Annotated in this window: 48 protein-coding genes and 1 tRNA gene; 18 read left to right on the plus strand and 31 right to left on the minus strand. The window is 57.2% G+C overall.

Annotated elements, in window-relative coordinates:
- The first annotated feature begins 107 nt into the window (after window positions 1–107).
- A tRNA-Leu gene (locus tag ACE3SE_RS14970) sits at window positions 108–194 on the plus strand.
- Between the two features lie 55 nt (window positions 195–249).
- Here ACE3SE_RS14970 and ACE3SE_RS14975 read toward each other — a convergent pair.
- Window positions 250–876: an MFS transporter gene (locus ACE3SE_RS14975; RefSeq protein ID WP_374556380.1), complete on the minus strand. Its 627-nt coding sequence runs from the start codon at window positions 874–876 to the stop codon at window positions 250–252.
- Between ACE3SE_RS14975 and ACE3SE_RS14980 the strand changes: the two genes are divergently transcribed.
- Window positions 875–1144 carry a hypothetical protein gene (locus ACE3SE_RS14980; RefSeq protein ID WP_374556382.1) on the plus strand — a complete coding sequence of 90 codons (270 nt, stop codon included), beginning with the start codon at window positions 875–877 and terminating at the stop codon, window positions 1142–1144. The two genes, ACE3SE_RS14975 and ACE3SE_RS14980, sit on opposite strands and share 2 nt — an antisense overlap.
- On the opposite strand, the gene ACE3SE_RS14985 is transcribed toward ACE3SE_RS14980, so the two are convergent.
- Window positions 1118–1669: an MFS transporter gene (locus ACE3SE_RS14985; protein ID WP_374556384.1), complete on the minus strand. Its 552-nt coding sequence runs from the start codon at window positions 1667–1669 to the stop codon at window positions 1118–1120. The two genes, ACE3SE_RS14980 and ACE3SE_RS14985, sit on opposite strands and share 27 nt — an antisense overlap.
- Before the next feature lie 146 nt (window positions 1670–1815).
- Complete coding sequence (acpA, locus tag ACE3SE_RS14990) at window positions 1816–3432, minus strand: acid phosphatase (protein ID WP_374556386.1); 1617 nt, start codon at window positions 3430–3432, stop codon at window positions 1816–1818.
- Window positions 3433–3619: 187 nt separating this feature from the next.
- Here acpA and ACE3SE_RS14995 point away from each other — a divergent pair, with 187 nt between their 5' ends.
- Window positions 3620–4888 carry a cytochrome-c peroxidase gene (locus ACE3SE_RS14995; protein ID WP_374556388.1) on the plus strand — a complete coding sequence of 423 codons (1269 nt, stop codon included), beginning with the start codon at window positions 3620–3622 and terminating at the stop codon, window positions 4886–4888.
- A gap of 12 nt (window positions 4889–4900) precedes the next feature.
- On the opposite strand, the gene ACE3SE_RS15000 is transcribed toward ACE3SE_RS14995, so the two are convergent.
- From ACE3SE_RS15000 to ndk, 17 genes are all read right to left on the minus strand, one after another.
- Window positions 4901–5392, minus strand: a complete 492-nt coding sequence (locus tag ACE3SE_RS15000; protein WP_374556390.1) for a heme-degrading domain-containing protein — start codon at window positions 5390–5392, stop codon at window positions 4901–4903.
- A complete protein-coding gene (locus ACE3SE_RS15005) occupies window positions 5389–6438 on the minus strand; it encodes an oxidoreductase (RefSeq protein WP_374556392.1) in 1050 nt (349 codons plus the stop codon). Before ACE3SE_RS15005 ends, ACE3SE_RS15000 begins: the two co-directional genes overlap by 4 nt.
- A 139-nt stretch (window positions 6439–6577) precedes the next feature.
- Window positions 6578–7873, minus strand: a complete 1296-nt coding sequence (locus ACE3SE_RS15010) for an adenylosuccinate synthase (protein WP_131355202.1) — start codon at window positions 7871–7873, stop codon at window positions 6578–6580.
- 32 nt (window positions 7874–7905) lie between these two features.
- On the minus strand, window positions 7906–9057 hold the full coding sequence (locus tag ACE3SE_RS15015) for an ATP phosphoribosyltransferase regulatory subunit (RefSeq protein ID WP_045844763.1): 1152 nt from the start codon (window positions 9055–9057) through the stop codon (window positions 7906–7908).
- A 111-nt stretch (window positions 9058–9168) separates the two neighbouring features.
- A complete protein-coding gene (gene hflC, locus ACE3SE_RS15020; RefSeq protein WP_374556394.1) occupies window positions 9169–10035 on the minus strand; it encodes a protease modulator HflC in 867 nt (288 codons plus the stop codon).
- A gap of 13 nt (window positions 10036–10048) precedes the next feature.
- Entirely contained in the window at window positions 10049–11275 is a 1227-nt protein-coding gene (gene hflK, locus ACE3SE_RS15025) for an FtsH protease activity modulator HflK (RefSeq protein WP_374556396.1), read from the minus strand.
- Window positions 11244–12374 (minus strand): GTPase HflX, encoded by a 1131-nt coding sequence (hflX, locus tag ACE3SE_RS15030; protein WP_045844771.1) that lies wholly within the window; start codon window positions 12372–12374, stop codon window positions 11244–11246. Before hflX ends, hflK begins: the two co-directional genes overlap by 32 nt.
- Before the next feature lie 151 nt (window positions 12375–12525).
- Window positions 12526–12783, minus strand: coding sequence for an RNA chaperone Hfq (hfq, locus tag ACE3SE_RS15035; RefSeq protein ID WP_045844760.1), 258 nt, complete (start codon window positions 12781–12783; stop codon window positions 12526–12528).
- Window positions 12784–12872: 89 nt separating this feature from the next.
- Window positions 12873–14285: a ribosome biogenesis GTPase Der gene (gene der, locus ACE3SE_RS15040; RefSeq protein WP_045844759.1), complete on the minus strand. Its 1413-nt coding sequence runs from the start codon at window positions 14283–14285 to the stop codon at window positions 12873–12875.
- 8 nt (window positions 14286–14293) lie between these two features.
- On the minus strand, window positions 14294–15433 hold the full coding sequence (gene bamB / locus ACE3SE_RS15045; protein ID WP_374556399.1) for an outer membrane protein assembly factor BamB: 1140 nt from the start codon (window positions 15431–15433) through the stop codon (window positions 14294–14296).
- Window positions 15434–15436: 3 nt separating this feature from the next.
- Entirely contained in the window at window positions 15437–16066 is a 630-nt protein-coding gene (locus ACE3SE_RS15050) for a YfgM family protein (RefSeq protein WP_374556401.1), read from the minus strand.
- A 17-nt stretch (window positions 16067–16083) separates the two neighbouring features.
- Complete coding sequence (gene hisS / locus ACE3SE_RS15055; RefSeq protein WP_045844756.1) at window positions 16084–17355, minus strand: histidine--tRNA ligase; 1272 nt, start codon at window positions 17353–17355, stop codon at window positions 16084–16086.
- Between the two features lie 54 nt (window positions 17356–17409).
- A complete protein-coding gene (ispG, locus tag ACE3SE_RS15060; RefSeq protein WP_374556403.1) occupies window positions 17410–18693 on the minus strand; it encodes a flavodoxin-dependent (E)-4-hydroxy-3-methylbut-2-enyl-diphosphate synthase in 1284 nt (427 codons plus the stop codon).
- Between the two features lie 14 nt (window positions 18694–18707).
- Window positions 18708–19634 (minus strand): helix-turn-helix domain-containing protein, encoded by a 927-nt coding sequence (locus ACE3SE_RS15065; protein WP_374556405.1) that lies wholly within the window; start codon window positions 19632–19634, stop codon window positions 18708–18710.
- Between the two features lie 2 nt (window positions 19635–19636).
- Complete coding sequence (pilW, locus tag ACE3SE_RS15070; RefSeq protein ID WP_239689626.1) at window positions 19637–20380, minus strand: type IV pilus biogenesis/stability protein PilW; 744 nt, start codon at window positions 20378–20380, stop codon at window positions 19637–19639.
- Window positions 20377–21471, minus strand: a complete 1095-nt coding sequence (rlmN, locus tag ACE3SE_RS15075) for a 23S rRNA (adenine(2503)-C(2))-methyltransferase RlmN (RefSeq protein ID WP_131355213.1) — start codon at window positions 21469–21471, stop codon at window positions 20377–20379. The genes pilW and rlmN overlap by 4 nt, the downstream gene beginning before the upstream one ends.
- 68 nt (window positions 21472–21539) lie before the next feature.
- Window positions 21540–21965, minus strand: coding sequence for a nucleoside-diphosphate kinase (ndk, locus tag ACE3SE_RS15080; protein WP_059287534.1), 426 nt, complete (start codon window positions 21963–21965; stop codon window positions 21540–21542).
- 139 nt (window positions 21966–22104) lie between these two features.
- Here ndk and ACE3SE_RS15085 point away from each other — a divergent pair, with 139 nt between their 5' ends.
- Complete coding sequence (locus ACE3SE_RS15085; RefSeq protein WP_374556408.1) at window positions 22105–22953, plus strand: SPOR domain-containing protein; 849 nt, start codon at window positions 22105–22107, stop codon at window positions 22951–22953.
- Window positions 22954–23115: 162 nt separating this feature from the next.
- On the opposite strand, the gene ACE3SE_RS15090 is transcribed toward ACE3SE_RS15085, so the two are convergent.
- From ACE3SE_RS15090 to ACE3SE_RS15105, 4 genes are all read right to left on the minus strand, one after another.
- Complete coding sequence (locus ACE3SE_RS15090; protein WP_374556410.1) at window positions 23116–24609, minus strand: CoA-acylating methylmalonate-semialdehyde dehydrogenase; 1494 nt, start codon at window positions 24607–24609, stop codon at window positions 23116–23118.
- A gap of 116 nt (window positions 24610–24725) precedes the next feature.
- Complete coding sequence (gene iolB / locus ACE3SE_RS15095; RefSeq protein WP_374556412.1) at window positions 24726–25523, minus strand: 5-deoxy-glucuronate isomerase; 798 nt, start codon at window positions 25521–25523, stop codon at window positions 24726–24728.
- On the minus strand, window positions 25520–26437 hold the full coding sequence (gene iolE / locus ACE3SE_RS15100; protein WP_374556414.1) for a myo-inosose-2 dehydratase: 918 nt from the start codon (window positions 26435–26437) through the stop codon (window positions 25520–25522). Before iolE (ACE3SE_RS15100) ends, iolB begins: the two co-directional genes overlap by 4 nt.
- An 18-nt stretch (window positions 26438–26455) precedes the next feature.
- The gene (locus ACE3SE_RS15105; protein ID WP_374556416.1) at window positions 26456–28393 is read right to left on the minus strand and encodes a bifunctional 5-dehydro-2-deoxygluconokinase/5-dehydro-2-deoxyphosphogluconate aldolase; all 1938 of its coding nucleotides are present in this window, start codon (window positions 28391–28393) and stop codon (window positions 26456–26458) included.
- 235 nt (window positions 28394–28628) lie between these two features.
- Between ACE3SE_RS15105 and ACE3SE_RS15110 the strand changes: the two genes are divergently transcribed.
- Window positions 28629–29495 (plus strand): MurR/RpiR family transcriptional regulator, encoded by an 867-nt coding sequence (locus tag ACE3SE_RS15110; protein ID WP_045846020.1) that lies wholly within the window; start codon window positions 28629–28631, stop codon window positions 29493–29495.
- Here ACE3SE_RS15110 and ACE3SE_RS15115 read toward each other — a convergent pair.
- From ACE3SE_RS15115 to iolD, 6 genes are all read right to left on the minus strand, one after another.
- Window positions 29425–30342, minus strand: a complete 918-nt coding sequence (locus ACE3SE_RS15115; protein WP_374556418.1) for a DMT family transporter — start codon at window positions 30340–30342, stop codon at window positions 29425–29427. The two genes, ACE3SE_RS15110 and ACE3SE_RS15115, sit on opposite strands and share 71 nt — an antisense overlap.
- Before the next feature lie 177 nt (window positions 30343–30519).
- Complete coding sequence (locus ACE3SE_RS15120; protein WP_045846022.1) at window positions 30520–31545, minus strand: ABC transporter permease; 1026 nt, start codon at window positions 31543–31545, stop codon at window positions 30520–30522.
- A 47-nt stretch (window positions 31546–31592) separates the two neighbouring features.
- Window positions 31593–33140 (minus strand): sugar ABC transporter ATP-binding protein, encoded by a 1548-nt coding sequence (locus ACE3SE_RS15125; RefSeq protein ID WP_374556421.1) that lies wholly within the window; start codon window positions 33138–33140, stop codon window positions 31593–31595.
- Between the two features lie 58 nt (window positions 33141–33198).
- Entirely contained in the window at window positions 33199–34137 is a 939-nt protein-coding gene (locus ACE3SE_RS15130) for a sugar ABC transporter substrate-binding protein (RefSeq protein ID WP_045846023.1), read from the minus strand.
- 366 nt (window positions 34138–34503) lie between these two features.
- Window positions 34504–35415 (minus strand): myo-inosose-2 dehydratase, encoded by a 912-nt coding sequence (gene iolE / locus ACE3SE_RS15135; RefSeq protein ID WP_374556423.1) that lies wholly within the window; start codon window positions 35413–35415, stop codon window positions 34504–34506.
- A gap of 26 nt (window positions 35416–35441) precedes the next feature.
- Window positions 35442–37301 carry a 3D-(3,5/4)-trihydroxycyclohexane-1,2-dione acylhydrolase (decyclizing) gene (gene iolD, locus ACE3SE_RS15140; protein ID WP_374556425.1) on the minus strand — a complete coding sequence of 620 codons (1860 nt, stop codon included), beginning with the start codon at window positions 37299–37301 and terminating at the stop codon, window positions 35442–35444.
- Window positions 37302–37720: 419 nt separating this feature from the next.
- Here iolD and iolG point away from each other — a divergent pair, with 419 nt between their 5' ends.
- Window positions 37721–38707: an inositol 2-dehydrogenase gene (iolG, locus tag ACE3SE_RS15145; RefSeq protein ID WP_374556427.1), complete on the plus strand. Its 987-nt coding sequence runs from the start codon at window positions 37721–37723 to the stop codon at window positions 38705–38707.
- Window positions 38708–38765: 58 nt separating this feature from the next.
- Window positions 38766–39782, plus strand: a complete 1017-nt coding sequence (locus tag ACE3SE_RS15150) for a Gfo/Idh/MocA family oxidoreductase (RefSeq protein WP_374556429.1) — start codon at window positions 38766–38768, stop codon at window positions 39780–39782.
- Between the two features lie 175 nt (window positions 39783–39957).
- Here the strand turns inward: ACE3SE_RS15150 and ACE3SE_RS15155 are convergent, their stop codons facing one another.
- Window positions 39958–41427, minus strand: coding sequence for an acetyl-CoA hydrolase/transferase family protein (locus ACE3SE_RS15155; protein ID WP_062786261.1), 1470 nt, complete (start codon window positions 41425–41427; stop codon window positions 39958–39960).
- A gap of 531 nt (window positions 41428–41958) precedes the next feature.
- Here ACE3SE_RS15155 and ACE3SE_RS15160 point away from each other — a divergent pair.
- From ACE3SE_RS15160 to ACE3SE_RS15210, 11 genes are all read left to right on the plus strand, one after another.
- Window positions 41959–42597, plus strand: coding sequence for a TetR/AcrR family transcriptional regulator (locus tag ACE3SE_RS15160; protein ID WP_374556431.1), 639 nt, complete (start codon window positions 41959–41961; stop codon window positions 42595–42597).
- Window positions 42598–42655: 58 nt separating this feature from the next.
- Window positions 42656–44200 (plus strand): efflux transporter outer membrane subunit, encoded by a 1545-nt coding sequence (locus ACE3SE_RS15165; protein WP_374556433.1) that lies wholly within the window; start codon window positions 42656–42658, stop codon window positions 44198–44200.
- A gap of 49 nt (window positions 44201–44249) precedes the next feature.
- Complete coding sequence (locus tag ACE3SE_RS15170; RefSeq protein ID WP_374556435.1) at window positions 44250–45377, plus strand: efflux RND transporter periplasmic adaptor subunit; 1128 nt, start codon at window positions 44250–44252, stop codon at window positions 45375–45377.
- A gap of 9 nt (window positions 45378–45386) precedes the next feature.
- A complete protein-coding gene (locus tag ACE3SE_RS15175; RefSeq protein ID WP_374556437.1) occupies window positions 45387–48452 on the plus strand; it encodes an efflux RND transporter permease subunit in 3066 nt (1021 codons plus the stop codon).
- 266 nt (window positions 48453–48718) lie between these two features.
- The gene (locus ACE3SE_RS15180; RefSeq protein ID WP_045846038.1) at window positions 48719–48943 is read left to right on the plus strand and encodes a hypothetical protein; all 225 of its coding nucleotides are present in this window, start codon (window positions 48719–48721) and stop codon (window positions 48941–48943) included.
- Window positions 48944–49455: 512 nt separating this feature from the next.
- Window positions 49456–50823, plus strand: coding sequence for a tyrosine-type recombinase/integrase (locus tag ACE3SE_RS15185; RefSeq protein WP_374556439.1), 1368 nt, complete (start codon window positions 49456–49458; stop codon window positions 50821–50823).
- A gap of 171 nt (window positions 50824–50994) precedes the next feature.
- A complete protein-coding gene (locus tag ACE3SE_RS15190; protein ID WP_374556441.1) occupies window positions 50995–51753 on the plus strand; it encodes a hypothetical protein in 759 nt (252 codons plus the stop codon).
- 53 nt (window positions 51754–51806) lie between these two features.
- Complete coding sequence (locus tag ACE3SE_RS15195; RefSeq protein ID WP_374556443.1) at window positions 51807–53546, plus strand: YfjI family protein; 1740 nt, start codon at window positions 51807–51809, stop codon at window positions 53544–53546.
- A gap of 911 nt (window positions 53547–54457) precedes the next feature.
- Window positions 54458–55141, plus strand: coding sequence for a YagK/YfjJ domain-containing protein (locus ACE3SE_RS15200; protein ID WP_374556445.1), 684 nt, complete (start codon window positions 54458–54460; stop codon window positions 55139–55141).
- A gap of 98 nt (window positions 55142–55239) precedes the next feature.
- Entirely contained in the window at window positions 55240–55548 is a 309-nt protein-coding gene (locus ACE3SE_RS15205; protein WP_374556447.1) for an H-NS histone family protein, read from the plus strand.
- Window positions 55549–56416: 868 nt separating this feature from the next.
- Window positions 56417–57226 carry a hypothetical protein gene (locus ACE3SE_RS15210; RefSeq protein ID WP_045846042.1) on the plus strand — a complete coding sequence of 270 codons (810 nt, stop codon included), beginning with the start codon at window positions 56417–56419 and terminating at the stop codon, window positions 57224–57226.
- Window positions 57227–57671: the final 445 nt, after the last annotated feature.

Below are 57671 nucleotides of genomic sequence, written 5' to 3' on the forward strand. Positions count from 1 at the left end.
TCAGGTCCTAGCGCCCGCAAGGGTGTGGAAGTTCGAGTCTTCTCTTGGGCACCAACAATTTTTAGAATCAGCATTTACTGCTGGTTTGCAGTACGACAATTTGCTTTGCCCAGGTGGCGGAATTGGTAGACGCACTAGGTTCAGGTCCTAGCGCCCGCAAGGGTGTGGAAGTTCGAGTCTTCTCTTGGGCACCAATAAAAAGCCGTTGATCTCTGATCAACGGCTTTTTCCATTTCTGCGCAGATAATTTCATTGCGCTTGCTTTTTGCTCCCCTCCCCGCGCACTGCCAGTGCAGCACCCGCATTACGATCCAGCCGCCAGAAAAATGCGACCGAAAGCAAGGTCAGCATGCCCATCGCCAGAAAAGACCAGGCGAAATCGCTGCCTTGCAAAGTCCCATGTCCTTGCAAGCCCGCAGTCGTCTGCAAAATGATGGCTGCAAAAGTCACACCAAACCCAGCTGCCAATTGCTGCGCCACGCTGGACAGACTGGTTGCATGGCTCATGCGCGCCTGTGCCACGTCAGCAAAGGCAATGGCGTTAAGACTGGTAAATTGCAAAGAGCGCAGAAAACCACCCAGTACAAACACCAGCAGCATCACCCAGTGCGGTGTTTCGGGACGAAACAGCCCGTACACCGCCATGGACAAGGCGACCAGTACGGCATTCCAGGTCAGTACTTGCCTGAAGCCAAAGCGTTCGAGCACCCAGGATACAATGGTTTTCATGAAAATGGCGCCAACTGCAGTGGAACAAGTCAGCAAGCCCGATTGAAAAGGCGTGTAGCCGAAGCCAAGCTGCAACATCAAGGGCAGCAGGAAAGGGGTGGCACCTATCCCCATGCGAATGAGAAAGCCCCCCCCAGACACTGGCATGAAAAGTTGGCAAGCGCAGCAAGGACAAATCCAGCAAAGGCTCGTCAACCCGGCGGTAATGCAGCAAGTAAGCCAGCAACATCACTCCTCCAGCCACACTGACGGCCAAAGAAAGGTTGGCAGACAGCATATGCTTGCCCTCGGTAGCCAGCCCCAGCATCAGCATGGACAAGCCCACTCCGCTCAAGAAGAAGCCGGTCTTGTCCAGTGCCGGTACATTTTCATCCCGCAGATTCTCGATTTAACGGCCAGCGAGCACCATGCCTAACAGGCCAATGGGAATATTGATGAAGAATATCCAGCGCCAATGGAAATACGTGGTGATAAACCCACCCAATGGTGGCCCGATAACAGGGCCCAGCAAGGCAGGAATGGTGAGGTAACTCAACGCCCGGACCAATTCATCCTTGCGCGTTGTGCGCAAGATGACCAGTCGTCCCACTGGCACCATCATCGCTCCGCCCATACCTTGTACGAAGCGTGCCAGGACAAATGACTCCAGCGAGCCACTGAAGCCGCAAAGGATGGAACCCGCCATGAAAACCAGGATGGCCGAGCGGAAAATGCGACGTGCGCCGAAACGGTCCGCCATCCAGCCGCTGACGGGGATAAAGACGGCAAGGCTGACCAGATAGGAGGTCAGCGCCAGCTTGAGAGCCACCGGATCAACCTGCAAATCCTGTGCAATGGCGGGCAAGGATGTGGAAATAACCGTGGCATCCATGTTCTCCATGAATAGTGCGGTCGCAATGATGAGCGGCGTCAGCATGCCGCGGGCAAGAAGAAACTGCATGTCGTGTCAAAGCGGTAGAAAATCTGAATTCAGTCTAACAGCTTGACCCAAACCCACCGCAAGGATCTTACAAACAAGTGTTGCAGATGATGGAATAAAACAAGGCAGCGCATGGCTGCCTTGTTTGTGATGACACATCCAGGGCATTACTGCGCTGGTAACTGCAAGGCGTTGCTGAGGTCACCCATAGGGGCTGACCCATGAGCGCGCAAACCGGCATCACGTTCCAGTACGCCAGGCAAAGGTTGCAACTCAAAACGGCGCGTCAGGAAGCGTAGGATGGAGCCGGTATCGTATTGCGTGTGATCGACAAAGCCTTTGCGGGCATAGGGGGAAATGATGATGGCAGGAATGCGGCTCCCCGGACCCCAGCGGTCACCTTGCGGGACCGGTGCATGGTCGTAGATGCCACCGTTTTCATCGTAAGTCACCACAATCAGCATGTTCTTCCATTGCGGGCTCTGCTGCAGACGGGCAATAACCCGGGCAATGTGCTCGTCGCCATCTGCCACGCTGGCATAACCTGCATGCTGGTTGACATTCCCTTGCGGTTTATAGAATGAAACTGCCGGCAGCTTCCCGGCTTCTGCAGCCTGGAGGAACTCTGCATCAAAATCCTTCAGGTGTGCCTGACGATTAGCCTGCCGGGTAAGCGGGTCAAAGTCGGCGTAATAGTTGAAGGGCTGATGATGAGGCTGGAAGTTAGGCGTACTGCCATTGTAGATATTGCTGCGCGCGGCGAGCGCAGCATTCCAGCCACCGGCATACCAGGCCCAGCTCACACCTTTGGCGCTCAGCCGATCCCCGATGGTCGGGCCGTTCTGGGCTGGCAAGGTGGTTGCCTTGGCAGTATCCGCATACTGACTTGCTCCGTTGGCAGCCGGGGCATTGCCACTGGGCTGATATAACGGCTGCATGGTGTTTACTGCATAGAACATGCCCTGCTGGTCTTTTGGCGTCAGGTTGCCATCATTCTTGTAGCTTGGTTTGCCCTCCAGAACCGATGGTTTGGCACTGGCGGCGGGAGTCAGCCGCAGGAAGCGTCCCTGTGCATCGGTGTCGATGGCCGAGATGGAATCGCGCGCCGGCGAGTCAGCTGCATCTGCATGCGGATATTGCGGAGCACAGGCGCAAATCAGGTACTGGTGATTGAGGAAGGAACCACCAAAGGCACCCATGAAGAAGTTGTCGGCCAGCGTGTACTGACGCGCCAGCTTCCACAAGGCCATTTTGCTGCCATCGTAATACCCCATGCTCAGACCGCCGGCATCGGAATAAGCGGCAAACTTGTCGTTGGCACCACCATTGATCTGCATCTGGTTGTTATAAAAACGATGAACCAGATCTCGTGTCGTGACATCCTGCGCAATCACGGTGCCGCTACCCTGCACTCCTTTGGGATCATCCAGCTGGAACGGCCGGTTGGGCCAGCCCATGGTTTGTGCCTGGGACATGGTGACTCGCTGCCCGGCTACCGTCAGCCCCCCCCAGGTCGGCGGTAATACGGGGAGCACGGAACCATCAAAATCCTTCTGCGGGAAGTACGTACCACGCGAAGAGGGGTTCACCCCGGGTATGCCGTTTGCACCGGGAAACAGCCCGTACAAATTATCAAAAGCACGGTTTTCGGCAAAAATAACCACTACGTTCTGGATGGCATCAAGCGAGCCGGCAGTAGTCGGTGCCGCTACAGGCATGCTGTTACACCCTGCCAGAGCAAGGGTCAGCGCCATCGGTGCCAACAAGGACCTGGAAATTTTCATGTCTGTCTCCGTATGCTGAATACCAGCGATTGTCGCTGCGGCGTGTTGCAGCATGATGATGGATTAGAAACTGAAAATTATTGATGCGGCAAGCTGGCAGTTACTGGCCCTTGTACAGAGACTTAACGTCATCAGCCCGTGATGAAACTACGCTATGTTGCAACAATCCTGTCGTCGATCAAGCACCATGCACCACTCCACCACCCTGTTACGTATTTCCTCTTGGCTAGGCGGTTTTCTGCTGCTCGGCAGTCTTTGCGCATGCACACAAGCAGGCAGACAAGGGCAAGTCAGCCCGGTGGCCGGTATTTATGCAGTCAGCTCAATACCGGACAACCACCAGCTGACCCAGCTGGGACGCCAGCTGTTCTTTGAAACCGCGCTGTCGGCCAATGGCAAGCAATCCTGTGCCAGTTGTCACAGTCCGGATCATGCTTATGGCCCTCCGGATGGCAAGTCGGCACAACTTGGCGGGCTGAATGGCAAGCAAATGGGTAACCGTGCCGTGCCGTCCCTGCGCTATTTGCAGACCGTACCGCCTTTTAGCGAGCACTTCCGCGACAACGATGGCAATGACAGCGAGGATGCAGGGCCGACCGGGGGCTTTACCTGGGATGGTCGCGCTGCCAGCTTGCACGAACAGGCGTCCATTCCATTGCTGGCAAGCAATGAGATGGCCAATGCCAGCGCAGACCAGGTGGTGAAGCAGCTAGAAGGCAGTGCAAGTGCCAACGCCTTCATGGCTGTTTTCGGCAAAGATATTTTCCAGCATCCGGCACAAGCCTTCGACAAACTGGTACTGGCACTGGAGGTATTTCAGCAAAACCCGGCCGATTTTTACCCGTATAGCAGCAAATATGATGACTGGCTGCGGGGCAAGGCGGAACTGAGCCGTCAGGAGATGCGCGGCTTGCAAGTATTCAACAATCCGGACAAGGGCAACTGTGCCGCCTGTCATTTGAGTGAGCGCCAGGCCGATGGTGCTTTTCCGGCGTTTAGCGACTTTGGCCTGATTGCGCTGGGTGTACCACGCAATCGACAACTGGAAATAAATCGGAATACGGCATTCCACGATATGGGTCTATGTGGACCAGTGCGCCAGGATATGCAGAAAGCAGAGTACTGCGGGCTATTTCGGACCCCGTCCTTGCGCAATGTGGCCACACGCAAGGTGTTTTTCCACAACGGGGTATTCCATGATTTGCGCAAGGCGGTGGAATTCTATGCCAGCCGTGATACCCAACCGGAAAAATGGTACCCCGTCGTAAGCAATGGCCAGCCGGTGATGTTTGACGACTTGCCGACGGTTTATCATGGCAATATCAACCGCGATGCCCCCTTTGGCGGAAAAAAGGGCGCATCGCCAGCGCTTGACGCACAAGAAATCAATGACTTGCTGGCATTTCTTGGCACGCTGACGGATGCAGATGCCCGCCCGGCACGCAGCGGGCCATAGGGGCCGCTGCGCTTACACATCCAGCCGGGGTACATCCTCCCGGCCCAGCATGGCAGCCAGTACATCCACCACCAGTTGGTGGTCCTCGCGTTGTGGCAAGCCGGATACTACGACCGAGCCGACACACACGCCGCCTTCCAGCAGCAGCGGAAACCCGCCGCCATGGGTAGCGTAATCTGCCAATGGCAGTCCGTTCTTCTCCTGCAGGCTGGTTTGCTGACGCTGGCAATCCAGCCCGATGGCCAGTGAGCTGCGCTCGAACTTCTGCACCACATTATGCTTGCGCCTGGCCCAGTCCTCGTTATTGGCTGTGGCACCCGGCATCAGGCACTGAAAGCGCCTGGTCTGGTTGAGAGTAAGCACAATCGCCAGTGCGGCACCACGCCGTATCGCATCCTCCCGCAGACGGCAACCCACCAGCCACGCGGTATCCGCATCGAATTGCTTGAATTGCAGCAGGGCTTCCTGCTGCGCAATGATCTGCAAATCCTGCTCGATACTCACAGCACCTCCTCCGCAGAGATTTCACGCCCCGACTCAGCGCTACGCACGGCGCGCTCCAGCCACTCCATCACGTTGGCGGCTTCGGCAGCAGTCACCGGATTACTGTCCTGCCCACGGATGGCTGCAGCAACACGCTGGTAGTAACAACGATAGTCACCAACCTGATTAGCCCATTGCGAGCAATGGCTCACATCACCTTCAGCCACGATCAACTGCCCCGGCAGAGGGTCATTGCCCCATCCTTCTGCGCCCACAGCCTTGCCCTGCTTCAAGTCCGACTCCTGCGTATCCAGTCCGTATTTGACATAGCTAGCCAGATCGCCATGCACCGCATAGCGCGGGATACCGCCACTCACCAGGCATGAGCCATGCAATACCACGTGCGTTGCCGGATAGCGCAATTGCACATGGAAATAATCCGTTGCCTTGGCGCCCTGACGCTGCGTGGCAAGAAAGGCGGTAATTCCCAGAGGACGCCCGAACAACAACAAGGCTTGATCCAGCAGATGCGGACCCAGGTCGTACCACAACCCGCTACCGGCCCCGCCTTGCTCGCGCCAGCGCTGTCGTACTTCAGGACGGTAGCGGTCAAAGTGCGAGACAAACTGGCTGATCTGCCCCAAGCGGCCACTTTCCACCAACTGGCGTAGGGTCAGAAAATCAGCATCCCAGCGACGATTATGGAAAACGGATAGCAACACGCCCTGCTGCTTTGCCAGCTCATCCAGCTCTCTTGCCTCACTTAGCGTGACGGTAAACGGCTTGTCGACGACAACATGCTTGCCAGCCAGCAGCGCAGCGCGTGCCTGTTCGAAATGCAAGTCATTAGGGGTGGCAATCACAATCAGGTCGACCGCTGCATCTTGCAAAGCCTGTTCAAGCGAGGGCCAGCACCGTGCATCAGGCCAGTCAGCCTGCAACTGCCCGGACTTGCTGCTGACAATCCCGTACAGGCGCAAGTCCTGACAGGCGGCAATCAAGGGAGCATGGAAGGTTTTACCGGCATAACCATAGCCAAGCAATACGGCATTCAAAGGTGTGCTCATGTCATTTCCAGGGGGAGGCAAGGCAGGTGAATCAGGCGCTGGAGAGAGACTGCATCCAGGGTGTTAGCGCTATCATGCCAGTACTGATACATAAAAAAAACCCACCGTATAAGGTGGGCTTTTTTGGATCAGGCCAGGATTACAGGCCGTAAGGATGACGCAGTACGATGGTTTCTTCACGGTCAGGACCGGTGGAAACGATATCGATCGGTGCACCACATACTTCTTCGATACGCTTCAGGTAAGCCTGGGCGTTAGCCGGCAGGTCTTCCCAGCGCTTCACACCAACGGTGGAATCCGTCCAGCCCGGCATGGTTTCGTAAACCGGTTCGCACTTGGTAACCGCATCGGAACCGAAGGGCAGAATGTCAATCTTCTTGCCATCGAGCATGTAGCCGGTGCACAGCTGGATTTCTTCCAGGCCGTCCATCACGTCCAGCTTCATCACGCACAGACCGGACACACCGTTGATCTGGATGGAACGCTTCAGCGCAGCGGCATCGAACCAACCACAACGACGCGGACGACCGGTAACCGAACCGAACTCGTTACCACGCTTGGCCAGGAATGCGCCAATTTCGTTTTCCTGTTCGCTCGGGAAGGGACCGGAACCCACGCGGGTGCAGTAGCCCTTCACGATACCCAGCACGTAGCTGAGCATTTGCGGCGGAACGCCTGCACCCGGTGCTGCGGCACCAGCCACGCAGTTGGACGAGGTGACGAAGGGATAGGTACCGTGGTCGATATCCAGCAGGGTGCCCTGGGCACCTTCAAACAGGATGGGCGTACCGGCCTTGTCCATGTCGTACAGTGTGCGGGACACATCAGACACCATCGGCTTGATGCGCTCGGCCAGCTTCATGGTGTCAGCCAGGATGACTTCATAACTTACCGGGGCTGCCTTCAGCAGATTGGTCAGCAGGAAGTTGTAGTACTCAACGTTTTCCTTCAGCTTGGAGGCAAAACGTTCCGGATTGAACAGGTCGATCACCTTCAGTGCGCGACGGGCTACCTTGTCTTCATAGCAAGGGCCGATACCGCGACCGGTAGTACCGATCTTGCCAGCACCCAGCGCGGCTTCGCGCGCCTGATCCAGCGCCACGTGGTAAGGCAGGATCAGCGGACAGCCTTCGGCAATCTTCAGACGGGCCGAGGCATTCACGCCAGCAGCTTCCAGTTCGTCGATTTCCTTCAGCAGTGCCTCAGGCGACAGCACCACGCCATTACCGATGAAACATTCCACGCCTTCACGCAGAATGCCGGACGGAATCAGACGCAGTACGGTTTTCTTGCCATTCACCACCAGAGTGTGGCCCGCATTGTGACCACCCTGGAAACGTACCACAGCACGTGCGTGGTCGGTCAGCCAGTCAACGATCTTGCCCTTGCCTTCATCACCCCATTGGGTACCGATCACGACAACATTCTTGGACATTGGAAAAACCTCTTCTTCAGTCAAACTAAAAATCAGTTAAAGGGGACGATCTGCCAGCCGTCAGCGGCCGGAACCAGTTCACGGTTGCAGCCGATGGCCTCGGCTGATTCCCCCAGATAATCAATGATCACGACTTCGCCGCCGGCGCGCAGGCGCTCGACTTCTGCCTGTGCCGCTGGCAGATGGCGATTGGAAACGCGGATGCCCATGGCACTGCCGCGTTCCGGCAGGATCTGGATCAGATCACGCAGATCCAGACTGAAACCTGTTGCAGGACGAGCACGGCCAAAACGACGACCGACATTGTCGTAGCGGCCACCACGGGCCAGTTCCACCGCCCAGCCCGGGGCATAGGCGGCAAAAATCAAACCGGTATGGTAGTGCGTGCCGCGCAGCTCGGACAGATCGAAGCTGATGGCAACACGGCCTTCAAAGGCACGGGCAATGGCAGTCAGCTGCATCAGTGCCAGTTCCACTTCCGGCAATGAAGGCAGACGGGTACGCGCCTTTTCCAGCACGCTGGCCGGGCCGTAGAGTTCGGGCAGGGCCAGGAAGGCAGAACGATACGGTTCAGCCAGACCGGCGACTTGTTCGGCAATGCTGGCTGCATCCTTGTTTTGCAGGACGGCAAACAGCTCGCGCGTTGCCTGCGGCGACAAGCCTGCGGCATTGGCCAGACCACGGAAAATGGCGGTATGGCCGACGTCCAGACGCAGTTGCGGTACCTTGACCTGCTCCAGCGTGGACAACATCAGTTCGATGATTTCAATGTCCGCCTCGATACCGGCGTATCCATAAAGCTCGGCACCAACCTGCATGGGCTGGCGCGAGCTCATCAAACCGTTGGGACGGGTATGCACCACGCTACCGGCATAGCACAAGCGCGTCACACCAGTGCGATGGCCCAGCAGGTGAGCATCGATACGCGCCACCTGCGGGGTGATGTCGGCGCGCAACCCAAGCTGATGACCGGAAAGTTGGTCGTCCAGCTTGAAGGTTTTCAGATCCAGCGCGGTATCCCCTTCGGCGATCAGCGAATCGACATATTCGATCAGCGGCGGCAGGACCAGTTCATAGCCTGCACAGCGGAATTGTTCCAGCATCGCCGCCTTGGCAGACTCCACCTGGCGGGCAGTGGCGGGCAGAATGTCCGCAATGTATTCGGGTAACAGCCAGTTACGCATATTCCGTTTTCGACAAATAAAAGGCGGGATTCATCACCCCGCCCTGTTTACGGCAAACTGGCCGGGGTGTCCGGCCAGTCATGAAAACTGATTGTAGAATCAAGACAACGCTTACTTGCCCTTGCTGGCAGCCTGCGGGTTCTTGAAGTACTTGAAGAACTCGCTGTTCGGGTCCAGCACCATGACATCGCTCTTGTTCTTGAACGATTCCTTGTAGGCATCCATGCTGCGCCAGAACGCGTAGAACTCCGGACTGCGGCCATAGGCTTCAGCATAAATCGCTGCTGCCCGGGCATCGCCAGCACCTTTCAGTTGCTGCGCCTTGTTGTAGGCCTCGGCAAGGATGACATCGCGTTGCTTTTCTGCTTCGGCACGGATGCGTTCAGCATCGGCAGCACCTTCGCTGCGCAACTGGCTGGCGACGGTACGACGTTCTGACTGCATGCGGTCATAGACAGAGTTGCTTATTTTATCCGGAAAATCGACTCGTTTTAAGCGTACATCGAGAATTTCCACGCCTATTTTACGCGCATCTGCGTCTGCGCGCTTGCGAACCGTGTCCATCACCTCGTCCCGCTTGCCGGAAATCACGTCGGCAACCGTCTTCTGGCCAAACTCGGCGCGCAAGCCATCATTGATGGTTTGCTTCAGGCGGGCGACCGCTGCGGCTTCCGAACCAACGCTCTTGTAGAACTGTTCGACATCGACAATGCGCCATTTTACATAGCTATCCACCAGCACGTTCTTCTTCTCGCGGGTGTTGAACAGCTCTGGGGCTTCGGCATCGATGGTCAGCACCCGGCGGTCGAAATAACGCACATTCTGCAACAGCGGTATCTTGAAATGGATGCCCGGGGTAGTGATGATGCGGTTCACCTCACCAAACTGGAAAACCATGGCGTACTGGCGCTGGTCGACAGTAAACAGCGACAGGCTGGCGATGAACAGGCCGGCAAGTACCGCGAGCAAAGTTGGCATGAGTTTCTGCATGTCAGCGCTCCCCGCCGAGAATGTCACGGCTGCGACCGAAATCGCGACCATTCTTGTTACCACGCACGGCAGGTGCTACCGGAGCCGCAGGCTGCGCTGCTGCAGGTGCCGATGCTGCACTGGCGGTAGCGGGTGCAGTTGGCGCCGTTGCTTGCATCAGTTTGTCCAGCGGCAGGTAGAGCAGGCTATTGCCGCCCTTCTGATCCACAATGACCTTGCTGCTGGCACTCATTACCTGCTGCATCATGTCCAGGTAGAGGCGGTCACGCATGACCTTGGGCGCCTTGTTGTATTCAGACAACACTTGCTTGAATCGGGAGGCATCGCCTTCTGCCTCCGCTACCACTTTCTGCTGGTAGGCTTCCGCCTCCTGTTCCAGTCTGGCCGCCATGCCCTTGGCTTTGGGCACTACATCATTGGCGTAGGCCAAACCTTCGTTGCGTAACTTGTCCTTGTCCTGACCGGCCTTCACGGCATCATCAAATGCGGCCAGAACCTGCTCGGGTGGCTGCACGGCATTGATGTTGACCTTGGCAATGCGCACCCCCAGGCCATAACGATCCAGAATGTCCTGGATCACTTTTTGTGCGTCTGCGGCGATCTGGGCACGACCTTCATTCAGGACAAAGTCCACCTTGTTGCGGCCGACAACTTCGCGGATGGCCGTTTCCGTAGCCTGCTTGACGATATCGTTGGCATTACGGTCGGCAGAGGCATTGTTGAACAGGAAGGCCTTGGGGTCCTTCACGTCGTACTGGACCGAGAGTTGCACGTCGATGATGTTCTGGTCTGCCGTCAGCATCAGCGACTCTTCCGGCACCTTGTTCTTGGCATTGCTGCGATACCCGACTTCCACGCTGCGCAGTTCGGTCAGGTTGACGATTTCAGCTTTCTCAAACGGGTAAGGCAGGTGCCATTGCAAACCCGGATCGGTGACGCGGCTGAAACTACCCATGCGTAACACCACCCCCTGCTCCTTGGCATCCACGACATAGAATCCGCTCCCCAGCCATAGTGCCGCCAGGACACCGACCACAGCGACGGCTCCGCCCTTGAATGCTGCCTTGGGTTCCGGGCCTGGCTGGCCGCCTGCCGTCGGACGGGCACCAAGCAAACGTGCCAGCTTCTGATTGAGCTGGCGGAATACTTCGTCTAGATCCGGCGGTCCGTCACTGCCCTGACGTCCCCGGTTTGGATCATTCTGCGACATATTCGTCTTGTTCTTCATGTTGGTTATCAGGTGACTGCAAGCGTTCGGCAAGTGCTTCACGCAAGAGTTCCAGCCCTTCCCCGGTGAGGGCGGACAGACGCACAGCCTGGATTTCGCCATGCTCGTCCCGTTCAATGTCCGCTGGCAGCTGGCGCAAATCGGTCTTGTTCCACACAATCAGCTGCGGCACGGACTCGGCGCCGATTTCAGCCAGCACCTTGTTGACTTCTTCGATCTGAACATCCCGCAAGGGGTTGGAAGAATCGACCACATGCAGCAACAGGTCAGCCTGGATGGTTTCTTCCAGCGTGGCACGAAATGCGGCAACCAGGGTATGTGGCAAATCCCGGATGAAACCGACGGTATCCGAAACGATGATGGAAGTTTCGGTATTGAGAAACAGCTTGCGACTGGTGGTGTCCAGCGTGGCAAACAGCTGGTCCGCCGCATAGGCACGCGCCTTGGTCAGCGCATTGAACAAAGTGGACTTGCCTGCGTTGGTGTAACCCACGATGGATACCGAGGCGATGCCGGTACGCTGCCGCCCCCGGCGCTGGGTATTGCGCTGCTTCTGTACCTGGGCCAGGCGTTCTTTCAGTGCCTTGACCCGGTTGCCCAGCAAGCGCCGGTCGGTTTCCAGCTGGCTTTCACCCGGTCCACGCAGACCAATACCACCCTTCTGGCGTTCAAGGTGGGTCCAGCCACGCACCAGACGGGTAGCGATATGCGACAGTTGCGCCAGTTCGACTTGCAGCTTGCCTTCATGACTACGGGCGCGCTGGGCAAAGATGTCCAGGATCAGGCTGGTACGGTCGATCACACGGCATTGCAGCGCGCGTTCCAGATTGCGCTCCTGCGCTGGCGATAGCTGGTGATTGAAAATCACCACATTCGCACCGGTGGCCCTCACCATCACCCCAACCTCTTCCACTTTCCCCTTGCCGGCAAACAAGGCGGCATCCGGACGCTGGCGCTTGCCCTGGATGATGCCGGTGACAGTGACATTGGCAGAGCGAACCAGCTCGGCACATTCGGCAACATTTTCCTGATGATCCGGATCACCAAAATCCAGACAGACCAGCACAGCCTGGTCTCCAATATCGGGACGATCAAACACAGTATTCAAAACCGTTATAAAGGGTTGCGCTGCAACTGCTGAGCATGGCTTGAGCATGGCTGCAGCCGAACCTGGCATGAAAAAAGGCCGACAAACCGTGTCAGGATGACACAGTCTGGCGGCCCGTGGAGGATAACAGCGCTCGGCCCGATCAGGCGTCTTGCTGATCCTGCTTCTGACCCGGATGTTCGTGCGGGATATTAACCGGACGGGCCGGTACCACGGTGGAGATGGCGTGCTTGTATACCATCTGGGTTACCGTGTTCTTCAACAGCACGACGTATTGGTCAAAAGACTCGACCTGACCCTGCAGCTTGATACCGTTAACCAGATAGATGGAAACCGGCACGTGTTCCTTACGCAGGATGTTCAGGAACGGGTCTTGTAACATTTGCCCTTTAGAGCTCATTCGTTTTCTCCGAATCGTTGATTGTTGTATTAAGTAATCTTTAAAACCCGGCTGGCATGCTTATTTTTAGCAGAAAAAAACCCAGCCTACTATTTTTTACCACTCTTGCCCCAGCGCACTTCCTTCTCGCGCCCACGCATCTTGGACATCGGCTTGGGCTTGGCTCTGGACTTTTCCTTGGATTCTTCGGTATCGAAGGGGTTTTCCGAGGTTTTGTACTGTACCCGCAGTGGCGTACCCTGCAGTTTGAACACCTTGCGGAAGGTATGTTCCAGATAACGCGTATAACTTGCCGGAATCGCATCCAGTGCATTGCCGTGAATGACGATGATGGGCGGATTCATGCCGCCCTGGTGAGCATAACGCATCTTGGGACGCATCAGGCCCGAACGCGGCGGAGCCTGACGCTCAACTGCAACATTCAGCACACGGGTGAGCTTGGGCGTGGCCAGTTTGACCATGGCAGCCTGGTAGGCTTCGTCGATGGACTTGAACAGATCGGCCACACCACGGCCTTCGATGGCCGAGATGTAATGGAACTTGGCAAAGTCAAGGAAGCTGATCTTGCGGGCGATATCCCGCTTGATGGTTTCCTTTTGCTCGAAATCCAGGTTGTCCCATTTGTTGACTGCCACCACCAGCGCCCGGCCTGCTTCCAGTGCAAAGCCGGCAATGGTGGCGTCCTGCTCGGAAATGTCCAGCTGCGCATCCAGCACCAGTACCGCGACGTTCGCGTCTTCAATGGCCTTCATGGTCTTGATGACGGAGAACTTTTCAATCGCTTCGTTCACCTTGCCACGACGACGCACACCTGCGGTGTCGATAATGGTGTAAGTATGGCCTTCGCGTTCAAAATCAATATAGATGCTGTCACGCGTTGTCCCGGCCTGGTCGAAGGCGATGACACGCTCTTCACCCAGAATGGCATTCACCAGCGTGGACTTGCCCACATTCGGGCGGCCGATGACGGCAAACTTCGGGTGATAGCGGTCTTCTTCTTCCACTTCTTCCGGGAAGTCTTCCAGCACCATGTCCATCAGTTCACGCACGCCGTCACCGTGTGCGGCGGAAATCACCAGCGGCTGACCCAGTGCCAGTTCGTGGAATTCCGCTCCGGCAATGGCATGGCTGATGCCTTCGGCCTTGTTGACCACCAGGAAAACCGGTCGGTCGATCTGGCGCAGCCGGTTGGCGATGATCTTGTCCTGCGGAGTGATGCCGGTACGGCCATCCACCAGAAACACCACCGCATCGGCTTCGTCGACCGCCTGCAGGGTTTGCTTGGCCATCTCGAACAGGATGCCTTCGTCGACCACGGGTTCGAAACCGCCGGTATCCACCACCAGATACGGTTTGCCCCCGACGCGACCGTGACCGTAATGGCGGTCGCGAGTCAGGCCAGGCTGGTCGGCGACCAGTGCGTCACGGCTACGGGTGAGCCGGTTAAAAAGGGTCGACTTGCCCACATTGGGACGGCCGACCAGCGCTACGGTAGGTTTCATTACAACATTTACTCAATGGACAGCAGCGACAGGCGGCCACTTGCCGCTTGTACCAGGGCAGAAGAGCCCAGGGACAGGGGCTGGGCGACAGTGCCTTCGCTACCTAGTTTCACACGGCCCACCAGGCTGCCATTTTCATTGGACAGCAGGTGGCCATAGCCTTCGCCATCGATCACCAGAACAAAACGTCCGAGCATGGCGGGGCCAGATACATTACGGAATTTCAGGGCATCCGTTTTCCACAGGTTGCGGCCGGTAGTACGGTCATAGGCCCAGACCGAACCGTTTTCTGCAGTGACATACAGCTTGCTGGCATCCAGCGCGACGCCACGGCTGGAGGACAACTCACGCGACCACATCAGGTTGCCGCCCTTGGCATCAAAGCAGGCTACTTTTCCCTGGTAGGCCACGGCACACACCTGACCGTTTTCGTAGACCGGACGACTGGTGATGTCGGTAATGCGTTCCAGTTCGGTGGCACCACGCGGGTTGGCCACTACGCCTTCCCACAGGGTATTGCCGTTGGCGGGGCTGATGATGTCCAGCTTGCCGCCAGGCAGGCCAACCATGACAGCTTCGTTACCGACAGCCTGCATGGAGCCGGTATTGCGAACCAGCAGCTGCGGCTGCGTGCGGGATACCGACCATTGCTGCTTGCCATCACTCAGGCTGAAACCGGTCAGACGGCCGTCATTGCTGCGCACCACCACCATGCTGCCAGCCACCTGCGGGGCTTCCAGAATGACGCTGGTGAGCGACTGCTCCCACAGTACCTTGCCGCTGTTACGGTCGGCGGCCAGCAGTTTGCCGTCCAGCGTGCCGACGATGACAGTATCACCCGCTACAGCCACACCAGCGGAAAGACCGCGCTTGAGCGCGATGTCAGCCGTTTGGCGACCGGTCAGGGCATCCACCACACGGATATGACCATCGGCATCAGCAGAAACCACATTACCGTTGGCATAAACCGGTGTGAATGTGCCATCGGATGCAGCTTGTGACAGCGTCCACTTCACTTTCAGCGCCTGGATGGGCTTGATGTCCGCCAGCGGTGTGGGCTTGGCAGCGACAGAACCTTCAAACCAGCTGGCACAACCAGCCAGCAAGAAGGAGGAGAGTACAGCGGTAACCAGCAGTTGGCGGCGCATCAATTAGGCTCCCAGTGCGTCAAGTTTGGTCTGAATGAACTGGCGGTTGGGCGAGTCGCCTACCAGCTTGGCAAGCGCAGCCTTGTAGGCGTCACGGGCGGCAGCCTTGTCGCCCTTGGCAGTCTGCACATCGCCGCGCAAATCAAGGAACAGGGCATCAAAGGCTGAAGGATGAGCCTGACCCAGTTCGGCCAGAGCTGCATCGTAATGCTTCTGGTCGAGCTGGATGGTGGCCAGACGCAGGTGCGCCACGGCAACCATGGATTCGTCCTTCACGTTTTGCACCACCCAGCCCAGCTGGGCCTGTGCCGTGGCCGGATCGTTCTTTTCAAAGGCGACCTTGGCGGCAAGCAAGGCGGCATCAGCAGCGTAAGCGGTGCCGGCATAGTCTGCCTGCAACTGCGCGGCAGCCGATTTTACCTTGGCAAGGTCCTGCGTCTGAGCAGCCTGCTCGACATCGGCAAACACCACGGCAGCCTTGCTGGCCTGTACTGCCTGATAGTAGCCATAGCCCTTGTAGCCCAGATAGGCCACGCTGACGGCCAGCACCGCACCACCAATCAGTTTGCCCCATTGTTGCCAGAAGGCCTTCATGGAGTCGATCTGTTCCTGTTCCTGCAAGTCGTACGCCATTGCGCACCCCCCTTATATCAAGCCTTGATCGCGGCAATGGTCGCGGCTACCTGGTCCAGCACCACGGTTTGCTGTGCTGCTTCGGCACGCATGGGCTTGACCACGGCCTGACCTGCCGCCATTTCGTTTTCTCCGATGATGACGGCAAATTCGGCACCGCTGCCATCGGCCTTTTTCATTTGCGACTTGAAGCTGCCTTCACCCAGGTGCTGGATGACGGACAGGCCGGCATGGCGCAACTGCTGTGCCAGTTTCATCGCATACATGGCTGCACCATCGCCCTGCTGCACGATGTACACATCCACGCTGCGTGCCGCCGGCAACAAACCCTTGTCCTGCAACAGCAGCAGCACACGCTCCAGGCCCATGCCAAAACCGATGCCCGGTGCAGGCTTGCCACCCAGTTGTTCAATCAGGCCATCGTAACGGCCACCGGCACATACCGTGCCTTGTGCGCCCAGTTCGGTGGTGACCCACTCGAACACGGACTGATTGTAGTAATCGAGGCCACGGACCAGACGCGGGTTTTCGACAAAGTCGATGCCCAGCGCGCCAATCATGGCCTTCCAGCCTTCGTAATGGGCACGCGAAGCTTCACCCAGATAGTCGGACAGGCGCGGCGCGTTATTGGCCATTTCCTGCAATGCCGGGTTCTTGGTGTCCAGCACGCGCAGCGGATTGGTGTACAGGCGGCGCTTGCCATCTTCATCCAGGATGTCGACAAAGCCTTCCAGATAGCTGATCAGCGCCTTGCGATGCGCTGCACGCTCTTCGGCATTGCCCAGCGAGTTGATTTCCAGACGGACATACTGGCTCAGGCCCAGGCGTTGCCACAGGTCGGCGGTCATCGCGATGATTTCGGCGTCGATATCCGGGCCGGCAAAGCCCAGTGCCTCGATGCCCATCTGGTGGAACTGGCGGTAACGGCCTTTTTGCGGTTTTTCGTGGCGGAACATCGGGCCCATGTACCACAGCTTCTGCGTGGTGTTGTACAGCAGGGTATGTTCCACCACAGCACGCAAGGTACCTGCAGTACCTTCCGGGCGCAGGGTCAGGCTGTCACCGTTGAGGCTGTCGACAAAGGTGTACATCTCCTTTTCGACCACATCGGTCACTTCGCCAATGGCCCGGACAAACAGCGGGGTGGTTTCCACAATCGGTGTACGGATGTTCTGATAGCCATAGTCGGCCAGCAGCTTGCGCAATACGCCTTCAAAGTATTCCCATTGGTACGACTCGGCGGGCAGTACATCATTCATGCCCTTGATTGCCTGCAATTTTTGCGCCATTTGATGTTTTTTCTTGCTATTCGGTTGATCTTGCCAGTCTGTAGCTGCCTGCGCTCAGCGCTGCGGCAGGATGGGAATGGTGCGTGCAGCCGGTGTTTCCCGGCGCTTGCTGCCACCTTCACCAAAACGGCTGTGAACATAGTTGTTCACCAGTGCCATGAATTCAGCCGCGATATTGTCGCCTTTCAGGGTGACATCCTTCTGGCCATCCACATAGACCGGTGCCACCGGCACTTCACCGGTGCCGGGCAGCGAAATGCCGATGTCCGCGAGCTTGCTTTCGCCCGGGCCATTCACCACACAGCCCATCACCGCTACCTTCATGTCCTCCACACCCGGATATTGCAAACGCCATACCGGCATCTGCTCGCGCAGGTATGTCTGGATCTGGTCGGCCAGTTCCTGGAAGAAGGTGCTGGTGGTGCGGCCACAACCCGGACAAGCAGTCACCAGCGGGGTGAAGCTGCGCAGGCCCATGGTTTGCAGCAGCTCCTGCGCCACCACCACTTCGCGGGTACGTGCTTCACCCGGCTGCGGGGTCAGCGAAATACGGATGGTATCGCCAATGCCTTCCTGCAACAGGATGGCCAGCGCCGCGGAAGAAGCCACGATGCCCTTGCTGCCCATGCCGGCTTCGGTCAGACCCAGATGCAGCGGAAAGTCGCAGCGGCTGCCCAGATCACGGTAAACGGTGATCAGGTCCTGCACATTGCTGACCTTGCACGACAGCAGGATGTTGTCAGCCGGCAAGCCAAGTTCCATCGCCTTGTCGGCAGATTCCAGCGCCGACACGATCAGCGCTTCGCGCATCACCAGTTCCAGCGGCAAGGGTTGCGGCTTGCTGTTATTGGCATCCAGCATGCGTGCCAGCAGGGCCTGATCCAGGCTGCCCCAGTTCACGCCGATGCGTACCGGCTTATTGAGCTCGGCCGCGGTGCGGATCATGTAGGCAAACTTGTCATCCCCCTTGGCACCCTTGCCGACATTGCCGGGATTGATACGGTATTTGGCCAGGGCGCGGGCACAATCGGGGTATTCCTTGAGCAGGCGTTCGCCATTGAAATGGAAATCGCCCACCAGCGGGACATTACACCCCATGTCGTCCAGCCGCTGGCGGATTTCCGCCACGCGCGCGGCAGCTTCCGGCGAGTTGACCGTGATGCGCACCAGCTCGGAGCCGGCCTGGGATAACTGGTAAACCTGTTCTACGGTGGCGATGGCATCTGCCGTGTCGGTATTGGTCATGGACTGCACCACAACCGGTGCATCCGACCCCACCATGACATGCCCCACGCGTACCTGACGGGTGGGGCGTCGCGCGATATTCACGCTATTCATGCAACAATCCGCATTTACTTGAGTTCAATTTTGGCAGTAGTGCCACGAATCTTGTCGGCCAGCGCAACCGGCTGGCCGTTAAAACTGAGTTCGACCTGGGCCGCATTGCCAATTTTCAGCTGGAACGGCGGCGTACCGCTCAACTCCTTGCTGCCACCTGCTTCCAGCGTGCCAAATTGCAGTTTCTTGCCGGTGGCATCAATGACCGAGATCCACGCTGCCTGTTTGGCACTGAGGCTGATCTTGCCGGTAGCGGCTGCCAGTGCCGCATCCACTGCACTCGGGATGCTGGCCTGTGGCTTGCTGGCCACGGGGGCCGGCTGGGTCACTACCGCAGGGGCTGATGCTGCCGGTTGCGTAGTCTCTGCCGGGGCAGCTTGCGGGGCGGATGCTGCCTCGGCCTGCGGCAAGGGTGCCGAGGCTGAAGTAGCCGGCGAAGCTGCCTGTTCCGTCAGCATGGGTTGCAAGGTTTGCTTGCTGTCATCTGCCTTGCTGGCAGGCCGGGACAGTAACCAGACTGCCGCAGCCAGTACTGCCAGCACCAGGACAACGATCAGCCATTTGCCGGCTTTGCCGCCTGGGGCCTGCATGTTATCCAGTGCGTTTGCCTGTGGCGCATGCGCCACGGCATCACCCTGCGCCTCATGCTTGACCAGGTTGACCACGTCGTTGACCGCAGATGGAAAATGCTGCTCAAGTTGCTGCATCAGGGGTTCCGGATCCACATGCAGAAAACGGGCATAGTTCCTGACAAAACCACGTACAAAAGTGCTACCCGGCAGTTGCTGGAAATCATCGTGTTCGATGGCTTCCAGTTGCCGGATGGACAGCTTGAGCCGGTCTGCCACTTCGCCCAGACTCAGGCCGGCACGTTCACGGGCCGCCTTGAGCACCGCGCCGACGCCAAGCCCTGAGAGCTGACCATTTGCTTCCTGTTCCATCTTCAGCTTCCGCTCAACAGCATTTGAGTTTCTTTGGAGTCCGGGTATTTGTTTTTCAGCAGGGCCGAATATTCCGCCTCATGCGACCGGTCTCCCCCTTTTCTGGCAATCTGCACACCCAGCCACAGCACATCGGCACCGGGCGGGGTATTCCCGACAATTTTCAGCAGGCGGGAAAAATAAAAGGATGCCAGCTTGGCATTGCCCAGCTCCAGATGCAAGGCCGCCAGCTCACGTAGCGCCGGCGGATAGTCCGGAGCCAGTCGCAGTGCGGTCAGCAGGTAATCGTTGGCCTGGGTGGTCTCCCCCAGCTTGACACTGCAGCGGCCCATATTGAGGTAGGCGGTCTGTGGTGTCTGGTACAAGGGGTTGGCAATAGCCTTTGCCAGGTAGTCCATCGCTGTGCGCGGGTGGTCGTGCTCGCACAGGAACTGGCCGTAGTTGTTATTGGCTTCCGGACTGGATGGATCGACCTGCAAAGCCTTCAGAAAGTTCTTCTCGGCATCGGCATCCAGATGCATGAGATTGAAAATGTAGGCGCGCGTCAGATAGGCACCCGCAAAGCTGTCATCGGCTTCGACGGCTTCATTGGCAGATTCCAGCGCCACGGGCAGATTGCCCATCGATGCATATTCAACGGCCAGCTGGCTGCGGATTTCCGCCAGTTTCCGGTTGGCCGGAGCGGCGAATGCGACACAGGCATACGCCAACAGGCTTGCTGCCATCCACACTCGCCACTTGATCATTTTTCATTCTCCTGTGCGATCTGCATCCATTTGACCTGACGGCGGGTCTTGTCCATCACCTGCCCCGCCAGTTGCCCGCATGCTGCATCGATATCGTCGCCACGGGTTTTTCTTACGGTAACCACGTAGCCCTGCTCCTGCAACATTTCCCGGAAAATCCGGATTGCATTATTGCTGGAGCGGTCATAGCCGGAATTGGGGAAGGGGTTGAACGGAATCAGGTTGAACTTGCACGGTACGTCGCGTACCAGTTCCAGCAACTGTCGCGCATGTTCCGGCCGGTCGTTGATGCCGTCCAGCATCACGTATTCAAAGGTGATGAAATCGCGCGGGGCCTTTTCCAGATAGCGCTGGCAGGCGGCCATCAGTTCCTTGAGCGGATACTTTTTGTTGATGGGGACGATTTCATCACGAATGGCATCGTTGGGGGCGTGCAGGCTGACAGCCAGCGCCACCGGACAGGCTTCACGCAGGCGGTCCATCTGCGGCACCAGGCCGGAGGTGGACAGCGTCACCCGACGGCGGCTGAGGCCGTAGCCGTGGTCGTCCAGCATGATCTGCAGCGCGCTGACCACATTGTCGAAGTTGGCCAATGGCTCGCCCATGCCCATCATCACCACATTGGACACCACCCGTTCGTTCTTCGGGGTGATTCCCATGGCCTTGTTGGCCCACCACAGCTGGCCGATGATTTCGGCGGTGGAGAGATTGCGGTTGAAACCCTGGCGGCCGGTGGAGCAGAACGTGCACTCCAGCGCGCAACCCACCTGGGATGACACGCACAAGGTGCCGCGGTCGTCTTCCGGAATGAACACGGTTTCCACACCGTTGCCGGTGCCGACGTCAAGCAGCCACTTGCGGGTACCATCACTGGACGCCTGCCCGGTCATCAGCGACGGTACGCGCACCTCGGCCCGCTCGTGCAGCTTGGCACGCAGGCTCTTGGCCAGGTCGGTCATCGCGTCGAAATCGTCTTCGCCCATCTGGTGCATCCAGCGCATCACCTGCTTGGCGCGGAAGGGTTTTTCACCCATGGCGGCAAAGTGTTCGGTCAGCTGGTCCAGATTGAAGTCGAGCAGGTTGGTTTTCATGCAGTCCTCGGTAAAACAGCGGCAGCCACAGGGCTGCCGCCAGATACATCCATTACGGCAAAACGAGATTAACGGGAGTAGATCTCGGAAGCGGCAAAGAAGTAAGCCACTTCGATGGCAGCGTTTTCAGCGCTGTCGGAGCCGTGTACGGCGTTAGCGTCGATCGATTCGGCGAAGTCGGCGCGGATGGTGCCGGCGTCAGCCTTTTTCGGGTCGGTGGCGCCCATCAGTTCGCGGTTCTTGGCGATGGCGTTTTCGCCTTCCAGAGCCTGGATCATCACCGGGCCGGAAACCATGAAGTCAACCAGGTCCTTGAAGAAAGGACGTTCTTTGTGCACAGCGTAGAAGCCTTCGGCTTCAGCGCGGGACAGTTGCTTCAGCTTGGCTGCAACAATTTTCAGACCGGCGGATTCGAAACGGTCGTAGATCTTGCCAATCACGTTCTTGGCGACGGCATCCGGCTTAACGATGGACAGGGTACGTTCAATTGCCATAAAAATCTCCCAAATACTCCCAAATAACAGAACAAGTGGCTAAACTAGGCTTTAGTTTATCCACTCGGGTTACGCAATTCTGAGGAACCCGATATTTTACCAGCCTTTTCAAGCCTCTGCTGCATAAAAATTCAAGGCCATGACTGAACAAAACCACGGGCAAGACCACGGCCATGCGCCGGACGAACAAGACCTCAACAGCAAGCTGAAAAAACGCCTGGCGATTGCCGGTGGCCTGGTTGCGGTGGCACTGGCCGCCATTCCGGTGCTCGATGGCATGAAGAAGCCCAAGGTCGACATGACGGCAGCAGCACCGGTCAGCAGCTCCGGCAAGATTGTCAATGCCGCCTCCGCCCCGGTAGTGGAGGCCAGCGCACCGGAGCCGCAAGTCGCCAGCGCGCCGGCAGTGGAAGCCAGTGCACCGGAGACTGATGCCGGAACTTCACCTTCGCCAGCGGCGCCTATTGCCGCCACACCACAGGCCCCGGATGTGAGCAAGACTCCGGCAGTGGCCAGTGCAAAACCGGTGGCACCACCAGCGGCACACCCGCCTGCCAGCAAGCCTGTCGTCAAAGCCGGTACCGGCAGTACAAGCACCGTCACCACCAGTACGCCAGCCCCGGCAGCGTCACCAGCGGCAAACACCGCTGCACCGCATGTGGCTGCCAGCAAACCCGCACCATCTGCCGGCACGGCGTCACCGGTGACGGTAAATAGTGCAGAAGCCACCGCCCTGCCCCAGAGCGCGCCACTTTCCAAGGCCAAGCCGGAAGGCAGTTCGCTGGGTTACAAGTTGCAGCTGGGCTTGTTCTCCAGCATGGGCAATGCTGAAAAGCTGGTGAAAGAACTCAAGGCCAAGGGTATCGAGGCTCATACCGAAACCCGTGTACAACTTGGACCGTTCAAGAACCGGGCCGAAGCCGACGAGGCCATGGCCAAGCTGCGCAGTCTGGGCTATACCCCGCTGCTGGCGCCCGCCGGACAGTAATTGCACCCAACGGCACAGCGGCCCGCCCTTCAACAAGGCGGGCCTTTTGTTTGCTCCAATCAAAAAAAGGCAGCCAAGGCTGCCTGAAGGTCGATCAGAGGATGCAAACCATGTCCGAAACAAGAGAGGCCCGGCGACAAGCATGGCCCCTCTTGCTGCCGCTCAACCCAGGGTTGGCATGGCAAATTCTGCGCTCTGCACCTGCCCTGCCGGCCAGCGACTGGTGATGGCCTTCATGCGGGTGTAAAAACGCACGCCTTCCGGGCCGTGCATGTGATGGTCGCCAAACAGCGAGGCTTTCCAGCCGCCAAAGCTGTGGAAGGCCATGGGCACCGGAATCGGCACATTGATGCCCACCATGCCTACCTGAATGCGATGGGCAAACTCACGCGCGGCACCGCCATTGCGGGTAAAGATGGCCGTGCCATTACCATAGGTGTGCTGGTTGATCAGCTTTACTGCCGCCTCCAGACTGTCCACCCGCACCACGGCCAGCACCGGGCCGAAGATTTCTTCCTGATAGATGGTCATCTCCGGGGTAACGTGATCGAACAGTGTGCCGCCGATGAAGAAGCCTTCCTCGCAGCCTGGCACCACCAGGCCACGGCCATCCACCACCAGTCTGGCACCTTCCGCCACACCCTGTGCGATATAGCCAGTCACCTTGTCCAGATGCTGACGCGTGACCAGCGGGCCCATTTCGGCCTTGGGGTCGGTACCGACATTGATGCGCAGCTGACGGGTACGCTCGGCCAGCCGCGCCACCAGTGTGTCAGCCACCTCACCCACGGCCACGGCCACGGAGATGGCCATGCAACGCTCGCCAGCCGAACCATAGGCCGCGCCCATCAGCGCTTCGATGGTCATGTCCAGATCGGCATCCGGCAGCACCACCATGTGGTTCTTGGCCCCGCCCAGCGCTTGCACCCGCTTGCCGTGTGCGGCACCGGTTTCATAGATATAGCGGGCAATCGGGGTGGAGCCGACAAAGCTGACTGCGGCCACGTCCGGATGGGTAAGCAGACCGTCTACCGCCAGTTTGTCGCCTTGCAGCACATTGAACACGCCATCCGGCAACCCGGCTTCCTGCAGCCATTCGGCAATCAGCAAGGGGGCGGACGGGTCGCGCTCGGAAGGCTTGAGGATGAAGGTATTACCGCAGGCCAGTGCCACCGGGAACATCCACATCGGCACCATGGCCGGGAAGTTGAACGGTGTGATGCCGGCCACCACGCCCAACGGCTGGCGCATGGTCCAGGCATCCACGCCGGTGGCCACCTGTTCGGTGTATTCGCCCTTGAGCAATTGCGGAATGCCGCAGGCAAACTCCACCACTTCCAGCCCGCGCTGCACTTCGCCCTGGGCGTCGGACTCCACCTTGCCATGCTCGCTGGAAATCACCGCCGCCAGTTCGCGCTGGCGTTCTTCCAGAATGCTTTTGAAGCGGAACAGGATGCGCGAGCGCTTGAGCGGGGACAGTGCCGCCCAGGCCGGAAACGCTGCGTGAGCGGCGGCCACTGCGGCGGCCACATCCTGCGGCTCGGCCAGGGCCACTTCGGCCTGCGGGCGGCCCAATGCCGGGTTGAACACGGCACTGTAACGCTGTGCCACACCAGCAGTACGCTGGCCATTGATGAAATGCGGAATCTGCAACATGGTTTCTCCTTGCTGCGGGCAAGCCGGGGGCCTGCCCTTGAGCGGTGGGCATCAAATGGAAAATGAGCGGGAATGTGACGACCAGCACCGGGCCAGGACAGCCCGGCACCACGGCCTCAATCAGGCAGTTGCAACAGCCATTCGTGTTGCGGGTCGTTGTGGAAGGACCACTGGCGTTTGGGCCCGGCCATCACGTTGAGGTAATAGGACTGGTAGCCATAGGGCACGCACACCGGGTGGTAGCCGCGCGGCACCATCATCACGTCGTGGTTTTCCACGGCGTGGGATTCGTCCAGGCTACGGTCGTCGGTGTAGGCCCGCTGGAAGGCAAAACCCTGTGGCGGGTCGATGCGGTGGTAGTAGGTTTCTTCCAGTGCGCTTTCCGCTGGCAGATTGTCCAGATCGTGCTTGTGCGGCGGGTAGCTGGAAGAATGGCCGGACGGGGTGATGACCTCCACCACCAAGAGGCCGTCGGCCGGCTCGGTCTGCGGCAGGATATCAGTCACATAGCGGGTGTTGGCCCCTTTGCCGCGCACACTGCGCTGCATGCTGGCAGGTGCAATCAGCCGCACCTCGTGGCCCGGCTGGCCAGGTGCCGAGCACAAGGCCACTTCGGCCGGGATCAGTGCGGTGATGGTAAGAGGCTCGCCGGCCGGGACATACACCGCCCACGGGGCCTGTTCGTCAAACACGCTGCTGCGCTCACCCAGGCTGTCCCAGTACAGACTACCTGCCTGCACCGCCACCTTGCCGGTCAGCACCACCAGACAGCATTCGCGCCCGGCATCCTGCCAGCTTTCCTGTTCGCCCACATCCAGTCGCACGGCGCGGAAACCCACATGCTGCCAACCTGCGCTTTGCGGGGTGATGTCGGCAATTTCGCGCCCCTTGCCTGCCTTGACCAACAAGCTCATGCCACATTCCTTTCCTGCTGATTGATGGCCGCCACCAGCGATGACAAGGTGCGATAGCCCATGTCGGCGTATTCATAGCTGGGAGCAACGACCGGGTCCTGCTCGGCCTCCACCACCAGCCAGCCCTGATAACCGTGAACCGCCAGAGCACGCAAAATGGCGGCAAAGTCGATGCAGCCATCGCCCGGCACGGTAAACGCACCATTGATCACCGCCTGCAGAAAGCTCCAGTTGCCGTTCCAGGCCTGTTTCACCACTTGCGGGCGCACATCCTTGCAATGCACATGTACCACGCGGGCAATATGTTTGTTCAGCACGGCCAGCGCATCGCCACCAGCAAAGGTGATGTGGCCGGTATCAAACAGCAGGCCAACTTCCGGGCCGGTCACCGCCATCAACTGGTCGATGTCCTGCGCGGTTTCGACATAGGCCCCCATATGGTGGTGATAAGCCAGGGTGATGCCGCGTGATTGCAGATGGCGGGCAAATTCACTCAGCCGCGCGCCATAGGCCAGCCATTGCTGTTGACTGGTAAAACGCGGGCGCTTGTACAAGGGCTGGGGCTGGCCCTGAATGGCACTGGCCACCTCGCCATACACCATCACCTTGCAGCCGTTTTGCACCAGCAGTTGTAGATGCGGCTCCACGCGGCGGATTTCCTCTTCCACACTGCTTTCCGCCAGATATCCGGAATGCCAGCCTGACACGCACTCCACGCCATAAGGCTGTAATACGGCAGCCAGCGTTTGCGGGTCGCGCGGAAACTTGTTGCCCAGCTCGAAGCCCTGATAACCGATGCGCGCACCTTCGCGCAAAATGGTGTCCAGCGTGACCTCCCCGCCCAGCGAGGGCAGGTCGTCATTGCACCAGGAAATGGGGTTGATGCCGATTTTTACCTTGAATGGCTTGCTCATTATTGTTCTCCCGGGTGCTCAGCGCGGCTGGCGACGGCTGCGCCAGATGTCGATCAGGGTTTCGAAGTTGTTGCGCGCAGCGGCAATCAGCCCGGCGTCGTCCAGTTCGCCGGCCAGCCAGCGTTGTGACGGTTCGTGGAACAGCGTGCGTCCCACCATGAAACCACGGCAGCTGCGGCTGGCTGCTGCGTCGGCAAAGCCCTGACGCAGTACATCCAGCGAAGCATGCAGGCCCAGCAGCACCACGCCACGGCAATAGGGGTCGCGCTCGGCCAGCAGCGCGTCCACCGCCTGCCATTGCGCGGCCGACATGGATTCCAGCTTCCACCACTCCGGATAGATGCCCAGGTTGTAAAAACGCTTGAGCGCGCGCAGCACGGTATCCGGCTGTTGCGGCAATTTCTTTGACGGAATCACTTCCAGCAGCAGCTCATGTCCGCTCAGTTGAGCGGCTTCGTAGATAGCGCGCACCTGGGCTTCCTGCTCCAGCCGGTTTTCCAGTGTGTCGTCCGGGTGGTACTGCACCAGACATTTGATGATGTGTTCCTGCGGCCAGCTTTCCAGCCGGGCGGTGGCGGTGCGGCCACGATCGAATTCCAGCGGGTTGGAACCGGGCAGCTCCACCGGACGGCCTATCCACCAGCCGCGACCGGTGGCGGCATACATGGCGTCCTCGCCGTAGCGGTCATCCACCAGAATACCGATATGGCCTTGCAGTTGCAGTGCGCTTTCGGTTTGCGCCACCGCCTCCACCAACAGGCGCTTGAGCACGGAAATGCGCGCCTCGTCCGCCCCGCTTTGCCGCGCCAGCTCGAAAAACTGGTTGCGGTGGTCGAAGGCAAACACGCACAGGTCATCCCATTGCTTGCGCTTGATGCTGACCCGGTGCAGGCGGCTGAGCGTGGCATCGTCACCCGGTCGCAGCGGTGTCTGTTCCAGACCGAGGAAATAATCCAGTTCGGCCGGGGTGGGCATGGCCGGCGAGCAGCCATGACGCGACACCACCAGTGCGCCGCAGGCATTGGCGCGGGTGCAGCACCAGCCGTAGTCGCGGCCATGCAGCCAGCCGGACAGGAAGCCGGACAGAAAGGCATCACCTGCGCCCAGCACATTCATCACTTCCACCTGCGCGCCCTTGACCGAGAAGGCATCCTCGATGCGCGCCGGGATGGCACCCGGAATCACCGCGCAGCCCAGCGGGCCACGCTTCACCACCAGCGTGGCATGTGGTGCCAGCTGGCGCACGGTGGCCAGGCTGGTGAGCAAATCGTCCGAGCCCCCGGCGATATTGATTTCTTCTTCGGTACCGACAATCAGGTCGAACAGCGGCAGTACCGATTGCAAATGGGCAGTCACACCATCGCTGGCGATATAGCGCTCTTCGCCATTGCCACGGCCGGTAATGCCCCACAGCACCGGGCGATAGTCGATATCCAGCACGGTGCGCACATCATGCTTTCGTGCCAGCGCCAGCGCCTTGCGGCTGGCGGCATTTACCTTGGCAGTGGAAAAGTGGGTGCCGGTAATCAGCAGCGCCTTGCTGGAGGCAATGAAGTCTTCATTGATATCCGCTTCTTCCAGCGCCATGTCGGCACAGTTCTCGCGGTAAAACAGCAGGGGGAAGGTATCGCGGTCCTTGATGCCCAACAGCACCAGCGCGGTAAGCCGTTCCGGGTCCACCTTCACCTGGCTGACATCACAGCCTTCCGCTGTCAGGGTGTCCAGCAGGTAGCGGCCCATGTGTTCGTCGCCCACGCGGGACAGCATGGCGGACTTCAGGCCGAGGCGGGCAGTACCGAAAGCGATGTTGGCAGAGGAGCCGCCCAGATAGCGGGCAAAGCTGCTGGCGTCTTCCAGCCGGGCTCCCAGTTGGCGGGCATACAAGTCGATGGCCAGTCTGCCCAGGCAGATCAGGTCCAGCGGTCGGTCGGCAGCAAAATGGGTGGTGTTTTGCATGATGTGCATTCTTTGTCTCGTTGAGTGACTGTCCGCCGCTGCGGCCCGCCTCCACCCGCCCGGGGAAGTGCGCCGTCAGCCATATCGGTGAAGTCCAGCATAAATCGCTGGCCTGACGAATGCAACTTTTTTTTCGTATTTATTTTCTAATAGAAATTATTTTCCGAAAAATGTTTTTGTAGTGCGCCGGTTTCACTCTAAAATGACGCCATCCACATTGCCGAACATTCCTGCCATGACCAAGGAAATAAGCGCCGATCAGCTGATGCAACGCATCGCCGAGGAATACGAAGACCTGAGCAAGCAGCTGAAAGTGATTGCCAAATATGTAGAAGAACACCGCCAGACCCTGGTGCTGGAGCGCATTACCGACATTGCCCAGGCCTGCGAGGTGCAACCTTCCGCCATCGTGCGTTTTGCCCAGCGCTTTGGCTTCAGCGGCTTTTCCGACATGCAGACGGTGTTCCGCGATGCCTTTGCCCCGGCCGGTGGCAATGTCAACAATTACCAGAAGCGCATCCGCAGCGTGATTGCCACGCAGGACACGCCGCTGAGCAACACCCAGGTGACGCAGAACTTCATTGCTGCCTGCCAGCAGGGGCTGGACGAGTTGTCGCAAGCGCTGGACCCGGCGGCCATCGACAAGGCGGTGGAACTGCTGGTGAAGGCGGACAATATCTATGTGGTGGCAGTGCGGCGCATGTTTCCGATTGCCAGCTATATCAGCTATGCCCTGCAGCACACGGCCAAGCGGGTGCATCTGGTATCCGGCCTGGGCGGCATGTACCACGACCAGATCCGCAGCATCCGCGAAAACGACCTGATGATCGCCATCAGCTTCCAGCCTTATGGCAAGGAAACCCGTTACTGCGCACGTGTGGCCGGACAAAACAAGGCAAAGCAGCTGGTGATTACCGACAGCCAGTTAAGCCCGCTGGCACGCAATGCCGATGCGGTGCTGACGGTAAAAGAGGGCACAGCGTTTTCTTTCCGCTCGCTCACCAGCACCATCAGCCTGTGTCAGGCCTTGTTCATTGCCCTGTCTTACCGGCTGGAACTGGTGATTGAAGAGACCCGCGACGCCGGGGCTTACGACGACTGATCAGCAAGGACGACATGATCAGTCCCGCGCCGGTCAGCTGACTGGCGCTCATGCCGCTGCCAAACCACCACCAGGCCAGCATGGCGGTCCACACCGGCTCCAGCAGCAGGATGAAGGCGGAACGCTGCATTGGCACCCGCGCCTGCGCCCAGCCTTGCAGGAAGAAGCGGCCACAGGTGGCCAGCAGGATGCTTACCAGCAGCCAGGCCATCAGCTCACCGCTCAGCCGGGATGGCCAGTGCTCCACCAGTACACTGCCGACCAAACCGGCCACTCCGGCCAGCAGCAGCTGCAAGGCGGTCAGGCTCAATGCCGGCACCTTCGCCCCTGCCCTGCCGTTCAGATTGAGAAACACCGACATCGCCACGGCCGAAGCCAGAAACAGGCTGTCGGCCGCACCCAGCTGCCAGCCACCATGCAAGGCCATGGCAGCCACCCCCAGCGCCGCCAGCGGCATGGCCCACAGGGTTTGCGCCAGCAGCACAGTGCCGAACATCAGCCGTGCCAGCACTGGTGCCAGCACCACGCCCAGGCTACCGATGAAGGCACCCACGCCCAGGTTGTTGCTTTGCTGCAAGGCCAGCATCCACAGCACCATGGCCAAGGCCAGCATCAGCGCACTCCACCAGCTGCTGGCAGGCAGACGCCAAGGCAATGGCTGGGCACGCCAGCGCGCCAGCAAGGCCAGCACCACACCGGCACTGCCAAAGCGCACTCCCAGAAACAACAAGGGCGGCATGCCGCGCAGCACTTCCTTGGAACACAGCCAGCCAAAACCGGCAATCAGGGTCACCAGTACCAGCGTGGCTTCTGCCAGTCCGGGACGTACCGCTTGATCTACTCTCACAACTGGATTCGGGCGCACAACAGGTTTCCGCAACAATGAAAAAACGGGAAGGCGCACCTTCCCGATCAACACCCTGCTGAGAGATTCCTGCCGCATTGTCATGCCGCATCAGGACAGCCGGGTGTGACTCCGGCCACAGTTTAACTGCTGCCACACCCGCTGTGTGATGCCTGGCTATCAGCTGCGGCGATTACGCTGGCGGTACTGGTCTGCCACCACGGCCACCACGATGATGATGCCTTTGACGATTTCCTGGTAATAAGCGTCGATACGCAGGAAGGTGAAGCCGGAGGTCATGGTGCCCAGAATCAGCGTGCCGATCACCGTGCCGGTAATCTTGCCCAGGCCACCATTGAGCGAGGTGCCACCGATGACCGCAGCGGCAATCGCGTCCAGCTCGTACATCATGCCCATGCCGGCCTGACCGGACACCGCCCGCGCCGAGGTCACCACCCCGGCCAGACCAGACAGCAGGCCGGCCACGGTGTACACCAGGATCAGGTGGCGGTTGACATTGATGCCGGCCACCCGCGCAGCGGCACGGTTGGCACCGATGGCGTAAGTGTATTTGCCGTAGCGGGTGTAGCTGAGGATGATGTGGAACACCAGCGCCGTCACCAGGAAGATGATGACCGGGTTGATGCCGGCACCAATCGCGGCATAGTTGTCCGACAGCATGCTGATGGGCTCACCCTTGGTGTACCACTTGGCCATGCCGCGTGCAGTCACCATCACCCCCAGCGTGGCGATGAAGGGCGGAATGGCGGTCTTGGCAATCACCGTGCCGTTGATCAGGCCGCACACCAGCCCCACCAGCAAACCGGCTGCCAGCGGTGCAATCACCGGCAGGTCGGTCAGCGCGGGGAATACGGCGCGGGCAAAGTCGGAGGTTTGCGCCAGACTGGCCGACACCATGGCGGTGAGCGCCACCACCGAGCCGGATGAGAGGTCGATACCGCCCATGATGATGATCTGGGTGACGCCCACCGCGATGATGCCGATGACCGATACCTGCAGCACCATCACGATCAGTCTTTCCTTGTTGGCGATGAAGCTCTGGCCGACGAACAGCCATCCCAACAGTTCGAATATCAGGGCCACGCCCAGCAGCACCATGAAAATGCGTGCTTCGGCGGGAATCCTGAAGCCAAATGCGCCGGATTTTGCTGCCTTGTCCAGCGGCTGCGTATTGCTGATTGCCATCTCGTCTTCTCCTGCTGTTATTGTGCTTTGCCTGGCTGGCGGCAGTGTCAGCCGGCAGCCAGTGTCATGATGCTGACCTGGGTGGCGTCGGCCCGGTCGACAATGCCGGTCACCCTGCCCTCGTGCATCACCATGATGCGGTCGCTCATGCCCAGGACTTCGGGCAACTCGGACGAAATCATGATGACGGCCACACCCTGCCCGGCCAGCTTGCAGATCAGCTTGTGGATTTCGGCCTTGGCGCCCACGTCGATGCCGCGGGTGGGTTCGTCCAGAATCAGTATTTTCGGGTTGGTCAGCAGCCAGCGGCCAATCAGCACTTTTTGCTGGTTGCCACCGGACAGGTTTTCGATGCGCTCGTCCAGATTCGGCGTTTTCACCCGCAGCGTGCCGGACATGGCTGCGCACATGCTGTCCAGCGCCTGCTGGCGGACAAAACCGGCCTTGAGGTTGTCACCGCCCAGCACCGAGATCTGCATGTTTTCCTGAATGCTCAGGTTGAGAAAACAGCCGGTGTCCTTGCGGTCTTCGGTGAGAAAGGCCATGCCGTGTTGCATGGCAGTACGCGGGGAATCCACCGTCACCGCCTGGCCATTGATGCGGATCTGGCCGCTGCTGGCAGGGCTGACGCCAAACAGGGTTTCCGCCACATTGCTGCGGCCGGAGCCGATCAGCCCTGCCACGCCGAGAATTTCTCCCTGACGCACGGAAAAGGACACATCGTGGAATACGCCATCGAGGGTGAGGTGTTCCACTTCCAGTGCCACCTCGCCAATCGGCACGATGGTCTTGGGGAACATCTCGGTGATTTCACGCCCCACCATCATGCGGATCACTTCATCATGCGTCAGCTGCTCCACCCGCTTGCAGCCGATGAAATGGCCATCGCGGAATACCGACACCTCGTCGGCAATTTCGAACAGCTCGTTCATCTTGTGGGTGATGTAGATGATGCCCTTGCCCTGTTCGCGCAGCATGCGCACGATGCGGAACAGGTGGGCGACTTCGTGTTCGGTCAGCGCTGACGTGGGTTCGTCCATGATCAGCACGTCGGAGTTGTACGACACCGCACGGGCAATCTCCACCATCTGGCGGCTGGAAATGCTCAGGCTGGCCACCTTGGCCTCGGGGTCCAGATCGATGGCCAGCTGGGCAAACAGCTCGCGGGTCATCTGGTACATCCTGGCGTGGTCGATCAGGCCGAAGCGGTTCAGCGGCTCGCGACGGATCCAGATGTTTTCGGCAATGCTCATGAAGGGCATCAGGTTGAGTTCCTGATGAATCATGGCGATGCCGTTTTCCAGGGCATCCAGCGGCGAAGTCAGCGCAATTTCGCGGCCGTGCAGGCGGTACACGCCCTTGTCCGGGATATACACCCCGGCCAGGATCTTCATCAGCGTGGACTTGCCGGCGCCGTTTTCGCCCATCAGCGCATGCACGGTTCCGGCGCGCAGGCGGAAGGACACATCATCCAGCGCCACCACACCGGGAAAAGCCTTGCGCACGCCTTCCACTTCAATCAGCAGCGTTTCGCTGTTCACCGGCGGGTGGGACGGTGCGGCTGCCTTCGGTTTTTCCGGGGCCAGGCTCAACATGGCTTGCTCTCCTCCTTGAGTACCGGGCGGCAGTCTCTTGCTACCGCCCGCTTCAGCATTAGTTGCGCGACTGGTAGTTCTTCAGGTTGGCCGGGGTGACCAGCTCGAACGGCACCCAGATCATCGACGGCAGCTTCTCGCCACGCGACAGCTTCAATGCGGTGTCTACCGCACCCTTGCCCTGACCGGCGGCATTCTGGAACACGGTGACTTTCAGCTCGCCGTTTTTCATCGCGGTGAGGGCATCCTGGGTGGCGTCCACGCCAGCCACGATGGTTTTGTCCAGACGCTTGGCAGACTTGAGCGCCTGGATGGCACCCAGTGCCATTTCGTCGTTATTGGACACCACGGCATCAAACTGCAGGCCGGCACTCAGCCAGTTCATCATCAGGTCGCGGCCATCGGTGCGCGACCATTTGGCGGTCTGTTTTTCTACAATCCTGATGCCGTTACACGGGGCCTTGGCGATGACTTCTTCCACGTCCTTGGTACGCTGACGTGCTGCCTGGTTGGCCAGGTCGCCCATCATCACCACGATATTGCCCTTGCCCTTCATCAGGCGGCACACCTCTTTCATCTGTACGGTGCCGGATTCGGCCTCGTTGGAGCCGACAAATGCCACCTTGGCAGGCAGGGTCTTGTCAGCCGGCATGCGGTTTACGTACACCAGCGGAATGCCGGCGCTTTGCGCCAGCTTGGTGATTTTCGGTGTGGCATCGGTATCCACCACGTTGACGATGATGGCGTCCACTTTCTGGGCAATAAAGTTTTGTACCTGGCTGAGCTGGCGGCCAACGTCGTTCTGCGCATCTTCAAACTGGATGTCCACACCCTTCTGGCTACCGGCGTAGGTTTTCATGTTATTGCGCAGCACGGTGAGGAAGTTGTCGTCAAAGGCGGACATGGTCACGCCCAGTTTGGCAGCGGATGCCGGCATGGCCAGCATGGTGAGGGAAAAGAACACTGCGGAACCAGCAAGCTTGGTGATGCGTTTCATTGATGCGTCTCCTGTCCTTATGGTGTGGGTTCGATCCCGACATGCCGCCGACCGCTCATGTTGCAGTGCAATGCGAAGCGCATATCGTGTTGTCGTGCAGCTAAGATAAGTGAGCCGCATCAATATTGCAAATAAAATTTCATGCTGCACCGCACTTAGAAATGTTTTTCTATATTTTGCCAGATGAACCCGTTGCCCCGGCTGGCCAGGGTCCTGCCACAGCGCCATGCACTGCATGGCCATCCCCTTGATTTAACGGGTTTTAACCGGGCACAAATGCAACAAGAAGGGCGAAAAAATGAAAAAGCCATGCCGACATGGCATGGCTACTGACTCAGCGACCAGTTGCACTGGCAACAAGCGTTTTCAGGCAACAACCGGCTGGCGCAGGCTGGCACACAAGGCGGCCAGATAGTCGTAACCCTTCTTGGCATATTCATAGCTGGGTGCCAACGCCGGGTCCTGCTCGGCTTCCACCACCAGCCAGCCCCGGTAGCCATACCGTTGCAGCGTGGCAAGGATGGGAGCGAAGTCGATCATGCCGTCACCCGGTACGGTAAATACCCCCTTGAGCACGGCATCCAGAAAGCTCCAGTTTTCCGCCCTGGCCTGTTGCATCACCGTCCGTCGCACATCCTTGCAATGCACATGCACCACGCGGTCCACGTGCTTGAGCAGCTCGACATAGGCGTCACCCCCGGCAAAAGTGATGTGGCCGGTATCAAACAGCAAGCCGACATCCGGCCCGGTGAGTGACATCAGCAAGTCCAGATCGGCACTGGTTTCGCAATACGCACCCATGTGATGGTGATAAGCCAGCGTGATGCCCTTGCCCTTCAGCCAGGCAGCAAAGGCATCCAGCCGCGCGGCGTAATCCCGCCATTGCTGCTGGCTGGCAAAGCGAGGCCGTTGCGAAAGTGGCGTTTGCTGCTGTCCCTGCACCGAACCGGCCACCTCGCCATACACCAGCACCTGGCAACCGTTGAACACCAGCTTGTCCACATGGGCAGTGGCTGCTGCGATTTCATCTTCCACCGAGCCCTCGGCCAGATGACCGGAATGCCAGCCGGACACCACCGCCACGCCGTATTCGGCCATCTTGTCGCGCAGGGCCTGCGGGTCTTTGGGAAACTTGTTGCCCAGCTCGAAGCCGGCATAGCCGATTTCCGCGCCCTCCTGCAGGCAGGTTTCCAGCGGAATATGTCCACCCAGTTGCGGCAGGTCGTCATTACTCCAGGAAATGGGGTTGATGCCAATACGCACATCGAAATCTGTCACGCTCTCTCTCCTTGTTGTCATCCGGCTCAGCCCAGGCGCTGACGCTGGCGGGCCTGTTCATAGTCGGCACGGGCATTGCGTACCGCTTCGCGTTCGGACACTTCCGGAATGCCCACTTCCCACCAACTGCCGCCTTCGGGCGTGCATTGCGGGCCATCGATACGCAGCTGGATCAGATAACTGCGGCTGGATGCCCGGGCGCGCACCATGGCGGCCAGCAGTTCGGCCACCGAGCCGACGGTTTCGGCCTCGGCACCCAGCGAACGGGCATTCCGGGCAAAATCGACCTGCGGGATGCCATGCTCGCCATGCAGACAGTCGACCAGCATATTGTTGAAAGGCGCACCGCCGCATGCCTGCTGCAAGCGGTTGATGCAGGCGTAACCGGCATTGTCCAGCAGCACCACGATGATCTTGTGACCCAGCATCACCGAAGTGGCCAGCTCATTGTTCAGCATCAAATAGCTGCCATCGCCCACCATCACGATGACTTCGCGTTCTGGCCGGGCCATCTTCACCCCCAGGCCACCGGCCACTTCATAACCCATGCAGGAAAAGCCGTACTCCATGTGATAACCACCGGGCGTACTGGTGCGCCACAACTTGTGCAGCTCGGCCGGCAGCGTACCGGCAGCGCACACCACGATGTCGCGTTCGGCCGAATCCGCCGCCGAGGCCTGCACTGCGCCGATGGCCTCGGCATAGGTGGGCAGGCTGGCACGCGGGCTGCGCACAATTTCGTCCACTTGACGACGCCAGCCATTGCACAGTCGCTGGCTGTGCGCGGTCCAGTCGGCATCGGCCTGCCAGCCTTCCAGCGCGGCACTCAGTGCCGCCAGACCCACCGCAGCATCACATTGCAGGCTGTGGCCACCCCACTTGCCGGCATCAAAGCCATTCACATTGATGGACAACAGCGTGGCCTGCGCGTACAGCGCATGCGAGCCGGTGGTGAAGTCCTGCAAACGACTGCCCACCGCCAGCACCAGGTCGGCTTGCGCGGCCAGCTCGTTGGCCGCCGGGGAACCGGTCACGCCGATGGAGCCGGCCAGCAAGGGGTGATCCCAGCTCAGCGCGCCCTTGCCCGCCTGACTCTCGCCAACCGGAATACCGTGTGTTTCGGCAAACTGGCGTAGCGCGTCAGTACCACCCGCGCTGTACAGTACCCCGCCACCACACACGATGAGCGGGCGTTTGGCCTGGCGCAACAGGCTGGCCAGAGCCGCCAGCTCGGTGGGTTCCGCCGGTGGCTGACGAAAATGGATGTCACGCTCGGCAAAGAAGGCTTCCGGCCAGTCAAAGGCCTGCGCCTGCACGTCCTGCGGCAGGGCCAGTGTCACCGGACCGCACTGAGCCGGGTCGGTAAGGGTGGCAATGGCACGCGGCAAGGCGGTCAGCAACTGGGATGGCACCACGATGCGGTCGAAGTAACGCGATACCGGCCGCAGGCAATCCACCGCCGTCACTCCACCATCCTGAAAGTCTTCCACTTGCTGCAATACCGGGTCCGGTGCACGCGAGATGAACACATCACCCGGCAACAACAGCATGGGCAGGCGGTTGACATGGGCCACCGCAGCGGCAGTGACCAGATTGGTACAACCAGGGCCGATGGAGGTGCTGACCGCCATCATGCGACGGCGAAAATGCGCCTTGGCATAGGCGGTAGCGGCCAGTGCCATGCCCTGCTCGTTATGGGCGCGCAAGGTGGGCAGCACATCCTGCGCTGCCTGCAAGGCTTCGCCCAGACCGGCCACATTGCCGTGGCCGAATATGGCCCACACGCCACCAAACAGCCGCTCCCGGCTGCCATCCGGCATGGTGACAAACTGCGCGGCCAGATAGCGCACCAGCGCTTGGGCCACGGTGAGACGTACGGTTTTCACATCCATTCTCCAGGGGGCGATGACATCAGCTGACAGGGCGGTGCCAGCATGACGTGATCGAGAGTAAGGAACAGCTTGCCACTACGATATAAGATTTCCGGATGATTGCAAATTATTTTTCATTTTAATTTTATTTTGAAAAACAATTTTCATCAACTCGTCGCCGCCGTCAAGGCATGTTGCTGCACTGCACAACAGTAGTGGATCTGCATCAGCCACAAAGCAGATTCCCGTATCTCGCATCGCAGCGGCAGTAAACAGCTGATGACATGCCAATACGTTGGTGAGTGTAGGCTTCTGCGACAGAAAATAAAATTTCCAAAAAAATATTTTTCAGAAATTATTTTCCAACATATACTGCTCTGCAAACCTGCCAATCAGCCGCACGGTTGGCCAACAACACGTATGAGGAGACAGCAATGACCGCAGTAGCCCTGTTCGGTGCCGGCCGTATCGGCAAGATCCACGCCGCCAACCTGGCCGCCCAGCCCGGTGCACACCTGAAGTATGTCGTCGACACCCACCAGCCTTCGGCGCAGGAACTGGCGGCGCAATACGGCGCCAGCGTAAGCGATATCGACAGTGCACTGGCCGACCCGGAAGTCGGCGCAGTCGTCATTGCCTCCAGTACCGATACCCATGCCGACCTCATCCTGCGTGCTGCGGCGCATGGCAAGGCCATCTTCTGCGAAAAGCCGGTGGACCTGACGCTGGAACGCGCCCGCCAGTGTGCTGCTGCGGTGAAAGAAGCAGGCGTGGCCTGCCTGATCGGCTTCCAGCGCCGCTACGACCCTACTTTTGCCGCAGTGAAAGCGCGCATTGAAGCCGGGGAAATCGGCCAGCCGGAAGTGCTGGTGGTAACCAGCCGCGACCCGGGTGCGCCGCCGGTGGACTACATCAAGCGCTCCGGCGGCATTTTCAAGGACATGCTGATTCACGACTTCGACATCTGCCGCTGGATTCTGGCTGACGAAGCCGTCAGCGTGCAGGCCACGGCCAGTGTGCTGACCGACCCGGCCATTGGCGAGGCAGGAGACGCCGACACCACCGCCGTCACCATCCGCACCCGCTCCGGTCGCCTGTGCCAGATCAACACCAGCCGCCGCGCTGCCTATGGTTACGACCAGCGCTTTGAAGTGCTGGGCAGCCTGGGCATGTTGCAGGCCGGTAATCACCGCCCTACCGAAGTGACTGCCTATGGTGGCCAGCAAGTCAGCACCGATCTGCCGGAACACTTTTTCCTGGAACGCTACCGTGCTGCCTACGCACTGGAAATGGCACATTTCTTTGACGTGGTGCAGCACGGCGTCACCCCGCGCACCACGGTGGAAGACGGCGTCAAGGCACTGGAGCTGGCCGATGCTGCCACCCGCTCCTGGCAGGAAAACCGCCTGATCAGCCTGTAAGCCTTCCCTTCCTCTGTCACATGCCCACCGCCATTTTGCCGGTGGGCAGGGAGAAGTCATGTCTGAACTCAATATCGGCATTGTCGGCCTGGGCCGGCTTGGCCGCCGTCATGCGCTCAATCTGCGTGATCGCATTCGTGGTGCCCGGCTGGTGGCAGCCTGCTCACCAGTGGATGAAGAACTGGGCTGGGCGGCAGAACACCTGCCCGGCGTCCACCGCCACCATACACTGGAGGCCATGCTGGCCGAGCCAGATGTCGAGGCCGTTTTCCTGGTCACCCCCACCGCGCTGCATGCCCAGCAGATCATCGCCTGCCTGCGTGCGGGCAAGCATGTGTTCTGCGAAAAACCGCTGGCCTTGAATGTGGAAGATTGTCAGAAGGTGGAGGCTGTGGCTGCCGAATATCCTCAGCTCAAGGCCATGGTGGGTTTTGTGCGCCGCTTTGATGCCAGCTATCAGGATGCAGAGGAAAAACTGCAACAGGGACTGGTAGGCCAGCCCTATCTGTTGCGCTCGCAAACCTGTGACCTGAACGACGAAAACGGCTTTTTCGTCAAGTTTGCCCCCAGCAGCGGCGGCATTTTCATGGATTGCAGCATTCACGATATCGACCTGGCGCGCTGGCTGCTGGGCTCGCCCCAACCGCTACGCGTCTGGGCCACTGGCACCAATGCCTTGCACCCGGCACTGGCCGACTGCGGCGATGTGGACAATGGCATGGCCATGCTGGAGTTTGCCGATGGCAAGCTGGCCTGTTTCTATGCTTCGCGCACCCAGGCGCATGGCCACGAAACCCTGACCGAAATCTTTGCCACTGCCGGGCGCTTGACTGTCGGTGCCAACCCGCGCGCCAACCGGGTGGACATCAGCGATGCCCATGGCGTGCGCAATGAATGCGTGCAGGACTTCTACCAGCGCTTTGCCGAGGCCTTTGTCAGCGAAGCCCAGCACTTTGTCGATGCCGTGCTGCACGATCAGCCCTTGGCACTGAGCCTGGCCGATGCCACCGAAGCCACCCGCATTGGCCTGGCCATCACCCAGGCCCTGCGCAGCAAGCAGGTAGTGGAGCTGTAAACCGACACGCGCTGAATGGCTGCAGATGATCGCCGCCTCTCGCTTTCTGAAAGGAAAGCGAGGCTCCCTTTCTGGGAAAAGACGGGGAGATTGGGAATAGATTGTCAGCAGCCTGAGCCCTTGCTTCACAGCAAGGGCTTTTTGTTTCCATCAGTTGGCCCGCACAGGCCGGGACTCAGGGCCGCATGCTGCCCTGCTCCACCAGCCGCTCATGCCAGGACAATGCCTCACCCAGCAGATGCGGGGTGTGCTTGCCCTTGCTGTCACGGCAGGCGCGGTCGAAGTAATCCTGCAACAGCGGGCGGTAGTCCGGGTGGGCGCAATTGGCTATTACCGTGCGGGCGCGCTGTTTGGGCGACAGGCCGCGCAAATCGGCCAGGCCCTGCTCGGTAACGATGATGCAGACGTCGTGCTCAGTGTGGTCGACATGGCTGACCATGGGCACGATGCAGGAAATCGCGCCGTTTTTGGCGGTGCTTGGGGTGACAAAGCAGGACAGGAAGCCGTTACGGGCAAAGTCACCCGAGCCGCCAATGCCGTTGATGATGGACGTGCCGGCCACATGGGTGGAGTTGACGTTGCCGTACAGGTCGGCTTCCACCATGCCATTGATGCCGATACAGCCCAGACGGCGAACCAGTTCGGCATGGTTGGAGATTTCCTGCGGCCGCAGCACGATGCGTTCACGGTAATGGTCGATATTGCGGGCAAACTCCTGCACGCCTTCCGGGCTGAGTGACAAGGCGGTGGCCGAGGCCATGCGGATGGTGTCGGTGCGGATCAAATCCAGCATGCCGTCCTGAATCACCTCGGTAAAGGCGGTCAGATTGGTGAAACCACCATCACGCAAGCCGCCCAGCACCGCATTGGCGATATTGCCGACGCCGGATTGCAGCGGCAGCAGGTTCTCCGGCAAACGGCCCATCCTGATTTCATGCTTGAGGAATTCCACCAGATGCCCGGCAATGCGCTGGCTGGTTTCGTCCGGCGGGGTAAAGCGGCCCAGACGGTCTGGCGCATGGGTTTGCACCACCGCCACCACCTTGGCCGGGTCCACCCGTAAATACGGCTCGCCAATGCGGTCGCCCGCCTGTGTCAGCGGAATCGGCTGGCGGTTGGGCGGCAGTGCCGTACCGTAATAGATGTCATGCATGCCATCCAGACCCAGCGGCTGGGTGCTGTTGACTTCCAGAATCACCTTGTCGGCCAGGTCCAGCCAGGTCTTGTTATTACCGATGGAGGTGGACGGAATCAGCCGGCCATCCGGCAGGATGCCCGCCACTTCCACCACCGCCAGGTCGATCTTGCCCAGAAAGCCGAACCAGGTGTATTGCGCCACCTGGCCCAGATGCACATCCATATAGTCGATTTCGCCACGGTTGATGCGTGCGCGCAGCTCCGGGTCTGACTGGTAAGGCAGGCGAAAATCAATGCCACCGGCCTTGGCCAGCGCGCCATCCAGCTCCGGCGCGGTGGAGGCCCCGGTGAGCACACGCAGGGCGAACTTCTCGCCGCGTCCCTGCGCTGCTTCAATACGGCCAGCCAGCGCCAGCGGCACTGCCTTGGGGTAGCCCGAGCCGGTAAACCCGCTCATGCCCACGGTCATGCCCGGCTGGATGTGTGTGGCGGCCTCCTCAGCCGACATGATTTTTCCTGCCAGACCGGCATGGTGAATGCGTTGTTCCACTTGTTGTTCCCTTGCAATTTCCGGCCTGTTGCGGCCTGGTGTTTTATCGAGCGTCGTGCCGTTCTGAAGTGCCGGCTTGTTACTGGCTGCCAACTTTGTCTTACGTTCACGTCAGCTAGCCAAGCCTGCTACTTAAGCAGCTTCAACCGGATTGCGGAGAACTAATCAGGCAAAACATGACCTGAATCAAAACCTGTTTGACCAAAGCTGATATAGGGTAGCCCTTGATTTTTCGCTCAACAAAAATGCCATTTGAATTTTTATTCATAAAATATGATTTAATTGGCATATTTAGTTTCCCCATTCTCCCTGTAGTGCCAAACCGGCAAACATTGCGGCAACAGCCCACGCGCATCCTTCTTGTTCTGTATCAAATTTGCATCAAATATCCATATTTGACCGCCAGGCCAGTTAATTCGACCGCGAGTACTGGATTTAAGGGTTAAACATTGTTAGCTTCTACTGGTTTTGGTAATTCAACCAAATACCATGTCAGCATCCCAAGCATCCAGAAAGTCCGTCCCCACCGATACCGATAAGGACCCGCGCACCCGGCTGATTGAAGCCGCCTTGGAAGTCCTGCTTCATGACGGTATCATGGGATTCAGCCAAAGCAAGGTTGCGCGCCAGGCCGGGCTGCGGCAAAGCCATCTGACTTATTACTTTCCCACCCGCAACGATTTATTAACCGTGGTGGTGGAACACGGCTGTCAATTGGTGATCAATGCTCAGGACTGCAGCGAACCTGCCGCCTTGGGCAGCCTGGAGGATTTCCGGCTGCGGATGTGCAACAACGTATGTGACACCCGCATTGCCCGCCTGATGGTGGCGGTTACCGTGGCAGCAGAAACCGACCCGCGGCTCAAGCAGTGGATCAGCGATTTTGACCGCCGCATGTTGAACAACAAGAAAGAAGCATTCCAGCAATACGGCATCACCTGCAGTACCGATGAACTGGCGCTGTTCCACAGCACCATTGCCGGCATCGCGCTACGCAACCTGAACAGTTGCACCCCGGAAGATCATGCCGAAGCCCGGCATCGCTTTTTGCTGGCCTTTGACCGGCTGGTCCTTGCGTCACATCCGACACAAAGATCAGAAAAATCCCAGGAATCAACTCGCCCATAAGGCAGGACAATGCCAACACCCTTTGCAAGGGATCGGCATGAAATGTAACAGGAGCATCATGATGCATCCCACCCCCTCTCCCGGCCGACAAGCACATAGCCGGACCCTGATCGCGCAACGCGCCTTGCTGCCCCTGTTGCTGGGTCTTGGCCTGAGCGGCTGCACGCTGACGCCGCCCGCACGGGCACCGCAGATGGTTGACAGCCAGATGCAAAACTACGGCAGCAAACTGGCTGACCAGCAAACGGCAGCCAGCCCCACCGGCATCGGCAATAGCGGCATTTCGCAGCACCTGGCCTATGGCCAGCAGCTGCCTGCCGAGTGGTGGCAGCTGTTCCGCTCCCCGGCACTGGACAAACTGGTGCGCGAAGCGCTGCAGAACAACCCCAGTCTGGGCGCTGCGCGCGCAGCGCTGAAGCAGGCGGAGGAAAACTACAATGCGGCGGCTGGTTCGCTGCAATATCCTTCGGTCAGCGGTCAATTGGGTGGCAGCCGGCAACATCAGCTGTTATCAGGCAGCACGCCATCCACCTACAACGTGCTGAGCGCCGGTCTGAACGTGTCTTATTCGCTGGACCTGTTCGGCGCCAATCGCCAGCAATTGCTGGGCCTGATGGCGGCGACCGATTATCAGCGCTACCAGCTGGAAGCCACTTACCAGACCCTGATCTTCAACGTGGTGACCACTGCCATTCAGGAAGCTTCGCAACGTGCCCAGCTGCAAGCGACGCAGGAGATGCTCGCCGCCAGCGAACAACAACTGCGCATTGTGGAAAATCAGGCGGCACTGGGTGGCGTGGCCCGCAGCAACGTGCTGTCGCAAGCCACACTGGTGGCTCAAACCCGCGCGCAGCTCTCTCCGCTGGAAAAGGCACTGGACCTCACCCGCCACCAGCTGGCGGTATATGTCGGCAAATTCCCGTCTGAACAGGGTCTGCCGGAATTCAGCCTGGACAGCCTGCAACTGCCCGCCGAATTACCCGTCTCCCTGCCATCCGAACTGGTACGCCAGCGTCCGGACATCCGTGCCAGCGAGGCCTTGCTGCAACAGGCCGGCGCGGCAGTTGGTGTAGCCACGGCCAACCAGTATCCACAAATCAACCTGACCGGCAGCTTCACCCGCGAGCGCTTGTTTGTTGGCCCGGCCACCACCGGGCTTAGCCTGTGGAGCATCGGTGCCGGTGTCACCCAGTCCCTGTTTGACGGTGGTTCCTTGCGCGCCAAGAAACGTGCTGCGGATGCCGCATTCGAACAGGCGCAGGCCCAGTACCGGGATACCGTGCTCAAGGGCTTCCAGAACGTGGCCGACAGCCTGCGGGCCGTCAGCGCCGATGCCAGCACCCTGCAAGCCCAGACCGAAGCCGAAGCCCGTGCACGCGAAACCCTGCAGCTGACGGAAAAGCGCTTCCGGCTGGGTGCAGTCAGCCAGCTGGCACTGCTGGATGCCCAGCGCACCTGGCAGCAGGCCCGTATCAGCCTGATCAGCGCCAGCGCCAGCCGGCATGCCGATTCCGCCGCGCTATTCCTGGCACTTGGCGGTGGCTGGTGGAACCGCAATGGCAACGATGGCAATGCAGAGCAGTCCGCCCAGGCCCGTCCCTGAGCCCGGCACACAAACAACACGCAATCTAGAGAGATAAAAGGAAAGCAATATGACCAAGCGAATGTTCATCATGCTGGGAGGCATAGTGCTGCTGGTAGTGGTGCTGGGGCTGGGCTTCTTCATGCATATCCGCAGCCTGATGGCTGCCGCACCCAAGCCGACGCCGCAGGTTGTCAGCACCATCATCGCGCACACCAGCCAATGGCAACCGCAACTCAAATCCGTCGGCACGCTCAGCGCCGAACATGGCGTGGATATCAGCAGCGAAGTGGCCGGCCAGGTGCGCAGCGTCCATTTCCAGTCAGGGCAGGACGTGAAGGCCGGTGATGTGCTGGTACAGCTGAACGCCGATGCTGACGTGGCCCAGTTGCATGCACTGGAAGCGGCAGCCGAACTGGCCGCCATCACGCTGAAGCGGGACCAGGCGCAACTGGCGGTGCAGGGTGTTTCCCAGTCTCAGGTGGACAACGATGCTGCCGATCTGAAAAGCAAAAAGGCGCAAGTGGCACAGCAGGCTGCGCTGGTGGCCAAGAAAACCATCCGCGCTCCGTTTGCCGGACGGGTGGGCATCACCAGCGTCAATCCGGGCCAGTACCTGAATGCCGGTGACAAGATTGTCACCCTGCAACAGATCGACCCTATCCATATCGACTTCAACCTGCCGCAAAGCCAGCTTTCTGCCGTTCACACTGGCCAGAAAGTGGTGGTTCAGACCGACGGCACCGCTGACAAGCAGTTTGTCGGCAGCGTAAACGCCATCAACCCCAAGGTCGATCCCAACACCCGCAACGTGCAGGTGCAGGCCTTGATTGCCAACCCGGGCCGCAAGCTGCTACCCGGCATGTTTGCCAATGCCAGCCTGGACACCGGCAAGCAAATGCCTTACCTCACCCTGCCGCAGACAGCAATTACCTATAACGCCTACGGCTCCACCGTATTCGTGGTGGTACCGGCCGGCAAGGATGCTTCAGCTGCAGGTGGCAATCTGGTGGCCAAGCAGGTATTCGTGCAGACCGGGCCGACCCGTGGCGACCAGGTGGCCATTCTCAGCGGCGTGAAGGAAGGGGATCAGGTTGTCACTTCCGGTCAGGTCAAACTGAAAAACGGTATTGCCGTGGCCGTCAACAACAGCGTACAGCCGGCCAACAACCCCAACCCGACTCCGCAGGAACAGTAAGGGCGCGCCATGAACTTTACCGATATCTTCATCCGGAGACCGGTGCTGGCCACCACCATCAGCTTGCTGCTGGTGGTGCTGGGCTTGCGCTCGCTGTTTGGCCTGCCAGTCAACCAGTACCCGCAAACCCAGAATGCCGTGGTCACCATTTCCACCACCTATTACGGTGCGGATGCCAAAACCATTGCGGGCTTCATCACCCAGCCGCTGGAAGGGGCCATTGCCCAGGCACAGGGCATTGACTACATGTCCTCCACCAGCAATAGCGGGGTGTCCACCATCACCGCCAACCTGCGGCTGAACTACGATGCCAACCGGGCGCTGACCGAAATCAACACCCAGGTCAACTCGGTGAAAAACCAGCTGCCAGCGCAGGCGCAGCAGCCGGTGCTCACCGTACAGACCGGCCAGACCACGGACGCCATGTATCTTGGCTTTTACAGCAAGACGCTGGCCAACAACTCGGTAACGGACTTTCTGAACCGGGTGGTCAAGCCCAAGCTGGACGCCATTCCGGGGGTGCAGACAGCCGAGTTGCTGGGTGCGCGCCAGTTCGCCCTGCGGGCCTGGCTGGATGCCAACAAGATGGCTGCCCACGGCGTGACTGCCACCGACGTGAGTAATGCGCTGGCCAGTAACAACGTGCTGGCTGCCGTAGGCAAGAGCAAGGGGCAGATGGTCAGCATTCCGCTGACTGCGGCGACTGATCTGCACAGCGTGGAAGAGTTCAAGAAGCTGGCCATCAAGCAGAATGGTGATGCCATTGTGCGGCTGGAGGACATTGCCACCGTCACCCTGGGCTCGGAAAACTACGACTTCAACGTGGCTTTCAGTGGAGAACGCTCGGTGTTCATCGGCATCAAGGTGGCACCGGAAGCCAACATCCTGGACGTTGCCAAGACGGTACGTGAAGCCTTCCCGGCCATCCAGAAGCAACTGCCCTCCGGCCTTACCGGGCAAATCGTGTATGACTCCACCGACTTCATCAACACCTCCATTCATGAAGTGGTGAAGACCCTGCTCGAAGCGCTGGTCATCGTGACCGTGGTGATCTTCCTGTTCCTCGGCAGCTTCCGTGCCGTGCTGGTGCCGGTGATTGCCATGCCGCTGTCGCTGATCGGCACCTTCTTCATGATGTTGCTACTAGGCTACTCCATCAACCTGCTTACCCTGCTGGCACTGGTGCTGGCCATTGGCCTGGTGGTGGACGACGCCATCATCGTGGTGGAAAACGTCGACCGCCACATGAAGGAAGGCAAGTCGCCGTTTGAAGCCTCCATCATCGCGGCACGCGAACTGGGCAGCCCGATTCTGGCCATGACCGTGGTGCTGGTGGCCGTGTATGTGCCCATCGGCTTCCAGGGTGGCCTGACCGGTGCGCTGTTTACCGAGTTTGCCTTTACCCTGGCCTCTGCCGTTACAGTGTCCGGCGTGGTGGCTCTCACCCTGTCACCCATGATGTGCTCGCGCTTCTTCCGCCCCGAGCAGGATGAAGGCCGCCTGGTCAAAGCCATCGACCACACCTTCGAGAAGGTGCAGAAGGGCTATCGTCGTCTGCTGCACAGCCTGCTGGAAACCTGGCAGGTACTGGTGGTGATGGCCGTCATCATGCTGGCGCTGCTGGGTCTGATGACCAAGATGTCGCAGTCCGAACTGGCACCGGAAGAAGACCAGGGCATCGTGCTGGGCCAGATTGTCGGCTCGCCCACTGCCACGGCAGACCAGATGCTGACCTACGCCCAGCAAATGTTTGCCATCAGCAAGGCCACCCCGGAATACGAGCAGATGTTCCAGATTACCGGCACGCCGACTGTCAATGCCGGTATTGGCGGCATTCTGCTCAAGCCGTGGGAAGACCGGACGCGCAGTGCCAAGGAAATCCAGCAGGATCTGCAAAACCGCTGGAACAAGATTGCCGGTGCACGGGTAGCGGCCTTCCAGTTCCCACCACTGCCGGGCTCATCCGGCTTGCCGGTCCAGTTTGTCATCAAGACCACCGAGCCGTTTGAAAACCTGAATGAAGTGGCACAGCAACTGCTGGACAAGGCACGCAGCTCCGGCAAGTTTTACTTTGCCGACGTGGACCTGAAAATCGACGCACCGCAAAGCACCGTTGTGATAGACCGGGACAAAGCCACCGCCATGGGCATGACCCAGCAAGATGTCGCCAATGCCATGAGCGCAGCCATGGGCGGCGGCTATGTCAACTACTTCTCCATTGACGGCCGCTCCTACAAGGTCATCCCGCAATTGCTGCAAAAGGACAGACAAAATCCGGCGCAGCTGCTGGACTACCAGGTACGCACACCCAATTCCGGTTTGATTGCCCTGTCCACCATCGCCAAACTGAAGACCGAAGTGGTGCCGGAATCGATTACCCGCTTCCAGCAACAGAATTCGGCCACCCTGTCCGGTGTATCCGGCCAGGCACAAGGCGAAGTGCTCAAATACCTGGAAGACACGCTGAAGGAAATTGCACCCAGCGGTTATACCGTGGATTACGCAGGCCCTTCACGCCAGTTCAGCCAGGAATCCGGTGGCTTTGCCCTCACCATGCTGTTTGCCGTCATCATCGTGTTCCTCACCCTGGCCGCGCTGTTTGAAAGCTTCCGCGACCCTGTGGTGATTCTGGTCTCGGTACCGCTGGCATTGTTTGGGGCGATGATCTTCATCTTCCTGGGCTTCTCCTCCATCAACATCTATACCGAGGTGGGCCTGGTAACACTGATGGGCCTGATCAGCAAGCACGGCATCCTGATCGTGGAAGTCGCCAACGACCTGCGCAGCAAGGGTGCCAGCAAGCTGGACGCCATCGTCGGTGCGGCAGAAATCCGGCTGCGCCCCATCCTGATGACCACCGCCGCCATGGTTTTTGGCGTCATCCCGCTGGTGATTGCCTCTGGTGCCGGTGCCGCTGGTCGCCATGCAATGGGGCTGGTGATTTTCACCGGTCTGTCCATCGGCACCTTGTTCACCTTGTTCGTGGTACCTGCCATGTATATGGCACTGGCGTCAGAACACGGCAACAAGGAAGCAAAGGACCAAACCAGCACATCAGCAGCAGATATCGCCTGATACCCTGTCGATGTACACAGAAAGCCCGCCATGTGCGGGCTTTTTTCATACCGGTATCGCGGAAAGTGAAGCTTTATTGACCTAGGCAAAATGAATGTCCGGAACCATGAACTATTATCCAGACATCCGCAGCAACGGAACCGGCCATGCTGCACATGGCGTCCTGCGCATATCTTGCGCGCCGACCAACGATGCCTCACCGGGTATCAGGTTCTGCTTGCTGTCATTCCATCATTGCAAGACATCCCCCAACAGGAGATAACCAAATGGATAAAGCAATCAAGGCAGCCATGGAAGGCCTGCTGCGTGTTGCCACCGGCGAAACCCCGCATATCCGTCGTGCCAACTGCCCGGAAAACGGATCTGACGATCGTCAGGTCGACTGCCCGGCCTGCCAGGCCATTGAGCGGGCGGAAAAGCTGTTGCACCCGCAATGGGCCGACAAAGCGCAGATCCTGGAAACAGTGATTCGCCGACTGGATATCGGCTAAACCGGGTGCGCTGTACAATCAGCGACCCAATCGCATTGGCCAGGCTGGAATACAGCTGCAAGCAAACGCACAAAAAATGACAAACTGGAGCCACCCACCTCGCAAGAGAGCGGTGGCTCTTTGTATTTCCCACCCCTCGCCCCATTCCTGGAAGAATGGAAACAATCGACCTCCGGCAGGAACCAGTCAAACTGAATATCCGCCCCCCACAGCCTTGCCCTGGCGGCTTCATTTCCGGTCAGACCAAAACAAAAAGGCCTCACAGTATTTCTACTGTAAGGCCTTGATGTGAATGGTGCCGGTAAGAGGAGTCGAACCCCCGACCTTCGCATTACGAATACGAAGTTTAATGTATTGATTGGTATGGATCCATAGTTACCAATCTACTCAAATCATTGGTTTTACAGAGTTTTATAAAATCAATACATATTTTTTGTTTGATCTACTACCCTTTACATTGACCAAATTTGGTTACATAGTGGTTACATGAAATTGTAGAGGGGTTTTGAAGCATGGCAAAGGTTAGCTTCACTGCAGGTAGAGTCGATGGCTACAAATGTGAAGATGGAAAAGCACAGACTTTTCTTTGGGATGCAAAAACACCCGGTCTCGCATTACGTGCCACCAAGGCAGGAGCAAAGTCATACATCTTCCAGGGTAAGCTGCACGGCTCAACCATACGAATCACCATTGGTGACCCAAGAAGTTGGACAATTGACCAGGCACAAGCCCGAGCCCGTGACCTGCAAACACAGATTGACAAAGGGTTGGATCCACGCGAATTCGAAGCTGCACAGAAAGCTGCTCTCGAAGAACGACAAGTAATCAAGCAACGTGCTGAGTGGACTGTCCTCGATGCGTGGAACGACTACTTAGAAGTACTTCGCACCACAATCTCTCCTAAAACCAAGAAACCACGCTCTGCCCGTTACATCGAAGACCACGTTAATCTCGCTGCTCAAGGTGGGGACAAAGCCAAGCGGGGAAACAAGATCAAAGGCAGAGGGCCGCTCTGGCCCTTGATGACAATGCGTCTTGTAGATCTAACATCTCAGTCAATTGCGGACTGGCTTGGAGAAGAGATAAAACGAGGCCCAACAAATGCAGCCCATGCGTTTGCGCTACTGAAGGCTTTCACACGATGGTGCACTAACAACGAACAGTTAGCACAACTAGTAGTGAGCGACCCATGCAACTCCGTCAAAGTAACGAACCTGCTGCCGAAAGCCAAAGCCAAAGATGACTGCCTTCAACGCGAACAGTTAGCAGCTTGGTTCAGCGCAGTTCTTTCCATACAAAACCCGGTTATAAGCACTTACCTGCAAGGACTGCTCATCACGGGTGCCCGACGAGAAGAATTAGCAGCACTACGCTGGGAGCATGTTGACCTACGATGGCGGAGCCTTACCATCAACGACAAAGTAGAGGGGACTGGTGGAAGAACAATCCCACTAACGCCCTACTTTGCCGAGCTGCTGCATGGGCTTAAAGCCTTGAATGAAACACCTCCGGGAAAAAAGAAGCTTCAACAGCTAGAGCTGCGGGGGAAAACTTGGGAGCCCTCTCCATGGGTCTTTTACAGCAAGACCTCCGCAGATGGAAAAATTGTTGAGCCACGAATTGCACATAATGAAGCCATCCAGGCTGCAGAGTTACCTCACATCACCCTGCATGGGCTGAGACGATCGTTCGGGACACTCGCGGAATGGGTTGAAGTTCCTGTCGGTGTTGTAGCCCAGATCCAAGGCCACAAGCCGTCCGCTATTGCAGAAAAGCATTACCGGCGCAGGCCATTGGACTTGCTACGCATGTGGCACGACAAGATCGAAACTTGGATGCTTGAACAAGCAGGCATCCCGTTCCAATCCGCAATGGACTAAAGCTGTACCATTTCCAAATGGTGCTTTGTATTTACTAGCAAATTGCCACACTTTTCTTACAGATATTTACCTCGCAGCATTACAATCTTCTTGGCATATACCTAACTACTGACGGCGAACGCAATGTGCGCCGTCAGTAGCACTGGTGGTAATGAACAAGAGGATTAACTCATGCAAAACACATCCCCTACAGATCAGATCACCGCAAGTCTGCAGCTCCGCAAAACCATACAGAAATACTTGGATATGCAAAGCTGGACTCCCGTCATGGGAGCCATGCTCCTTGCAGGAATCCACCCTCCCAGCGATTGCGAAGCCATCCCTACGGCAGGTGGTACGAGTCTTGATGGGAACCCCATTATCGGAAGTGGAAACACTCCGTTTTATGAGGCTGGCATGATTTTGCAGCAGTGGAATGATTGGTGCGAAGATGAGGACAGCTTCCCATCTCACGTGGTCCCTCTCGATTTCATCAACTGGTGTATCGAAGACGAGATCCAGGAACGCTACGCCGTTTCCAGTCCATTCATGTGGATCAGTATTTTCAAAAATGTCCTGGGTAACAATACGGGGCCACTTTCCTTTGAAGTTGCAGCATACACAGAAAAAGCCATAGAGCCTCTTCAAACTGTGCTAAGCAAGCTTGATGAAATCAACCAACATTTACAGAAAAAAAACCGTCGGCACTCCTCTGCATTAGTCAGAATAACTACAAGCACTGAAAGTGAAAGACTAGTTGTCAATCCTCATCGCCAACACCTGACAACTGAAGAATTTGCAATGGCATTAGATGTACAACCACAAACAATATACAAACGGTTCTCAGAGGAAGGCCATTATTTTGGTGTAATACCAAATAAACTTCCCAATAGAAGACTTGCCTGGCCACTAGATGCCGCAAAGCAAGTCATGTCAAAAAGTAAGAAGTAATATTTCAAAATACCATAACTATTAAAATAAAACCAACCAGATAAGTCATAAAAATGCAAAACACACCAAATGATAAACTAGAAAATAGTGAGATAAATACAAGTGTTGATTCGATTTTTTCAACACAACCACAAGGTGATTCGCCGCCATTTGAAAAAACAGAATATGAATTTAAACAAAAAATAATTAATTTCCCTTCATACATCCCGCCAGGTGATTTCCCCTGGCAGGAGCTTCCTGAAACAATTAAAGGTGCAGTTGTTGAAATATGCCAAAATGATTCTTTAGCTGTACCACTTGCAGTTCAAGCAACCTTATCGGCAGTTTCACTAGCATGTCAGGATCTAATTCTTGTAGATCGAGGAATTGGGGAGCCATCACCATGCTCACTTTTTATGTTAGCCGTAGCAGAGTCTGGATCTAGAAAAACAACAGCAGACAAGATTATCACCAAGCCTCTAGAAGAATACGACAAAGAAAGAAAACATGAATTTAATGAAATATCCATTACATATAAAAATGATTTAAAGAAATATAAAAACAAAGAAAATGTGTTGACAAAAATATTTGAAAGCTGGCTAAAGAAAAAGCACGGTGATCACGAAGAAAACATTGATTACATAAATGAAAAAATAAATGAAATTGAAAATGAACTAACCGAAATAAGATTAACAACAGCCACATTAATACAACCAAAACTTAGACGTGTATTATACTCAAGCATTTCAATTAAGGATCTTGAAGGAAATCTATGTAAAAATTGGCCCTCCGCAGGTCTAATATCAAACGAAGCAGCGGACATTTTAAACTCAAGAAGCGAATCTGATATGGCTCGTTTGGATCGTTTATGGGATGGACAAAGTATTGATGTAATAGGTAAGACAAAAAATGAAAGTTACTTTGTTAGCGACCCACGTCTAACCTTATCCCTCATGATTCAGCCAACCGTGTTTGAGCGCTTCATAGAGCGGAAAGGTGATATTGCCAGAGGTATTGGATTTTTCCCAAGAACACTGATTTCACAGCCTGAAACTTTATATGGGCAGCGCACCATAAATGAATCTACCACTCGAGCCACAGAGTGGATTGAAAAATTTAATGCTAGAGTCCTTCAACTACTTAACTATAACCACGCGGATATTAATAACAGGAAAAGCAAAAGAATTGTTCTTTCATTCTCCCCATCTGCGCGACTTATCTGGAAAGAGGATCATAATGCAAAAGAACTAATGACTATAGATGGTGGGCCATATTCCGATGAAAGAGAATTCATTAATAGATATTCTGAGCACGTAGCACGCATTGCTGCCCTTTTTCATTTCTTCGAGAATGGAATTGTGCAGGATGATCAATACCCTACCAATTACAAAAAAGACGAAATATCAGAAAGTACAGTCAAAAGTGCAATAAAAATTGCAGAGTGGTATTTGAATGAATACAGTCAAGTATTTAATCCAGAGAAATCAATATCTACTGCAGGTAAATACGTTTTTGAAATGATATTAAGATATTTTTCCACCACATACGGAGTAAAACCATCTGAAGTTGTGAAGCTACCATACTCTGATCTTGAAAAGGGCATTAAAGAAAATGATTTACGTCTACGATGTTCACGCTACGGCTTAAAAAGCAATACATTAAGATTTAAGCAAGTGCTCGAGTGGATGGATGCAAAAAAAATGATCACCAGAACATCAAAAAATTTAAACAGCGCAAAAATAAAGACTGCAGTAGTAACTGTGAATCCATACGGACTAAATCAGTATCATAAATTTTATGGTACTGATTATTAGACGCCTCATAAATAGCTAAAAAAATATATGACGGTCTGCAATTTAGCTACGTTACGATTATCCATCTATCACCTGGAGTGGAAAATGTGATTTCTGACAATCACTAATAAACTGATGCTTATGAAAATAAAATTAAAACATAATAGATACCCCACTACAGTTGAAAATGAGACTGAAATTAACGAATAGAGGAGACCAGCTAAGCACATTTTTAACTGCTCTGCGCCGCCAACTACTGATTAAGCAACGACTGGCGTGACTGCCACCAAAGACCTCTGCGTAGAAGCTCCATTCAGAGGACCCATAGCCCATACAGAGCTGAAACTATATATTTTTTTCAAATAGATCATTGAAATGTGCTTTTTTAACTTCTAAAAGGTGAAAAAAGCTGTTTTTTTGTACGCTTACTACTTTTTTAGAGCACGCCACTCGGTTTTTTCCGAGCATATCCTTGTGCACTTCCCCTTCTGCGCCCAAGCACTCTTTGCTTAGCAAGGCCTGCCATCACCCACAGCGGTATGAAAACTCTGTTGATTATTGACTGTGGTAATACCTAACATATGGGCAAAGCTTGGTGGAACGCCATCTGGCATGTACTAGATTGAGCAGCCTGCCATTTGATTTTTTGGTATGGTCAATGAAGATGCCATCACATGACGAACAACTCGGGGTAAAATCAATCCTGAAAATAAGTCTGTATATCGAGCGTGTGCAATTTTCATAGGAAAATATTGGAAAAATACCCAGACATGCCCATTACAACAGCCGATATCCATCACTGATAATTTGGGTTCTATTTATCATTAGCTTGTATCTACATTATCCTTATCAAGCAAAGCAATACAAACGTAGAGTATTTTTTTACACATAATCACTCATGGTTTGACTATAAACCACTGAGGCTTTTCCCCATGCTAAACATTCAGCATCTTTATCAGTTCAGCCAACCAACACCTGACTTCAGCATCTACTCTAGCGCAGTAACTTACCTAGACTCTGTCATTGAGAACGGACCATCAGACCTACTGTTTATCAGGGTAGACCTTGGGATAAGGCAAGAGTATCAATCTCAAACACACGTCTTCCAGATAAAAGATATGTTTGACAGGTTAAACGCCAACAGAAGGTGTAAGCCAAGCATTTTCAGGCACTATGTTGGCATGATCTGGGCTTTAGAATGGACACCGGAAAAATCTTACCACTACCATTGCCTATTCATTTTTGATGCCAAGAAGGTTCAGAATGATATCGAATTGGCTAATCAGATCGGCTATTACTGGATGAATGAAATTACAGGTGGCTTAGGCAGCTTCTGGAATTCAAACGTGCATGCACAGGAATTCCAGCAATGTGGGATCGGAAGGATCAAACACTGGGAACTTGGTAAGAGACACAACTTGATGACACGGGTGGTGTCATACATTGCTAAACCTGATTGCATGGTAAGAGGTGCCATTCAAAGAGATGCAGCAACACTAGGCAATGTTGACTGGGCATACAAAATGAGGACATTTGGCACTAGTAATATAGTAAAGGAAAGGGAAAACACTGTGGGGAGACCAAGAAAGACTGTGACCAACGAATTTGGTTTCTGAGGCTAAAGTTACACATGGCAATAAATTAAAGTTGTCATGGTTTGACTTTTTACAAAATAAGGAATTAAATTAAGCTTTAACTCAACACGAAGATGACCATGGAATTGCAAACTAAGAGTTTTACTGAACTGCAGGACCTGCTGAAGGTCGTTGATGCTGAAATTAGCCGTCGTGAAACAGAAGAGAAGGCTAATGCCAAGAAGCAGATCCTGGAACTGGCTAAGTCGTATGGCCTGAGCCTTGATGATGTGCTCAGTAAAGCTACCGCTACTGTGCGTAAGCCAGTTGAAGCCAAGTATAAGAACCCTAATGATGAGACCCAGACCTGGACGGGTCGTGGCCGTAAGCCTGCCTGGGTACAGGCTCAGCTGGATGAGGGTTTTAGCCTGGAAGACCTGGCTATCTGATCTGACTAAGTTCGGGCATAGAAAAGGCGCTACACATGTAGCGCTTTTCTTATTTTCTAGCCATGATCAACTCGACTTGTGAATATATCTTGTGTTGTCCTTTATTCTTCAACTCAGTTCACAGTGGCGCGATGCCAAACTTGCCTTTGACGAGAGCAAGACGTGGCTTGATGTACTCCAGCATTACTCTTCCCAAGCTGACAAACGGGATAGATTCCTTGAGCCGATCAGCAAGCGGAGACAGACCCTTTTCGTGGCGATGTGGATCACCGTCGCCATCTATGGGGTCTTGGCTTTAGCAACTTGGGATCTTCCCTTCATCGTTGAACTGCTACTCGCACAGTAATGCGATATGTATTAAGCCTCATGATGCCCCTTTCCGTGGCGTACCGCTGACACTAGCAGAGTGCACATATCTGGAGGACACAATGGAGAACCATAAAATCGAAAATCTCCATCCAGATCTGCAGCCGATTTGACGGCCGTTCATGCAGTGCTCCGAGGCCGCCGGGCTAGAGTCCTGACCATGGTAGTAAGCCGACACTCGGTGCCTGTGACAGAAAAATGGCAGATATGAGGTTCAGAGTAGATGCTTATGACGGATGGGCGCAGGTCGCTTTGGGCGAGAACTAGTCATCCACAATAGATTCAACTTTGAAGCTATGTGCTGCTCAAAATGTGGTAGACGTCGTGAGATTCGAAAGCGAGGTTGGATGCACTGCACACAAATGAGACCAACCGCCTCATTGCCGGAACGCCCTGATCGCCGTAGGTACCTTAGAACCCAATACACAACAATGGCTGAGGTACCGACAAGTCCGTCATGGTTCTATACGCTGGGATGTATCGAAAACATCAAGGACGCGCCATGAGTGCATTTCAACCCAAAACTCCCCAGCAAATCTGCGAAAACCTTCTTCTGGAGGGGAAGCGCTATAACATCGAGCATCGCATCCTGCCTAGTGAAAACGCTGTTGCGGATCGACTGTTGAGTCGTGGAAACGAGCTGCGTGATTCCTATGAAGAATTGCACGACAAGCTCCATGCACGTCTGCCAGCACTCCAGGCTTTTCTTGGCTTGGTGTTGAGTACTGCTGCGTTCTGGAATCCGGAGAAGATGCAGGAAGCTCGCGCCGCGCGCAGCGATCTTGCCGACCTCAATCAGCAGATTGCAAGGAAGGCGGCCGAACTGGCGACACTGCTGGAGCAGCGCTCCGATCTGCACAACACGTCAGGCTTTAGTAGTAACACCCACTACCACGTTTGCGGCGTGATCGAGGCGGCGTCCCAGCACCACGCTCTGTTCCAGTCCTATGTCCAAGAAAAGCTGGACGCCCTTTGTGGTCAGTTCGATCTGAAATACTGGCCCTCTTTGGGCGAGTTCTTGCAGGAACTGGCCTCCGACGCGGAAAAGGCCGTGATGGAGGCAACAGACCCGTTGACGGCCGCCGCCACAGCGGCGACGCGTCCGTCTAAGGCAGACTTCTTCAAAGCGTTGTTCGCCGCCATCGAGGAGAACAGTGCGGAGAACTACGGTCAGTTGCCAAGAGGTCTCAAACTTTCAGATAGGACACTGGCCTCGCTGGCAAACTGCGCCTTAGACCTCGGCCCCGACGATATGGTCGACGACGCGTACATGAAGCGACTCCGCCAGCGCGAACGCAACGGATCCAAGTAACGGCGACGTCCACCCGATCAAAAAGGCCTGTTTACAGGCAGTGCAGATGAATTGCTAGGAGATAGGGATTAAGAAGTGGCCGTTCCGGGTTTTCAATCAGCCCCTGTGATGGGAATAGTCGATTTCCACCACAGGGAACGGGGCATCATCAGCCAGATCGACGGCAGTTCGGCCAAGCGGACGATCGAGCGATCGTTGAAAAATGGCCGCTTTCCAATTGAAAGTGGCCACAAATGTATCTAGTAAACTGGGGGCTATTCATGGGTATCTTCGGTCATGGTGAATGTCTTTCAATGTCGGGACGCACAACAGTGAACGGCCCCGTCACTACCGGGACGGGGCCGTTGCGCGGTGGGTATGGGAAGGGACTGGGAAGGTCAGCGGTTGAGCCGGATACGCAGCTCAACGTCAATGCGCCTGGGAAGTGACAGGGCGATGTACTTGG

Source organism: Aquitalea pelogenes, assembly GCF_041914625.1.
GTDB lineage: Bacteria > Pseudomonadota > Gammaproteobacteria > Burkholderiales > Chromobacteriaceae > Aquitalea > Aquitalea pelogenes.

Excerpts from the sequence above, each read along its gene's own strand:
- acpA (WP_374556386.1), bottom strand. The coding sequence starts at position 3,432 with ATGAAAATTTCCAGGTCCTTGTTGGCACCGATGGCGCTGACCCTTGCT.
- ACE3SE_RS15165 (WP_374556433.1), top strand. The coding sequence starts at position 42,656 with ATGATGCATCCCACCCCCTCTCCCGGCCGACAAGCACATAGCCGGACC.
- hflC (WP_374556394.1), bottom strand. The coding sequence starts at position 10,035 with ATGCCAACTTTGCTCGCGGTACTTGCCGGCCTGTTCATCGCCAGCCTG.
- ACE3SE_RS15175 (WP_374556437.1), top strand. The coding sequence starts at position 45,387 with ATGAACTTTACCGATATCTTCATCCGGAGACCGGTGCTGGCCACCACC.
- ACE3SE_RS15085 (WP_374556408.1), top strand. The coding sequence starts at position 22,105 with ATGACTGAACAAAACCACGGGCAAGACCACGGCCATGCGCCGGACGAA.
- ACE3SE_RS15190 (WP_374556441.1), top strand. The coding sequence starts at position 50,995 with ATGCAAAACACATCCCCTACAGATCAGATCACCGCAAGTCTGCAGCTC.
- ACE3SE_RS15170 (WP_374556435.1), top strand. The coding sequence starts at position 44,250 with ATGACCAAGCGAATGTTCATCATGCTGGGAGGCATAGTGCTGCTGGTA.
- der (WP_045844759.1), bottom strand. The coding sequence starts at position 14,285 with ATGAAACCTACCGTAGCGCTGGTCGGCCGTCCCAATGTGGGCAAGTCG.
- ACE3SE_RS15110 (WP_045846020.1), top strand. The coding sequence starts at position 28,629 with ATGACCAAGGAAATAAGCGCCGATCAGCTGATGCAACGCATCGCCGAG.
- ispG (WP_374556403.1), bottom strand. The coding sequence starts at position 18,693 with ATGAATAGCGTGAATATCGCGCGACGCCCCACCCGTCAGGTACGCGTG.
- ACE3SE_RS15125 (WP_374556421.1), bottom strand. The coding sequence starts at position 33,140 with ATGTTGAGCCTGGCCCCGGAAAAACCGAAGGCAGCCGCACCGTCCCAC.
- ACE3SE_RS15005 (WP_374556392.1), bottom strand. The coding sequence starts at position 6,438 with ATGAGCACACCTTTGAATGCCGTATTGCTTGGCTATGGTTATGCCGGT.
- ACE3SE_RS15120 (WP_045846022.1), bottom strand. The coding sequence starts at position 31,545 with ATGGCAATCAGCAATACGCAGCCGCTGGACAAGGCAGCAAAATCCGGC.
- ACE3SE_RS15205 (WP_374556447.1), top strand. The coding sequence starts at position 55,240 with ATGGAATTGCAAACTAAGAGTTTTACTGAACTGCAGGACCTGCTGAAG.
- ACE3SE_RS14975 (WP_374556380.1), bottom strand. The coding sequence starts at position 876 with ATGCCAGTGTCTGGGGGGGGCTTTCTCATTCGCATGGGGATAGGTGCC.
- ACE3SE_RS15130 (WP_045846023.1), bottom strand. The coding sequence starts at position 34,137 with ATGAAACGCATCACCAAGCTTGCTGGTTCCGCAGTGTTCTTTTCCCTC.
- ACE3SE_RS15200 (WP_374556445.1), top strand. The coding sequence starts at position 54,458 with ATGCTAAACATTCAGCATCTTTATCAGTTCAGCCAACCAACACCTGAC.
- ACE3SE_RS15195 (WP_374556443.1), top strand. The coding sequence starts at position 51,807 with ATGCAAAACACACCAAATGATAAACTAGAAAATAGTGAGATAAATACA.
- ACE3SE_RS15185 (WP_374556439.1), top strand. The coding sequence starts at position 49,456 with ATGGCAAAGGTTAGCTTCACTGCAGGTAGAGTCGATGGCTACAAATGT.
- hisS (WP_045844756.1), bottom strand. The coding sequence starts at position 17,355 with ATGGCGCAAAAATTGCAGGCAATCAAGGGCATGAATGATGTACTGCCC.
- ACE3SE_RS15155 (WP_062786261.1), bottom strand. The coding sequence starts at position 41,427 with ATGTCGGCTGAGGAGGCCGCCACACACATCCAGCCGGGCATGACCGTG.
- ACE3SE_RS15150 (WP_374556429.1), top strand. The coding sequence starts at position 38,766 with ATGTCTGAACTCAATATCGGCATTGTCGGCCTGGGCCGGCTTGGCCGC.
- ACE3SE_RS15050 (WP_374556401.1), bottom strand. The coding sequence starts at position 16,066 with ATGGCGTACGACTTGCAGGAACAGGAACAGATCGACTCCATGAAGGCC.
- ACE3SE_RS14985 (WP_374556384.1), bottom strand. The coding sequence starts at position 1,669 with ATGCAGTTTCTTCTTGCCCGCGGCATGCTGACGCCGCTCATCATTGCG.
- bamB (WP_374556399.1), bottom strand. The coding sequence starts at position 15,433 with ATGCGCCGCCAACTGCTGGTTACCGCTGTACTCTCCTCCTTCTTGCTG.
- ACE3SE_RS15090 (WP_374556410.1), bottom strand. The coding sequence starts at position 24,609 with ATGTTGCAGATTCCGCATTTCATCAATGGCCAGCGTACTGCTGGTGTG.
- ACE3SE_RS15210 (WP_045846042.1), top strand. The coding sequence starts at position 56,417 with ATGAGTGCATTTCAACCCAAAACTCCCCAGCAAATCTGCGAAAACCTT.
- ACE3SE_RS15015 (WP_045844763.1), bottom strand. The coding sequence starts at position 9,057 with ATGCGTAACTGGCTGTTACCCGAATACATTGCGGACATTCTGCCCGCC.
- ACE3SE_RS15160 (WP_374556431.1), top strand. The coding sequence starts at position 41,959 with ATGTCAGCATCCCAAGCATCCAGAAAGTCCGTCCCCACCGATACCGAT.
- ACE3SE_RS14995 (WP_374556388.1), top strand. The coding sequence starts at position 3,620 with ATGCACCACTCCACCACCCTGTTACGTATTTCCTCTTGGCTAGGCGGT.
- pilW (WP_239689626.1), bottom strand. The coding sequence starts at position 20,380 with ATGATCAAGTGGCGAGTGTGGATGGCAGCAAGCCTGTTGGCGTATGCC.
- ACE3SE_RS15105 (WP_374556416.1), bottom strand. The coding sequence starts at position 28,393 with ATGCAAAACACCACCCATTTTGCTGCCGACCGACCGCTGGACCTGATC.
- iolE (WP_374556414.1), bottom strand. The coding sequence starts at position 26,437 with ATGAGCAAGCCATTCAAGGTAAAAATCGGCATCAACCCCATTTCCTGG.
- rlmN (WP_131355213.1), bottom strand. The coding sequence starts at position 21,471 with ATGAAAACCAACCTGCTCGACTTCAATCTGGACCAGCTGACCGAACAC.
- ndk (WP_059287534.1), bottom strand. The coding sequence starts at position 21,965 with ATGGCAATTGAACGTACCCTGTCCATCGTTAAGCCGGATGCCGTCGCC.
- ACE3SE_RS15065 (WP_374556405.1), bottom strand. The coding sequence starts at position 19,634 with ATGGAACAGGAAGCAAATGGTCAGCTCTCAGGGCTTGGCGTCGGCGCG.
- ACE3SE_RS14980 (WP_374556382.1), top strand. The coding sequence starts at position 875 with ATGAAAAGTTGGCAAGCGCAGCAAGGACAAATCCAGCAAAGGCTCGTC.
- iolG (WP_374556427.1), top strand. The coding sequence starts at position 37,721 with ATGACCGCAGTAGCCCTGTTCGGTGCCGGCCGTATCGGCAAGATCCAC.
- hflK (WP_374556396.1), bottom strand. The coding sequence starts at position 11,275 with ATGAAGAACAAGACGAATATGTCGCAGAATGATCCAAACCGGGGACGT.
- ACE3SE_RS15180 (WP_045846038.1), top strand. The coding sequence starts at position 48,719 with ATGGATAAAGCAATCAAGGCAGCCATGGAAGGCCTGCTGCGTGTTGCC.
- hfq (WP_045844760.1), bottom strand. The coding sequence starts at position 12,783 with ATGAGCTCTAAAGGGCAAATGTTACAAGACCCGTTCCTGAACATCCTG.
- ACE3SE_RS15010 (WP_131355202.1), bottom strand. The coding sequence starts at position 7,873 with ATGTCCAAGAATGTTGTCGTGATCGGTACCCAATGGGGTGATGAAGGC.
- iolB (WP_374556412.1), bottom strand. The coding sequence starts at position 25,523 with ATGAGCTTGTTGGTCAAGGCAGGCAAGGGGCGCGAAATTGCCGACATC.